This window comes from Pseudomonas sp. PDM24 (assembly GCF_019218905.1).
Lineage (GTDB): Bacteria > Pseudomonadota > Gammaproteobacteria > Pseudomonadales > Pseudomonadaceae > Aquipseudomonas.
The window spans coordinates 519043-571364 of record NZ_JAHUWR010000004.1 but is presented as its reverse complement, the minus strand read 5'-3'; the positions used below and the strand labels follow the sequence as shown (position 1 = coordinate 571364).

The 52322-nt window shown below is 60.1% G+C and carries 47 protein-coding genes and 1 pseudogene (1 of these 48 running past the window's edge); 29 read left to right on the top strand and 19 right to left on the bottom strand.

What is annotated here, in order from left to right; genetic code table 11:
* Positions 1-321: 321 nt before the first annotated feature.
* Entirely contained in the window at positions 322-1815 is a 1494-nt protein-coding gene (locus tag KW837_RS17055) for a CoA-acylating methylmalonate-semialdehyde dehydrogenase (RefSeq protein ID WP_007906810.1), read from the bottom strand.
* Between the two features lie 68 nt (positions 1816-1883).
* A complete protein-coding gene (locus KW837_RS17050; RefSeq protein ID WP_192345796.1) occupies positions 1884-3233 on the bottom strand; it encodes an aspartate aminotransferase family protein in 1350 nt (449 codons plus the stop codon).
* Between the two features lie 139 nt (positions 3234-3372).
* On the opposite strand from KW837_RS17050, the gene KW837_RS17045 reads away from it, so the two are divergent.
* The 6 genes from KW837_RS17045 (at position 3373) to KW837_RS17020 (ending at position 9960) form a co-directional block, all read left to right on the top strand.
* On the top strand, positions 3373-4293 hold the full coding sequence (locus KW837_RS17045) for a LysR family transcriptional regulator (protein WP_008006295.1): 921 nt from the start codon (positions 3373-3375) through the stop codon (positions 4291-4293).
* A gap of 196 nt (positions 4294-4489) precedes the next feature.
* Complete coding sequence (locus tag KW837_RS17040; RefSeq protein WP_218397389.1) at positions 4490-5140, top strand: TetR/AcrR family transcriptional regulator; 651 nt, start codon at positions 4490-4492, stop codon at positions 5138-5140.
* A 7-nt stretch (positions 5141-5147) separates the two neighbouring features.
* Positions 5148-5729 (top strand): YigZ family protein, encoded by a 582-nt coding sequence (locus KW837_RS17035; RefSeq protein WP_218397387.1) that lies wholly within the window; start codon positions 5148-5150, stop codon positions 5727-5729.
* A 621-nt stretch (positions 5730-6350) separates the two neighbouring features.
* Positions 6351-7916 carry an ABC transporter ATP-binding protein gene (locus KW837_RS17030; protein ID WP_218397385.1) on the top strand — a complete coding sequence of 522 codons (1566 nt, stop codon included), beginning with the start codon at positions 6351-6353 and terminating at the stop codon, positions 7914-7916.
* An 11-nt stretch (positions 7917-7927) separates the two neighbouring features.
* Positions 7928-9034 carry an ABC transporter permease gene (locus KW837_RS17025; RefSeq protein WP_218397383.1) on the top strand — a complete coding sequence of 369 codons (1107 nt, stop codon included), beginning with the start codon at positions 7928-7930 and terminating at the stop codon, positions 9032-9034.
* Positions 9034-9960, top strand: a complete 927-nt coding sequence (locus KW837_RS17020; protein ID WP_038978830.1) for an ABC transporter permease — start codon at positions 9034-9036, stop codon at positions 9958-9960. Before KW837_RS17025 ends, KW837_RS17020 begins: the two co-directional genes overlap by 1 nt.
* Positions 9961-10026: 66 nt before the next feature.
* On the opposite strand, the gene KW837_RS17015 is transcribed toward KW837_RS17020, so the two are convergent.
* Entirely contained in the window at positions 10027-10458 is a 432-nt protein-coding gene (locus KW837_RS17015; RefSeq protein ID WP_218397381.1) for a hypothetical protein, read from the bottom strand.
* A gap of 82 nt (positions 10459-10540) precedes the next feature.
* Between KW837_RS17015 and KW837_RS17010 the strand changes: the two genes are divergently transcribed.
* The 6 genes from KW837_RS17010 (at position 10541) to KW837_RS16985 (ending at position 16796) form a co-directional block, all read left to right on the top strand.
* Positions 10541-10891 (top strand): MerR family transcriptional regulator, encoded by a 351-nt coding sequence (locus tag KW837_RS17010; protein ID WP_007906796.1) that lies wholly within the window; start codon positions 10541-10543, stop codon positions 10889-10891.
* Between the two features lie 25 nt (positions 10892-10916).
* Positions 10917-11603, top strand: coding sequence for an SDR family oxidoreductase (locus KW837_RS17005; RefSeq protein ID WP_123500981.1), 687 nt, complete (start codon positions 10917-10919; stop codon positions 11601-11603).
* Positions 11604-11857: 254 nt separating this feature from the next.
* Positions 11858-13216 carry an 8-oxoguanine deaminase gene (locus tag KW837_RS17000; protein ID WP_218397379.1) on the top strand — a complete coding sequence of 453 codons (1359 nt, stop codon included), beginning with the start codon at positions 11858-11860 and terminating at the stop codon, positions 13214-13216.
* 344 nt (positions 13217-13560) lie between these two features.
* The gene (locus tag KW837_RS16995; RefSeq protein WP_218397377.1) at positions 13561-14643 is read left to right on the top strand and encodes a BMP family ABC transporter substrate-binding protein; all 1083 of its coding nucleotides are present in this window, start codon (positions 13561-13563) and stop codon (positions 14641-14643) included.
* 152 nt (positions 14644-14795) lie between these two features.
* A complete protein-coding gene (locus KW837_RS16990; protein ID WP_218397375.1) occupies positions 14796-15761 on the top strand; it encodes a 2-oxoglutarate and iron-dependent oxygenase domain-containing protein in 966 nt (321 codons plus the stop codon).
* 81 nt (positions 15762-15842) lie between these two features.
* Positions 15843-16796, top strand: a complete 954-nt coding sequence (locus KW837_RS16985; protein ID WP_007907140.1) for an adenosine deaminase — start codon at positions 15843-15845, stop codon at positions 16794-16796.
* A 120-nt stretch (positions 16797-16916) separates the two neighbouring features.
* Here the strand turns inward: KW837_RS16985 and KW837_RS16980 are convergent, their stop codons facing one another.
* The 3 genes from KW837_RS16980 to KW837_RS16970 form a co-directional block, all read right to left on the bottom strand.
* Positions 16917-18299 carry an MFS transporter gene (locus tag KW837_RS16980; protein ID WP_218397373.1) on the bottom strand — a complete coding sequence of 461 codons (1383 nt, stop codon included), beginning with the start codon at positions 18297-18299 and terminating at the stop codon, positions 16917-16919.
* 133 nt (positions 18300-18432) lie between these two features.
* Positions 18433-19167 (bottom strand): helix-turn-helix transcriptional regulator, encoded by a 735-nt coding sequence (locus tag KW837_RS16975; RefSeq protein WP_218397371.1) that lies wholly within the window; start codon positions 19165-19167, stop codon positions 18433-18435.
* Positions 19168-19483: 316 nt separating this feature from the next.
* Entirely contained in the window at positions 19484-20413 is a 930-nt protein-coding gene (locus KW837_RS16970) for a LysR family transcriptional regulator (protein WP_218397369.1), read from the bottom strand.
* A 117-nt stretch (positions 20414-20530) separates the two neighbouring features.
* Between KW837_RS16970 and KW837_RS16965 the strand changes: the two genes are divergently transcribed.
* Positions 20531-21544: a zinc-binding alcohol dehydrogenase family protein gene (locus tag KW837_RS16965; RefSeq protein WP_192345812.1), complete on the top strand. Its 1014-nt coding sequence runs from the start codon at positions 20531-20533 to the stop codon at positions 21542-21544.
* A 254-nt stretch (positions 21545-21798) separates the two neighbouring features.
* On the top strand, positions 21799-21969 hold the full coding sequence (locus KW837_RS16960; protein WP_185022254.1) for a hypothetical protein: 171 nt from the start codon (positions 21799-21801) through the stop codon (positions 21967-21969).
* Between the two features lie 8 nt (positions 21970-21977).
* Here the strand turns inward: KW837_RS16960 and KW837_RS16955 are convergent, their stop codons facing one another.
* Entirely contained in the window at positions 21978-23174 is a 1197-nt protein-coding gene (locus tag KW837_RS16955; RefSeq protein WP_218397367.1) for a multidrug effflux MFS transporter, read from the bottom strand.
* 107 nt (positions 23175-23281) lie between these two features.
* Positions 23282-23479, bottom strand: coding sequence for a heavy-metal-associated domain-containing protein (locus tag KW837_RS16950; RefSeq protein WP_218397366.1), 198 nt, complete (start codon positions 23477-23479; stop codon positions 23282-23284).
* Positions 23480-23627: 148 nt separating this feature from the next.
* On the opposite strand from KW837_RS16950, the gene KW837_RS16945 reads away from it, so the two are divergent.
* The 3 genes from KW837_RS16945 (at position 23628) to cueR (ending at position 27015) form a co-directional block, all read left to right on the top strand.
* Positions 23628-24011: a hypothetical protein gene (locus tag KW837_RS16945; protein WP_008069688.1), complete on the top strand. Its 384-nt coding sequence runs from the start codon at positions 23628-23630 to the stop codon at positions 24009-24011.
* 200 nt (positions 24012-24211) lie between these two features.
* A complete protein-coding gene (locus tag KW837_RS16940) occupies positions 24212-26605 on the top strand; it encodes a heavy metal translocating P-type ATPase (protein ID WP_218397364.1) in 2394 nt (797 codons plus the stop codon).
* The gene (gene cueR, locus KW837_RS16935; RefSeq protein WP_218397362.1) at positions 26602-27015 is read left to right on the top strand and encodes a Cu(I)-responsive transcriptional regulator; all 414 of its coding nucleotides are present in this window, start codon (positions 26602-26604) and stop codon (positions 27013-27015) included. Before KW837_RS16940 ends, cueR begins: the two co-directional genes overlap by 4 nt.
* On the opposite strand, the gene KW837_RS16930 is transcribed toward cueR, so the two are convergent.
* Entirely contained in the window at positions 26969-28183 is a 1215-nt protein-coding gene (locus KW837_RS16930; protein ID WP_218397360.1) for an MFS transporter, read from the bottom strand. The two genes, cueR and KW837_RS16930, sit on opposite strands and share 47 nt — an antisense overlap.
* A gap of 251 nt (positions 28184-28434) precedes the next feature.
* Entirely contained in the window at positions 28435-29328 is an 894-nt protein-coding gene (locus tag KW837_RS16925) for a PA4780 family RIO1-like protein kinase (protein ID WP_007907116.1), read from the bottom strand.
* Positions 29329-29772: 444 nt separating this feature from the next.
* Between KW837_RS16925 and KW837_RS29120 the strand changes: the two are divergent.
* Both KW837_RS29120 and KW837_RS29115 read left to right on the top strand, forming a co-directional pair.
* A pseudogene (locus KW837_RS29120) lies at positions 29773-30861 on the top strand (cache domain-containing protein); the annotation flags it as partial.
* A gap of 90 nt (positions 30862-30951) precedes the next feature.
* Positions 30952-31719, top strand: coding sequence for a methyl-accepting chemotaxis protein (locus KW837_RS29115; RefSeq protein WP_370694472.1), 768 nt, complete (start codon positions 30952-30954; stop codon positions 31717-31719).
* Between the two features lie 209 nt (positions 31720-31928).
* On the opposite strand, the gene KW837_RS16915 is transcribed toward KW837_RS29115, so the two are convergent.
* The gene (locus KW837_RS16915) at positions 31929-32720 is read right to left on the bottom strand and encodes a helix-turn-helix transcriptional regulator (RefSeq protein WP_123500954.1); all 792 of its coding nucleotides are present in this window, start codon (positions 32718-32720) and stop codon (positions 31929-31931) included.
* Positions 32721-32804: 84 nt separating this feature from the next.
* Here KW837_RS16915 and KW837_RS16910 point away from each other — a divergent pair, with 84 nt between their 5' ends.
* Entirely contained in the window at positions 32805-33833 is a 1029-nt protein-coding gene (locus KW837_RS16910; RefSeq protein ID WP_218397355.1) for a bile acid:sodium symporter family protein, read from the top strand.
* A gap of 21 nt (positions 33834-33854) precedes the next feature.
* Here KW837_RS16910 and KW837_RS16905 read toward each other — a convergent pair whose 3' ends face one another.
* Complete coding sequence (locus KW837_RS16905) at positions 33855-35132, bottom strand: acetyl-CoA C-acetyltransferase (RefSeq protein WP_218397353.1); 1278 nt, start codon at positions 35130-35132, stop codon at positions 33855-33857.
* A 271-nt stretch (positions 35133-35403) separates the two neighbouring features.
* On the opposite strand from KW837_RS16905, the gene KW837_RS16900 reads away from it, so the two are divergent.
* Together KW837_RS16900 and KW837_RS16895 are read left to right on the top strand one after the other, a co-directional pair.
* The gene (locus tag KW837_RS16900; protein WP_218397352.1) at positions 35404-36756 is read left to right on the top strand and encodes a 3-oxoacyl-ACP reductase; all 1353 of its coding nucleotides are present in this window, start codon (positions 35404-35406) and stop codon (positions 36754-36756) included.
* A 2-nt stretch (positions 36757-36758) separates the two neighbouring features.
* A complete protein-coding gene (locus KW837_RS16895) occupies positions 36759-37613 on the top strand; it encodes a MaoC/PaaZ C-terminal domain-containing protein (protein ID WP_218397350.1) in 855 nt (284 codons plus the stop codon).
* 284 nt (positions 37614-37897) lie between these two features.
* Here KW837_RS16895 and KW837_RS16890 read toward each other — a convergent pair whose 3' ends face one another.
* Positions 37898-38308: a response regulator gene (locus KW837_RS16890; protein ID WP_218397348.1), complete on the bottom strand. Its 411-nt coding sequence runs from the start codon at positions 38306-38308 to the stop codon at positions 37898-37900.
* Between the two features lie 70 nt (positions 38309-38378).
* Complete coding sequence (locus tag KW837_RS16885; protein ID WP_218397346.1) at positions 38379-38588, bottom strand: Flp family type IVb pilin; 210 nt, start codon at positions 38586-38588, stop codon at positions 38379-38381.
* Between the two features lie 326 nt (positions 38589-38914).
* On the opposite strand from KW837_RS16885, the gene cpaB reads away from it, so the two are divergent.
* The 5 genes from cpaB to KW837_RS16860 all read left to right on the top strand — a co-directional run bounded on the left by cpaB (position 38915) and on the right by KW837_RS16860 (position 44199).
* Entirely contained in the window at positions 38915-39844 is a 930-nt protein-coding gene (gene cpaB / locus KW837_RS16880) for a Flp pilus assembly protein CpaB (RefSeq protein WP_218397344.1), read from the top strand.
* 89 nt (positions 39845-39933) lie between these two features.
* Complete coding sequence (locus KW837_RS16875; RefSeq protein ID WP_123500938.1) at positions 39934-41139, top strand: pilus assembly protein; 1206 nt, start codon at positions 39934-39936, stop codon at positions 41137-41139.
* A complete protein-coding gene (locus KW837_RS16870) occupies positions 41136-42416 on the top strand; it encodes a CpaF family protein (RefSeq protein WP_123500936.1) in 1281 nt (426 codons plus the stop codon). The genes KW837_RS16875 and KW837_RS16870 overlap by 4 nt, the downstream gene beginning before the upstream one ends.
* Positions 42417-42427: 11 nt before the next feature.
* On the top strand, positions 42428-43312 hold the full coding sequence (locus KW837_RS16865; RefSeq protein WP_218397342.1) for a type II secretion system F family protein: 885 nt from the start codon (positions 42428-42430) through the stop codon (positions 43310-43312).
* A complete protein-coding gene (locus tag KW837_RS16860; RefSeq protein ID WP_218397341.1) occupies positions 43309-44199 on the top strand; it encodes a type II secretion system F family protein in 891 nt (296 codons plus the stop codon). The genes KW837_RS16865 and KW837_RS16860 overlap by 4 nt, the downstream gene beginning before the upstream one ends.
* Before the next feature lie 178 nt (positions 44200-44377).
* On the opposite strand, the gene KW837_RS16855 is transcribed toward KW837_RS16860, so the two are convergent.
* From KW837_RS16855 to KW837_RS16845, 3 genes are all read right to left on the bottom strand, one after another.
* Positions 44378-44755: a DUF6124 family protein gene (locus KW837_RS16855; protein WP_218397339.1), complete on the bottom strand. Its 378-nt coding sequence runs from the start codon at positions 44753-44755 to the stop codon at positions 44378-44380.
* Positions 44756-45447: 692 nt separating this feature from the next.
* On the bottom strand, positions 45448-46236 hold the full coding sequence (locus tag KW837_RS16850) for a response regulator transcription factor (RefSeq protein ID WP_218397337.1): 789 nt from the start codon (positions 46234-46236) through the stop codon (positions 45448-45450).
* Between the two features lie 113 nt (positions 46237-46349).
* The gene (locus KW837_RS16845) at positions 46350-46820 is read right to left on the bottom strand and encodes a prepilin peptidase (RefSeq protein WP_218397336.1); all 471 of its coding nucleotides are present in this window, start codon (positions 46818-46820) and stop codon (positions 46350-46352) included.
* A 75-nt stretch (positions 46821-46895) separates the two neighbouring features.
* On the opposite strand from KW837_RS16845, the gene KW837_RS16840 reads away from it, so the two are divergent.
* Together KW837_RS16840 and KW837_RS16835 are read left to right on the top strand one after the other, a co-directional pair.
* The gene (locus tag KW837_RS16840) at positions 46896-47336 is read left to right on the top strand and encodes a TadE/TadG family type IV pilus assembly protein (RefSeq protein ID WP_007907464.1); all 441 of its coding nucleotides are present in this window, start codon (positions 46896-46898) and stop codon (positions 47334-47336) included.
* Entirely contained in the window at positions 47333-50101 is a 2769-nt protein-coding gene (locus tag KW837_RS16835; protein ID WP_218397335.1) for an ATP-binding protein, read from the top strand. Before KW837_RS16840 ends, KW837_RS16835 begins: the two co-directional genes overlap by 4 nt.
* Here KW837_RS16835 and KW837_RS16830 read toward each other — a convergent pair.
* Entirely contained in the window at positions 50071-52053 is a 1983-nt protein-coding gene (locus tag KW837_RS16830) for a pilus assembly protein TadG-related protein (RefSeq protein WP_218397334.1), read from the bottom strand. The two genes, KW837_RS16835 and KW837_RS16830, sit on opposite strands and share 31 nt — an antisense overlap.
* Positions 52054-52317: 264 nt before the next feature.
* A protein-coding gene (locus tag KW837_RS16825; protein WP_218397333.1) for a DUF4136 domain-containing protein crosses the window boundary here: on the bottom strand, positions 52318-52322 show its end. The gene runs 559 nt beyond the window's last position; the window shows 5 of its 564 coding nt (coding positions 560-564); its start codon lies off the right edge, out of view — the gene reads right to left on this strand; its stop codon occupies positions 52318-52320.

Here is a 52322-nt window from a genome sequence, read left to right as displayed (position 1 = left end):
AATTCTACAGCGTTACTCGCTGCTGTCAACACCTCTTTTTCTCCGCTTTCGACCGAGAAGATCGAACCGTCAAAAGAGCCAAACAACACCGCTCTTTCAACTCCTTCTGGCTTCGATGAACTGAAGCATAACCGCTGTCGAAAACTGCGTAACTCTTTGTTTACCAAGGAGTTTTCCGTTTCGACTGCGCCGGAAGTGGGGCGAATTATAGACGTCCAGAATCTGCCGTCAACCCCTGATTTCACAATTCTGTCATATAAGGCAAAGAAGCCCCGAAAACACGAAGGCCGGCCCCTAGGGGCCGGCCTTCTTCCCTTCTACTTACAAACTAGGGAATGCGAATTGCGAAGCCTCATGGCTCGCCCGTTGCGGCCAGCGCTGGGTAATAGCTTTGCGACGAGTGTAGAAACGCACGCCATCCGGACCATACGCATGCAGATCGCCAAACAGCGAACGCTTCCAGCCGCCAAAGCTGTGATAAGCCACCGGCACCGGCAAAGGCACGTTGACGCCGACCATGCCCACTTCAATCTCATCGCAGAACAACCGCGCCGCTTCCCCATCACGCGTGAAGATACAGGTGCCATTGCCATACTCGTGATCGTTGATCAGCTGCATCGCCTCTTCCAGGCTGTTGACCCGAACGACGCACAGCACCGGCCCGAAGATCTCTTCTTTATAGATGCGCATCTCTGGCGTGACGTTATCGAACAGGCAACCGCCCAGGAAGAAACCTTCCTCATGACCGGCCACGCTCAGACCACGACCATCCACCACCAAGGTCGCCCCTGCTGAAACACCGTCTTCTATATAGCCACTGACTTTATCGCGAGCCTGACCGGAAACCAGCGGCCCCATATCCAGGCCACAGGTCGTACCGGCACCGATTTTCAACGCTTTGACCTGCGGTACCAGTTTGGCCACCAACGCATCGGCCACTTGATCGCCGACGCATACAGCAACCGAGATCGCCATGCAGCGCTCACCGCACGAACCGTACGCCGCGCCCATCAGTGCGCTGACGGCGTTATCCAGATCCGCATCCGGCATCAATACCGCATGGTTCTTCGCCCCGCCCAGCGCCTGGACGCGTTTGCCGCGCTTGGTGCCTTCGGCGTAAATGTATTCGGCAATCGGTGTCGAACCGACAAAGCTCAGCGCTTTGACTTCCGGCGCTTCAATCAAGGCATCCACCGCAGCCTTGTCGCCATGCACCACACTCAGCACGCCTTTCGGCAGGCCGGCCTCCAACAGCAGCTGAGCAATCAGCAGCGTCGAGCTTGGATCACGCTCGGACGGTTTCAGGATAAAGCAGTTGCCGCAGACGATCGCCAGCGGATACATCCACAGCGGCACCATGGCCGGGAAGTTGAACGGAGTAATACCGGCCACCACGCCCAATGGCTGGAAATCCGACCAGGCATCAATGTTCGGCCCAACATTGCGGCTGTACTCACCCTTGAGAATTTCCGGTGCCGCGCAGGCGAACTCGACGTTCTCGATCCCTCGCTTCAATTCACCGGCGGCATCTTCCAGGGTCTTGCCATGTTCTTCGCTGATCAGTTGTGCAATGCGAGCTTCGTTCTGTTCCAGCAATTGCTTGAAGCGGAACATCACCTGGGCACGCTTGGCCGGCGGAGTATTACGCCAGGCCGGGAACGCAGCTTTAGCCGAGTCGATGGCTTTTTGAATGGTTTCACGGCTGGCCAATGGCAGTTTGTGGATCGCCTGACCGGTGGACGGGTTGAACACGTCGGCCGTACGACCGTCTTCGGTCACCAGTTCGCCATTGATCAAATGCGGGATAAGGCTCATGCAGGGCTCCTGAAAGTTGTCCATAGGCGCCCGCGAAAGGACGCCTATATAGAGAGAGAGGGGGAAAATCAGTCGATCTTGTTCAGCACTTCGCCGACCGCGTCGAACAGACGATCAAGGTCCTGCGGCTTGCTGTTGAAGGTTGGGCCGAACTGCAGGGTGTCGCCGCCGAAGCGCACGTAGAACCCGGCTTTCCACAGAGCCATGCCGGCTTCGAACGGACGCACGATGGCATCGCCGTCGCGAGGCGCAATCTGGATGGCACCGGCCAACCCGTAGTTACGAATGTCGATGACGTTTTTCGAGCCCTTCAAACCATGCAATGCATTTTCGAAATGCGGCGCCACTTCCGCCACGCTCTGCACCAGGTTTTCCTTTTGCAGCAGATCGAGTGCCGCCAGGCCCGCAGCGCAAGCTACCGGGTGCGCGGAATAGGTATAGCCGTGCGGGAACTCCACCGCGTATTCCGGCGTCGCCTGGTTCATGAAGGTCTGATAGATCTCGGAGCTGGCAATCACTGCGCCCATCGGGATCGCGCCGTTGGTGACTTGCTTGGCAATGCACATCAGGTCCGGCGTCACGCCGAAGCTGTCGGCACCGAACATCGAACCTGTACGACCAAAACCGGTGATCACTTCGTCAAACACCAGCAGGATGTTGTGCTGATCGCAGATCTCGCGCAAACGCTTGAGGTAACCCTGCGGCGGAACCAGCACGCCAGCGGAACCAGCCAATGGCTCGACGAATACCGCTGCGATGTTCGAGGCATCATGCAGCTCGATCAACTTGAGCAATTCATCCGCCAACGCGATACCACCCTGCTCCGGCATGCCACGAGTGAAAGCATTGCTCGCCAGCAAAGTGTGCGGCAGGTGATCGACGTCCATCATCGCCTGACCGAACAGTTTGCGGTTGCCGTTCACGCCACCGAGGCTGGTGCCGGCGATGTTCACGCCGTGATAACCACGAGCTCGACCGATCATTTTGGTTTTGGTGGCCTGGCCTTTCAGGCGCCAGTAAGCGCGCACCATTTTCACCGCCGTGTCTGCGCACTCGGAACCCGAGTCGGTGAAGAACACGTGATTCAGATTGCCCGGGGTCAGATCGGTGATTTTCTCGGCCAACTGGAACGACAGCGGGTGACCGTACTGAAAGCCCGGCGAGTAATCCAGGGTACCCAACTGCTTGGCCACCGCGTCCTGAATTTCCTTGCGGGTGTGTCCGGCGCCGCAGGTCCACAGACCCGAGAGCGAATCGTAGACCTTGCGGCCCTTGTCGTCTGTCAGCCAACTGCCCTCGGCAGCCACGATCAGTCGCGGGTCGCGCTGGAAATTGCGGTTCGCGGTGTAGGGCATCCAGTGAGCATCGAGCTTGAGCTGGCTGGCCAGGGAAGTCGGGGCGTTTTCAGGCACGTTCATGGGCAAAACCTCGCAGGGCAATAAGCGGCGTGGAGATGAAAAGCGTTCTTGCAGCTAAATTGCCACGGAGATAAAGTCGGTGAAATCCAACTTTTCTAACCTTCAGTCAGCCAGCCACTAAACTTTGAGCAAACAAAGCATGAGCAGCCGTCGTCCCGATCCACTGGCGCAAGTCAGTGACTTTGATATCCGCCTGTTGCGGATTTTTCGCAGCGTCGTGGAATGCGGCGGCTTCTCTGCGGCGGAATCCGTGCTGGGGATCGGTCGCTCGGCGATCAGCCAGCAGATGAGCGATCTGGAGCAACGCCTCGGCCTGCGTCTGTGCCAACGCGGTCGCGCCGGTTTTTCCCTGACCGAAGAGGGCCGCGAGGTCTACCAATCAGCGCTGCAGCTATTAAGTGCGCTGGAAAGCTTCCGCACCGAGGTCAACGGCCTCCACCAACATTTGCGCGGTGAGTTGACCATTGGCCTGACCGACAACCTGGTCACCCTGCCCCACATGCGCATCACCCACGCCTTGGCGCAGTTGAAGGAACGCGGCCCGGACGTACAGATCCAGATCCGCATGATCGCGCCCAATGAAGTCGAACAAGGCGTGCTCGACGGGCGCTTGCATGTCGGCGTAGTGCCGCAGGCCAGTGCGCTGTCGGGTCTGGAATATCAGCCGCTCTACAGCGAACGTTCGCTGCTGTATTGCGCAGTCGGGCATCCGTTATTTTATGTCGACGACAAACAACTGGACGATGAGCGTCTCAATAGCCAGGACGCCATCGCTCCGACCTTCCGTTTGCCTGCCGAGATTCAGGCCCACTATCAGGCGCTCAACTGCACCGCCAGTGCATCGGATCGCGAAGGCATGGCATTTCTGATTCTGACCGGGCGCTACATCGGTTATCTGCCAGATCATTACGCCAGCCTCTGGGTGCAGCAGGGCCGATTGCGTGCGCTGAAACCCAAGGCACGTTTTTATGACCTGAGTCTGGCATCGGTCACACGCAAGGGCCGTCGTCCCCACTTGGTGCTGGAGAGTTTTTTGGAGAGTCTGGCCGCAACACGCTGAAACCTGTGGGAGCGGGCTTGCTCGCGAAGAGGGAGTATCAGTCGACATTAATGCAACTGACACACCGCCTTCGCGAGCAAGCCCGCTCCCACAGGGATTATGGTGTTCAGGTTTTATCGCAACAGGACTTGTCTGCGACCTGCGGGTGCGCTATCAACGCATCTGGTTGCACCCATTTACCTGTTCGGAAGTGCCTATGACCTTTGAAGTCCCAGCCCACGGCGGCAAACCCGCCAGCCGCATTCGTCAGAAGAACGAAGAGACCATCATCAAAGCCGCCGAAGACGAGTTCGCCCGTCACGGATTCAAAGGCACCAGCATGAACACCATCGCGCAGAAGGCCGGGTTGCCCAAAGCGAACCTGCATTACTACTTCACTAACAAACTCGGTTTGTATGTGGCGGTGCTGAGCAACATCCTTGAACTCTGGGACAGCACCTTCAATACCCTGACCGTCGAGGATGATCCGGCAGAAGCATTGACGCGATACATTCGAGCAAAAATGGAATTCTCCCGACGCCAGCCACAAGCTTCGCGGGTCTTCGCCATGGAGGTCATCAGCGGCGGCGAATGCCTGAGCGCGCATTTCAACCAGGACTATCGCATCTGGTTTCAGGGCCGGGCCGCGGTGTTTCAGACGTGGATCGATGCCGGCAAAATGGACCCGGTCGACCCGGTGCACCTGATCTTCCTGCTGTGGGGCAGCACCCAGCATTACGCCGATTTTGCCACGCAGATCTGCCGTGTCACCGGGCGCACCAAGTTGACCAAGCAAGACATGGAAGACGCCGGCAACAACCTGATCCGCATCATTCTCAAAGGCTGCGGCCTGACGCCTGCTATCTAAGACACCTATGCCTTTTACCCTCAGCGGCTTTTGCGAACACCGCGAAGAGATTCGCAAAAGCCGCTTCATCGCCCTCGCCGGACCAATCACTAGCGCAGCGGATGCTCAAGCGTTCATCGAGCAGCACAGTGATTTGAACGCCTCGCACAATTGCTGGGCCTGGAAACTCGGCGATCAATATCGCAGCAACGATGATGGCGAACCCGGCGGCACCGCTGGCCGGCCGATTCTCGCAGCGATCGAAGCTCAGGATTGCGATCAGGTCGCGGTGTTGGTGATCCGTTGGTATGGCGGCATTCAACTGGGCACTGGCGGCCTCGCCCGGGCCTATGGCGGCGGTGCCAACAAATGCCTGCAAGGGGCGCCGAAGGTCGAGCTGATCAGTCGGGTGCCGGTGAGTTGTGCCTGCGCATTTAGTGAATTGGCGCTGGTGAAACTTCGGGTGGCGGAACTGGGCGGTTTGGTCGTGGAGGAAATCTTCACGGCCAATGGCGTGGAACTGCAATTGGCGATCGGCGAGGGGCAAATAGAGACCTTGCAGATGCAGCTGGCGGATTTGAGTCGCGGGCGTATTTTGTTGCAGCGATAAAAGAAAGATCAAAAGATCGCAGCCTTCGGCAGCTCCTACGCCGACCGTGTACTTGCGTAATGAATGCAATCCCGTAGGAGCTGCCGAAGGCTGCGATCTTTTGGGGCACCCCGGTTTTCTTTATTCTCGATACTTGCCCACATCTGCTGTGCACCCGGCTGTGGATAACCTGAGTACATTCCCCTGTAACCCTTCTGTCATGCGGCTTTGCGGGCTTTGTTCATTTTTCATCCAAATCCCCAGCAGCAACATTTATTCCACGTAAAAACAAACAGTTAGAGCGGTTTATCGCCATTAGAAGAAAGCCCCTCAGTGCTTATGCCCCTCCGCTCGGCTTGCGCACAAATACTGTGGAACAACCTGTGGATAACCCGTTCATGGCTGGCGCAGCCCCATGTCCGACATAGCTTGCAGGGTATTGGTCGTTTCTTGATCAATTCACCGCGCGCAAAACCAGAGCCTGATCAAAGAACGTGCCCTCAAGTGGTGCCTGATTCGGAGTTGGAATAAGGCGAGACACCGCCCACAACCCAAAATCAGCAAGGCCTTGCCGATTTCCTGACTCAATGGCCAGGAAATTGCTTTATCCCCAGGCATAACTTCTGTCGACCTGAGCCTGTCATGTCCAACCCCGTGCCGATCCCCGATCAAATACCCCGCCTGCAATTGCGCAGAATCAGCAAACGTTACCCCGGTTGCCTGGCCAACGATGCCATCGACTTGAGCATTGCGCCCGGTGAAATTCACGCCCTGCTCGGCGAAAACGGTGCGGGAAAAAGTACCCTGATGAAGATCATCTACGGCGTCACTCACGCCGACTCAGGGGAAATGATCTGGCAGGGCCAGCGCGTGACCATGCGCAATCCGGCCCAGGCTCGCGGCCTCGGGATTGGCATGGTGTTCCAGCATTTCTCGCTGTTCGAAACCCTGAGCGTGGCGCAGAACATTGCGCTGGCCATGGGCGCTGCGGCGGGTACGCCGAAGCAGCTTGAGCCGAAGATTCGTGAAGTGTCCCAACGCTACGGCATGGCGCTGGAACCGGAGCGACTTGTCCACAGCCTGTCCATCGGCGAGCGTCAGCGGGTGGAAATCATTCGCTGCCTGATGCAAGACATCCGCCTGTTGATTCTCGATGAGCCGACATCTGTACTGACCCCGCAAGAAGCCGACGAACTGTTTGTCACATTGCGCCGACTGGCGAGCGAGGGCTGCAGCATTCTGTTTATCAGCCACAAGCTCGGCGAAGTGCGCGCGTTGTGCCACAGCGCTACGGTGTTGCGCGGCGGTCGGGTGGCCGGGCATTGCGTGCCGGCGCAGTGCTCGGATCGGCAATTGGCGCAGTTGATGGTCGGTGAAGCCGCCGAGCTGATCACCGACTATCCAAAGGTCATGGGCGCTGATGCGTTTTTGAATGTGGCGGGGTTGTCCTGGCACAACCCGGACCCGTTCGGCTGCTCGCTGAAGGACATTGATTTCGACGTGCGCAGCGGCGAAATCGTGGGGGTCGCCGGAGTGGCCGGCAATGGTCAGGATGAGTTGCTGGCCTTGCTCAGTGGCGAAGAACGGTTACCCCGCGATGACAGCGCAACGATCAGTTTCGGCGGGCAACCGGTGGCGCATCTGCGGCCGGATGCTCGACGCAAACTTGGCCTGGCGTTCGTCCCCGCCGAGCGTCTGGGCCATGGCGCGGTGCCGGAGCTGAGCCTGGCAGATAACGCCCTGCTCACTGCGTTTCAACAGGGGCTTGTCAGCAACGGGCTGATCCAGCGCGGCAAGGTCGAAGCGCTGGCCGAAGACATCATTCGCCGCTTCGGGGTCAAGACACCTGATGCCCAGGCGCCTGCTCGCAGTCTGTCCGGCGGCAACTTGCAAAAATTCATCCTCGGCCGGGAGATCCTTCAACAACCTGAATTACTGGTGGCCGCGCACCCGACCTGGGGCGTGGACGTCGGAGCGGCCGCGACCATTCACCGGGCGTTGATTGCCTTGCGCGATGCCGGCGCGGCGATCCTGGTGATCTCCGAAGACCTCGACGAACTGTTCCAGATCTGCGATCGCCTCGGCGCCCTGTGCGGCGGTCGGCTGTCGCCATTGCAGGCCACCGTCGACACCCATCTGAGCGACGTCGGCGGCTGGATGGCTGGCCAGTTCGACGCGCCTCAATCACCTGCCCCCGTAGCGCTTTAACGGAGTTTCACATGCTGCTTTCTCTCGAACCCCGTGGCCAGCAATCACGCCTGATGTTGTGGTGCTCGCCCCTGCTGGCGGCCGTGTTGACGCTGGGCTGTGGCTCATTGCTGTTTATCGCCCTGGGCCACGATCCGTTGCTGACCTTGCACACGTTGCTGATTGCACCGATCAGCGACTTGTACGGCGTCTCCGAATTGTTGGTCAAAGCGTTGCCGATTCTGCTCTGCGCATTGGGCCTGGCGGTGGCGTATCAGGCGCGGATCTGGAACATCGGCGCCGAAGGTCAGTTGCTGCTCGGCGCCCTCGCCGGCAGTGCGTTGGCAGTGAACATCATTGGCTGGCAAAGCCGCTGGGCGCTGGTGTTGATCCTGCTCACAGGCACCTTGGCCGGCGCCGCGTGGGCCGGGTTGACGGCATGGTTGCGCACGCGCTTCAACGCCAATGAAATCCTCACCAGCATCATGCTCAATTACATCGCCCTGAACCTGCTGCTGTTCTGCGTCCACGGGCCGCTGAAGGACCCGGCGGGGTTCAACTTTCCAGAGTCGGCAATGTTCGGCGATGCCAGTCGACTGCCGCTGTTGATGGAGGACGGCCGGGTTCATGCCGGTGTGTATTTCGCCCTGCTCGCGCTGGTGGCGGTGTGGGTATTGCTGCAGAAAAGCTTTGTCGGCTTCCAGATCAAAGTGCTCGGGCTGGACAAGCGCGCCGCCGGTTTCGTCGGCTTTCGCGAGAAGCGGCTGATCTGGCTGGCGTTGTTGATCAGCGGCGGTTTGGCGGGGTTGGCCGGGGTCTGCGAAGTCACTGGGCCGATCGGTCAATTGGTGCCGCAGGTCTCACCGGGTTACGGCTATGCGGCGATCACCGTGGCGTTTCTCGGGCGGCTGAATCCCATCGGCATTCTGTTTTCCAGCCTGTTGATGGCGCTGCTGTACATCGGCGGCGAAAGCGCACAGATGAGCATGAACCTGCCGCAAGCGATCACTCAATTGTTCCAGGGGATGATGCTGTTTTTCCTGCTGGCCAGTGACGTGCTGATTCTCTACCGACCGCGTTTGAACCTGCGCTGGGCCCGCCGTGCACCAACCACCGCCGTACACGCAGGAGCCTTGTGATGGATATCGATCTGCTGAGCAATATTTTCTACGCCATGGTCCGTTGCGGTACGCCGTTGTTGCTGGTGGCGCTGGGCGAGCTGATCTGCGAGAAGAGTGGCGTCCTCAATCTGGGGCAGGAAGGCATGATGCTGTTTGGCGCGGTGATCGGTTTCATCGTCGCGCTGAACAGCGGCAACCTCTGGCTTGGCGTGTTGCTGGCGATGCTCGCCGGGATGCTGCTGTCGTCGCTGTTTGCCTTGGTGGCACTGGTGTTCAACGCCAATCAGGTGGCGACCGGGTTGGCGTTGACGATCTTCGGCGTGGGCCTGTCGACCTTTGTCGGCGCAGCATGGGTTGGCAAACCATTGGCGGGTTTCGAGCCGGTGGCGATTCCGTTGTTGAGTGAAATCCCGCTGATCGGGCGGATGCTGTTTGCCCAGGACTTGCTGGTGTACCTGTCGTTCGCGCTGTTCACGTTAGTGGCCTGGGTGATTCTGAAAAGTCGCGTCGGGTTGATCATTCAGGCCGTCGGAGAAAATCCGGATGCCGCCAGTGCCATGGGCTTGCCGGTGTTGCGCGTGCGTACGCTGGCGGTGCTGTTTGGTGGGGCGATGGCGGGGTTGGCCGGGGCTTATCTGTCCCTGGCGTACACGCCGATGTGGGCGGAAAACATGAGTGCCGGTCGCGGCTGGATTGCCCTGGCACTGGTGGTATTTGCCAGTTGGCGGGTGTGGCGATTGCTGCTCGGGGCGTATCTGTTCGGTCTCGCCAGCATCCTGCATTTGGTGGCGCAGGGGTTGGGGCTGGCGATTCCGTCGAGCCTGCTGGCGATGCTGCCGTATGTCGCGACCATTGTGGTGTTGGTGCTGCTGTCCCGGGATGCCGTGCGCACACGGTTGTATGCGCCGGTGTCGTTGGGGCAGCCGTGGCAGGCCGGGCATTAGGTGTTGGCCGTTCGGGCCTCTTCGCGGGCAAGCCTCGCTCCTACGGATCCATTTCGTTCTTACGGCTTATACAAAACCTGTAGGAGCGAGGCTTGCCCGCGAAGGCGCCCGAACAGGCAACACTTGAACAACGCCCCACGCCAATTCAAAGACCAGGGAAACAACCAGCAATAAGCTGGCGCCGTGGAGCAAGGCATACAGCTGCCAAGCCGAAAACAGAAACCGCCCCACCGCGTCATACCGCCCAAACACCTGCTGCGGATCACGAATCCGCAGCACGGCCCACACGCACACAATCGAACCCAACAAATTCGCCATCAGCATGTGCATCGGCTCGAACGGCGGTAGCTCGCCAGGCAAATTGAAAGCTTGGCTCAGGCTCAACAACACGCCATGCAACGCCGCAAAACTCCACGGCGTCACAAAAGCAGCGGTCACGATCAGGTCGTACCACGCACTGCCACGCACCACTTGACGATATTGCGTTGAAGTCCACATCCGTCTTGCTCCGTAAATTCAGGGAGCAACAAGGCTAAAGCCTGGAGTATGCTCCAGGGTCAAGCCCTCTCGAGACATCAAGATGCGCATCGGTGAATTGGCCCAGGCCAGCGCCGTCAGCCGCGACACGTTGCGCTTTTACGAGCAGCGCGGGTTGATCGCCGCGCAACGCAGCGCCAATGGTTATCGCGACTATCCGGCGGAGATGGTGCAACTGGTGCTGTACATCAAGACCGCTCAGCGACTGGGCTTTACCCTCGGCGAGATCGGCAGCAGCGTCGCTGCGCTGTGGCAGGCGCCCGACCCGGCCAATGCCGTGACCCAACTGCTGCAAGACAAACTGAACCTGATCGAAACCCGCATCGCCGAACTCGATGTCTTGCGTCAGGAACTGCAACATCGGCTCGGTCAACGTTGTCCATTAAATCCGTGATTTTCATCCATCAAGGAAGCCATTCATGTCCAAGGCAAAAACCGCACTCATCATCGGTGCCTCCCGAGGCTTGGGCCTCGGTCTGGTGAAAACCCTGCTGGCCGACGGCTGGCAAGTCACCGCCACCGTGCGCAACCCGCAGGGCGCCGAAGCCTTGCAAGCGCTGGGCAAGGTGCGGATCGAAAAACTCGACATGGACGATCAGCAAGCGGTCATTGCCCTTAGCCAACAACTCAAGGGGGAAGTCTTCGACTTGTTGTTTGTGAATGCCGGAGTCAAGGGCCCGGAGGTCCAGACGCCGGGCGGCGCGACGTTGGCCGAGGTGGGGCAATTGTTCTTCACCAATGCCGTTGCGCCGATCAATCTGGCCCAGCGCTTCGTCGGGCAGATTCGCGATGGCAGCGGCGTGCTGGCCTTCATGAGTTCGGTGCTGGGCAGCGTGACCATGCCCGACGCGCCGGAGCTGGCACTGTACAAGGCCAGCAAAGCGGCGCTGAACTCCATGACCAACAGCTTCGTCACGCAACTGGGCGAACAGAAACTCACCGTGCTGTCGCTGCATCCGGGTTGGGTGAAAACTGATATGGGCGGTGAAGGCGCGGACATTGATGTGGAAACCAGCACCCGCGGGTTGATCGATCAGGTGAATGCGTATGCCGGCAAGGGCGGGCATCATTTTGTGAACTACAGGGGTGAGACCATTCCCTGGTAACACCACAGATCGAGTGTGGGAGCGGGCTTGCTCGCGAAGAGGGAGTGTCAGTCGGCATTGATGTGAATGACACACCGCCTTCGCGAGCAAGCCCGCTCCCACAGGGGTCTTGCGTTGTCCTGTCGGGCCGGGCTTGCCCGCGAAGCTTTTTTGTTCGAAACTCCGCACCTCGCCCCCGCGGCGACCCTGGATCAGCAGACAGGGCAACACTGAGCTGGCAACCCTGAACCCAACTTTCAGAGGAGCCGGCCACCATGCCTGCGACCCGTACCTGGTTAAAAAATCCCCTCGCCATTTTCACGGCCAACGCGCTCGATGCCCGTGGCGGTCTGGTTGTGCAAGACGGCTTGATCGTCGAAGTGCTCGCCGCCGGTCAACAGCCCTCCGCGCCCTGTGACCACGTTTTCGATGCGCGCGAATACGTGATCCTGCCAGGGCTGATCAACACCCATCACCACTTCTATCAAACCCTGACCCGTGCCTGGGCACCGGTGGTTAATCAGCCTTTGTTCCCGTGGCTGAAAACCCTCTATCCGGTCTGGGCTCGTCTCACCCCTGAAAAACTCGCCCTCGCCACCAAAGTCGCGTTGGCTGAGTTGCTGCTGTCCGGTTGTACCACCGCGGCCGATCACCATTACCTGTTTCCGGAAGGCCTGGAAAATGCGATCGACGTACAGGTCGAGAGTGTTCGCGAGCTGGGCATGCGCGCCATGCTCACTCGCGGTTCCATGAGCCTTGGCGAGAAAGACGGCGGCCTGCCACCGCAGCAGACCGTCCAGGAAGGTGAAGTGATCCTCGATGACAGCCAACGTTTGATTGCCGCATACCACGAGCGCGGTGATGGGGCGCAGATTCAAATCGCCCTGGCACCGTGCTCGCCGTTCTCGGTGACCCCGGAAATCATGTCCGCCAGCGCCGAACTGGCGAACACACTCGACGTGCGCCTGCACACGCACCTGGCGGAAACCCTCGACGAAGAAGACTTCTGCCTGCAACGTTTCGGCCTGCGCACCGTTGATTACCTGGACAGCGTCGGCTGGCTCGGCCCGCGCACGTGGCTGGCCCACGGCATTCATTTCAACCCCGACGAAATCGCCCGCCTCGGCGCGGCCGGCACGGGCATTTGCCATTGCCCGAGTTCAAACATGCGCCTGGCTTCCGGCATTTGCCCGACGCTGGACCTGACCGCTGCGGGGGCGCTGCTGGGTCTGGGCGTGGACGGTTCGGCGTCCAACGATGCGTCGAACATGATCCTCGAAACCCGTCAGGCGCTGTACATCCAGCGGCTGCGTTATGGCGCGGAAAAGATTACGCCAGAATTGGTACTGGGCTGGGCGACCAAGGGCTCGGCGAGTTTGCTCGGGCGCAGCGACATCGGTGAACTGGCGGTGGGCAAGCAGGCGGATCTGGCGCTGTTCAAACTGGATGAACTGCGCTTCTCCGGCAGCCATGATCCGGTGTCGGCGCTGCTGCTGTGCGGCGCGGATCGGGCGGACCGGGTGATGGTCGGCGGAAAGTGGCGGGTGATCGACGGTCAGGTTGAGGGGCTGGATCTGAAAGGGTTGATTGCCGATCACAGCCAGGCCGCTCGGCAGTTGATCGCCGGCACCTGACACAACACCAAACAAATGTGGGAGCGGGCTTGCTCGCGAAAGCGGTGTGTCATGCAACATTGATGTCGGCTGACATACCGTCTTCGCGAGCAAGCCCGCTCCCACAGTTTTGTGTGAGGCGCCCGCACCAGTGGATGGCGTGGATTCGAGACGGTGCACCGGGATGGTTCTGTGGTGGTCGTCAGGGACTCTTCGCGGGCAAGCCTCGCTCCTACGGGATTTGCGCAGGTCTTGTGCGGGCTTGCCCGCGATGGCCGCTACGCGATTCCGATCCATTTGTTGTCCTGTTGGTCAGTAATTTGCATTGCCCTGACCTACCTCACAACAAAATGGAGTTCCCGTTCATGCATATACGTCCGTTGAAGCAGCTACTTTGCGCTGTCGCCGCAGCCATCGGTCTGAGCGCCAGCCTGACCGCCAGTGCTGCCGACCCGCTGAAAGTCGGCTTCGTCTATATCGGCCCGATCGGTGACCACGGCTGGACGTATCAGCATGAACAGGGACGCAAGGTGCTGGCAGAAAAATTCGGCGAGCAGATCACCACCAACTACGTGGAAAACGTCGCCGAGGGCGCCGATGCCGAGCGGGTGATCCGCAACATGGCCAAGGACAAGTACGACCTGATTTTCACCACGTCTTTCGGCTACATGAACCCGACCCTGAAAGTCGCCAAGCAATTTCCCAAGGTGACCTTCGAACATGCCACCGGCTACAAGCAGGACAAGAACCTCGGCACTTACCTGGCACGTACTTATGAAGGCCGCTACGTCGGCGGTTTTCTCGCGGCGAAGATGACCAAGACCAAGAAAGTCGGCTACGTCGCCTCGTTCCCGATCCCGGAAGTGATCCGCGACATCAACGCCATTCAACTGGCCCTGAACAAGTACAACCCGGGCACCGAGATCAAAGTGGTGTGGGTCAATTCCTGGTTCGACCCGGGCAAGGAAGCCGACGCCGCCAATGCGCTGATCGACCAGGGCGTGGACGTAGTGTTCCAGCACACCGACAGCCCGGCACCGATCCAGGCGGCCGAACGGCGTGGCGTGTATGCCGTCGGTTATGCATCGGACATGGCGCACTTCGGGCCGAAAGCGGTGCTGACGTCTATCGTCAATGACTGGGGGCCGCATTACATTCAGGCGACTCAAAGCGTGCTCGACCACACATGGAAATCCCAGGATTACTGGGGCGGTCTGAAGGAAGGTACGGTTGAGCTGCCGATCAGCGACCTGGTGCCGCCCGCGGTAAAAACCGAAGCCGAGCAGATCATTGCCGACATCAAGAGCGGTGCGTTGCATCCGTTCAGCGGACCGATCAAGGACCAGGCCGGTGTGGAGAAAATCCCGGCGGGCGCGACGGCAACCAATGCGCAGCTGGCGTCGATGAACTACTACGTCGAAGGCATGAAGGCCGAGATACCGAAGTAATTCCGGCGCGAACACAAAACCCTGTGGGAGCGGGCTTGCTCGCGAAGGCGGTGTGTCATGCGATATTGATGTCGACTGACACACCGCCTTCGCGAGCAAGCCCGCTCCCACAATGGATCTTCGGTACTCTTCAGCCAGCGTAGGACAGCAACATGAACCAACTCCCGATCATCGACATCGCCCCACTCTACAGCGATGACCAAAACGCCTGGCAATCCATCGCCACACAAATCGACCATGCCTGCCGCGAATGGGGCTTTTTCTATATCAAGGGCCACCCGATCGCCCCGTCGCGTATCGCCGCCGTGCTCGAGCATGCCCAACGTTTCTTCGCCCTGCCCACCGCCGAAAAACTCAAGATCGACATCACTCAAACCCGCCACCACCGCGGCTATGGCGCCATCGCCACCGAGCAACTCGACCCGAGCAAACCCAGCGACCTGAAAGAAACCTTCGACATGGGCCTGCACCTGCCGGCCGATCATCCCGAGGTGATTGCGGAAAAACCCTTGCGCGGTCCTAACCGTCATCCGTCGTTGCCTGGCTGGGAATCGCTGATGGAGCAACACTACGTCGACATGCAGGCGCTCGCTCAAACCCTGCTGCGAGCCATGACCCTGGCGCTGGGCATTGAGCGCGATTTCTTCGATAGCCGTTTCAAAGAACCGGTCAGCGTGCTGCGGATGATCCATTACCCGCCGCGCCACACTGCCAGCACCGAAGATCAGCAAGGTGCCGGCGCTCACACCGATTACGGCTGCATCACCCTGCTTTATCAGGATGCCGCTGGCGGACTGCAAGTGCGCAATGTGCGGGGCGAATGGATCGATGCGCCGCCGATCGAAGGCACGTTCGTGGTCAACCTCGGCGACATGATGGCGCGCTGGAGCAACGACCATTACCTGTCGACGCCGCACCGGGTAATCAGCCCGTTGGGGGTGGATCGTTACTCGATGCCGTTTTTTGCCGAACCGCATCCCGACACCGCCATTGAATGCCTGCCCGGTTGTCAGGACGAAGGGCATCCAGCCAAGTATCCGGCCACCACCTGCGCCGAATTCCTGTTGTCGCGCTTCGCCGATACCTACGCCTATCGACGGCAACAGGAAGCCGTGTAATGAACCGGCTGGTCAGGTTTTGCTCATTGTTTCTGCGGGCATCTGTAGAATGCCCTCATTGCACCTGATGAGATTTCAAAAATGTACGACTGGCTGAACGCTCTGCCCAAGGCAGAATTGCACTTGCACCTGGAAGGTTCGCTGGAGCCTGAGCTGCTGTTCGCCCTGGCCGAACGCAACAAGATCGCCCTGCCGTGGAGCGACGTTGAAACGCTGCGCAAGGCTTATGCCTTCAATAACCTGCAAGAGTTTCTCGACCTGTATTACCAGGGCGCCGATGTGTTGCGCACGTCTCAGGATTTCTACGACCTGACCTGGGCCTACCTGTTGCGCTGCAAGGCGCAGAACGTGATTCACACCGAACCGTTCTTTGACCCGCAAACCCACACCGACCGTGGCATCCCGTTCGAAGTAGTGCTCAACGGCATCGCCGCCGCACTGAAGGATGGCGAGCAGCAACTGGGCATCACCAGCGGTTTGATCCTCAGTTTCCTGCGTCACTTGAGCGAAGACGAAGCGCAGAAAACCCTCGACCAGGCGCTGCCGTTCCGCGATGCGTTTGTCGCCGTGGGCCTGGACAGTTCGGAGATGGGCCACCCGCCGAGCAAGTTCCAGCGGGTGTTCGATCGTGCACGCAGCGAAGGCTTCCTGACCGTGGCCCACGCCGGTGAAGAAGGCCCGCCCGAGTACATCTGGGAAGCCCTCGACCTGCTGAAAATCCAGCGTATCGACCATGGCGTGCGCGCCATCGAAGACGAGCGCTTGATGCAGCGGATCATCGACGAGCAGATCCCGCTGACCGTGTGCCCGTTGTCGAACACCAAACTCTGCGTGTTCGATCACATGTCCCAGCACAACATCCTCGACATGCTCGAGCGCGGAGTGAAGGTCACGGTGAACTCCGATGACCCGGCGTATTTCGGCGGGTATGTCACCGAGAACTTCCACGCGCTGTACACCGATCTGGGCATGACCCAGGATCAGGCCAAGCGCCTGGCGCAGAACAGCCTGGATGCGCGGTTGGTGAAACCGTAAGGTTCACCGCACAACCCATGTGGGAGCGGGCTTGCTCGCGAAGGCGGCGTGTCAGTCAACGATGATGTCGACTGGCATACCGCTTTCGCGAGCAAGCCCGCTCCCACATTTGTTCGGTGATTAACGGACGATCACCGGCTCACTCAACTCTTCCAACGTCTTGCCCCGGGTCTCCATCCCGAACATCCACACCACCCCCGCCGCAATCGCAAAACACATCGCCCCCAGCGCAAACACCCCGCCTTGCCCGGTCATCGGGAACACCAACCCGGTCACCAACGGCCCGAGCAACGACCCCACTCGGCCGATGGCGGACGCGAACCCCGAGCCCGTGGCGCGTGCCGACGTCGGGTACAGCTCAGGGGTGTAGGTGTAGAGCACCGCCCACATGCCGAACAGAAAGAATTGCATCAGCAGCCCCGAGGTAATCAACAGACTGACGTTGCCGCCGAACACTGCACTCTGGCCATAAAGAAACGCCATGATGCCGCCGCCGAGCAATGTCACGACGCACACCGGTTTACGCCCCCAACGCTCCACCAGCCAGGCAGCCATGAGGAAACCGGGAATCCCGCCGAGGGAAATCAGCACCGTGTAATACACCGATTGAGTCACCGCGAAACCCGATTGTTGCAACAACGCACTGAGCCAGGACGTCAGGCCATAAAAACCCAGCAAGGCGAAGAACCACACGCTCCAGATCATCATCGTGCGCTGGCGATACTGCGGCGACCAGATCTCCCCTAGCGCAGAGAAGAAAGTGCCCGGTTGACTCGCCACCCGGGGCAGACGAATCGGTTCAGGCAAATCCGCACGACCCAATGAAGCCCGGACCCGATCTTCGATGCCGAGCAAGACCTTGTCCGCCGCGTCATGATGTCCGGCCTGCTCCAGCCAACGCGGAGACTCGGGAATGAAAAAACGAATCGCCAGGACGAACACCGCCGGCACCGCCAACACCAGAAAGATGTCGCGCCAGCCAATCACCGGCAACAGGAAGTACGACAGCACCCCGGCCGCCACGAAGCCGAGCGGCCAAAAACCATCCATCAACGCGATGTAACGCCCCCGTCGCTTTGCCGGAATCAGCTCCGACAGCATCGACTGAGCAATCGGAAACTCCATGCCCATGCCGATCCCCAGCAGGATTCGGAACAGCGTCAGCGTTTCAACGTTCTGCGCCGTGGAGCACAGGTAGCTGGCGATGCCCCACAGCACAATGCTCCACTGGAACACTGGTTTGCGCCCGAAGCGGTCGGCCAGCATGCCCGACAGCGATGCGCCCAGAACCATGCCGAAAAAACTCGAACTGGCCAGCAACCCGGCCTGCGCCGTGCTCAGGCCAAACTCGGTTTTGATCGAGCCGAGCAGAAAGGTCATCATCGCCAGGTCCATGGAGTCGAAGAAAAACGCCAAGGCAATGATGATGAAAATGATGCGGTGATAACCGCTGATGGGCAGCCGTTCCAATCGTTCTGCCGCGCTGAAGCTTCGTGTTTCCATGCCACATTCCCCCAATCCTGAAAGTCCCCGGATCGAGTGTGCGCGATAGCGGCTGGGGATTATTGCTGAATGCGACCTGTCCACAGCTCTGAACGACGCCTGAAACAAATCCCGGACGTCGCCCTCAATGACTCTAAAGCGCCATTTCCAGTTCGGTTTCCTTGGCGAAGCGATGGATCTCCCGTTGCCCCAAAGCGGTGATCTGCAACGCTCGCGAATCGTTGGGCAGGCTCAACCAGCCCGATTGCATGAACAGCTGCAACAACGCCGCGCCCAATGAACCGCCCATGTGCGGGCGTCTTTCGCTCCAGTCCGGGCAAGCGCAGGCGACTCTGCTGTTACGATGAGCCAGCGCCTGGATGAACACACCGCGCGTTGCCAATTGTGTGGCGCCCTTGTGAGTGATCATGACCCGCTGATCGAATTGCTCGATCCAGCCCGCATCCAGCAGGCGCTGGTAGAGGTCGGCGGCCAGGGTGCCGCCCAGATGGTCGTCGCAGAGCCTGGCCCGCAGCAATGACGAAGGCGCCGCCTGAGGTTTGGCGATAGGGCTCGTGCGTTTGAAAACCTCTGGAATGTCCTGAGGCGCGCTGGCCAGGGTCGCGCTGGCCAGGGCCTCTATCGCGGCGCCGACTTCGGGCGCGGCAAGCCGGAAAAACCGTTTGCGGCCACGGGTTTCGACTTTCAACAGACCTCCGGCGGACAAACGCCCTAAATGCGCACTGGCCGAAGACGGCGACAGGCCGGCCAGCAACGCCAGCTCTTCGGTTTGCCGCGCCGAGCCGTCCATCAAGGCCCACATCATTGCGCTGCGCTTGGGGTCAGCCAGCAATGTGGCGATCTGGCTGATGCAAGGTGCATGTTCCATGTATTCACTCCCTGTTGAATCGTTTCGTCTACTGCTCAGAGACATCTTGACCAGTAATGTGTCGTCGGCCAAGACGCGAAAACCGCCATGGACCGGGCAAAGCCACCCACTCACCCAAGCCATTGCTTCGTGGGTGCAACGAAGGTCCGGTGATGACCATCGGGTATGACCGAATCGAACCTGGACTCGCCATTGCGAGGTCGACGGTGCGTACATGAGGCGGGCGCTAGTATAAGCGGGTTAACCGCTGGTTCCTGCCCTTGGGAATCCATTGGTGGTGATAGTTCCTGACAGAAATTTCGCTATTTGCCTGCGACTAATGATCGACACCCGAAATCGTCGGAAATTGACTGCTTATTCGAGCGCATCGGCTGGCAAGCATTTCCCGCAAAAGGTTCACCGGCTTACTCAATTGTGCGCGATGGGCGCACAGCAAATTCAGCGGTGCACGCTCACAGAGCAGCTCCGGCATCAGCACTTTCAGCCGACCGGCCAGCACATCGGCGGCGACATCGAGCCAGGACTTATACGCAATCCCCGCCCCCGCGACGGCCCACAGACGCACAACATCGGCGTCGTCACTGAAGCGATCACCACTGACCGTCAGGCTCACGTCGCGTTTGCCATCGTGGAAACTCCAGTGATCGTGAACCCGACTACCGAGCATGAATAACAGGCAATTGTGCTGAGCCAATTGCTCCAGATACCGAGGTTCGCCATGCCGGGCCAGGTAACTCGGCGCCGCGCAGAGTACACGACGGTTCTGTGGGGCGATGGGCAACGCCACCAGGCTCGAGTCTTCCGGCTCGCCATACCGCAGGGCAATGTCCACCGGTTGGCGGAACAGGTCGGCGATGCGGTCGCCCAGCAGCAACCGGACCGTGAGCTTCGGATGCTCGCGCTGAAACTCGTCGAGCCATGGCAACAGCAGGTTGCGACCGAAATCCGAAGGCGCCGACAACTGCAAAATCCCGCTGACCTGATCCTGCCCGCTGGCCAGCAAGCGGCGGCCCTCATCGAGATTGCTCAAGGCTGCCCGGGCGTATTCCAGAAAACCTTCGCCTTCCGCGGTCAGGCGCAGGCTGCGGGTAGAACGGGCGAGCAAGCGGGCGCCGAGTTGCTGTTCGATACGCTTCAACGCCGCACTGGCCACCGCCGCCGACATATCCATCACCCGCGCCGCCGCCGACAGGCTGCCCAGGTCTGCAGCCCGAACGAACAACTGCAAGTCATCGAAACGCAACATCGTCAGCCTCGATTATCAAAAAAATATTGAAAGAGACTGCTCTTTTAGCGGGTTTTATCTTGCCGGGAAATAACCAATCATCTGCCCCATCGAAATTATTCCCGCTCAGGAACCCATATGAAAGCCATCGCCTACTACGACTCCCTGCCCATCAGCGACGAAAAATCCCTGCAAGACATCGAACTGCCAGAACCGGTCGCCGGCCCGCGCGACCTGTTGGTGGAGGTCAAAGCCATTTCGGTCAACCCGGTGGATACCAAGGTTCGCCAGAACGTCCAGCCGGAAGGCGGCGCGGCAAAGGTGCTGGGCTGGGACGTGGCCGGTGTAGTCAAGGCTGTCGGCAGCGAAGTGACCTTGTTCAAGGCTGGCGACAAGGTGTTCTACGCCGGCTCCATCGCCCGTGCCGGCGGCAACAGCGAGTTGCATGTGGTGGATGAGCGAATCGTCGGTCATATGCCGAAAACCCTCGGTTTCGCCGAAGCTGCCGCCCTGCCGCTGACTGCCATCACCGCGTGGGAACTGCTGTTCGAACGCCTGCAAGTGCGCGAAGGCAAAACCGATGAGGGCCAGAGCCTGCTGATCGTGGGTGCCGCTGGCGGTGTGGGTTCGATCCTCACGCAATTGGCCAGCCAGCTCACCGGGCTGAAGGTCATCGGCAGCGCTTCCCGTGCACAGACCCAGAGCTGGGTGCGTGACCTGGGCGCCGATCAGGTGATCGATCATAGCCAGCCGCTGAGTGAAGAACTCAAACGTGCGGGGTTCGAGCAGGTGACCCACGTCGCCAGCCTGACCCAGACCGATCAACACCTGGATCAATTGGTGGAGGCGTTGGCGCCGCAAGGCAAACTGGCGCTGATCGATGATCCGAAGTCGCTGGACGTGACCAAGCTCAAGCGCAAGAGCCTGTCGCTGCACTGGGAGTTCATGTACACCCGCTCGCTGTTCGAAACCGCAGACATGATCGAGCAGCACAACTTGCTCAACCGCGTCGCCGGGCTGATCGATGCAGGCACGCTGAAAACCACGGTCGGCGAGCACTTCGGGACCATCAACGCGGCCAACCTGCGGCGTGCCCATGCTCTGCTGGAGAGCGGCAAGTCCAAGGGCAAAATTGTGCTTGAAGGGTTCTGAAGAGCAGGAGCTGCCGAAGGCTGCGATCTTTTGATCTTGTGTTTTAAAAGCAAAATCAAAAGATCGCAGCCTTCGGCAGCTCCTACAGGGTACGGCCGAAATATCCGGGATGTACGTCGATCCCTGTTGCCGTCAGTCAGAGAATTGACCGTTGTCACAATTGCGATCGTATTCAGGTCTACAATCGAAAACTCTGCGAACAATCATTTACGTGATGTCTTTTACGAGACGTCTTTTACGAAAGGAGTTCAGCAATGAAGATCCTGATAAAAGAAGTGGCAACATCCTGCTGGCAGGTCCGCCTGGATCAACACGCTGTGACGTTCCGCAGTGAGGCCGAAGCCCTGGCTTTCACTAAGACGCTTGAAGCGCGCTTGCACGCGCCCCATCAGATTCCCGACCGTCAGCATCGCGCTGCTGGCTGAGTCCGTCCTCAGACCTGGGCTTGCGTCAGCGCCCGGGCAGTTTGCAAACGTCGGGTGAGCGTCGCCGCGCTCACCACCAGAATCCCGCACAGGCTGATGACCATGGCCATCGGCATGGCGCTGCCATCATGCAAAACCCCCACCAATGCTGCGGCCCCGGCGGCAACGCTGAACTGCAGGCAACCGAGCATCGCCGAGGCACTGCCCGCCCGCGCGCCCTGACCGTTCATGGCGCAGGCCGAGGCGTTGGGCACAATACAACCCAGGCTAGCGATGCAGAGGAAAAGCGGAATCAGCAACGGCCACAACTGCGCCGTGTGCAACGCACTCACCGCCAATAGGGCCAGACCACCCGCCAGATAGAGCCAGACGGTACGCGCCAATAAAAAGGCTGGACCACGCTTGGCCAGCATCCGGGCATTGACCTGGGCCACCAGAATGAAACCCGCCGCGTTAATGCCAAACAGCCAGCCAAAATGCTCGGCTGGCACGCCATAGAGTTTGATGAAGACGAACGGTGAACCGGCGATGTAGGCAAACATCCCGGCGATGGCGACACCGCCGGTCAGGGCATGGCCGAGGAAGATCGGGTCCGCCAACAACCGACCATACTGGCGTAGCGCGCCCGACAACGGTTGGCGCGGCACATGGGCCGGCAGACTTTCCGGCAGCCCGAGGGCCACTGCCAACCCTGCCAGCGCACTGAAACCGGTCAGTGCCAGAAAGATCGATTGCCAGCCCGTCGTGTTGACCAGCAACCCGCCCAGCATTGGCGCAAGAATCGGCGCCAGGCCCATCACCAGCATCAACTGCGAAAAGACCTTCGCCGAACCCACCGCATCGCATTTATCGCTGACCACTGCCCGCGAAATCACCATGCCCGCGCACCCGCCCAGCGCCTGGACGAAACGTGCGCCAATCAGCCATTCCAGCGTCGGCGCATAGGCACAGGCCAATGAAGCGGCGGTGAACAAGCCGACACCTGTCAGCAAGGGAATCCGTCGCCCAAAGCGATCCGCCACCGGGCCGTACGCCAGTTGGCCGATGGACAGGCCAAAGAAATAGGCCGCAAGGGTTAGTTGAACGTGTTTTTCGTCGGTGCCGAAAGCGAACGCCATCGCCGGGAACGCCGGCAGATAGAAATCGATCGCCAGCGGACCGAAAGCGCTCAAGGCGCCGAGAATCAGGATTGCGCGCAAGTTCATCAGGCGTCCAGGTTAGGCATGCGGGTTGGCCATGGATCGGCAGGCCGACAGTCTAGCCTTGCGTGGACGCCTTGAACATTCCGTTAGGTCGCTAACTATTAAAAAACTCAGGCCAGTTTGACGCCATAACCCTCTTCGCTGATCGCGGCGATCACCTGATCGGCCGTCAGCGCACTTTCAACGCCGACTTCTTTTGCCGCCAGATCAATACGCACGCTGGCCGCGGGATCCTTGGCTTGCAGCGCCTGAGTGATGGCCTTGACGCAGTGACCGCAGGACATGTCTTCAACATTGAACACTTGCATGGGACAACTCCTTTAATGAGGGTTGAGGTCAGTCTCGAGCTTGCCACCATGGCAAGGTCAAGTTCTCAAACAACCTGCCGGGCTGGCAATCGGCGCCACGCTCGGCCAAGCTGCGTCCATCTATGACTCGACATCAGGAGATTCAGCCATGCGCTGGTCAGCTCTCAGCCTGTTTGGCTTCCTCAGCCTATTTGCCGCGACACCTTCGGTTCAAGCCGCCGGGGAGGACTACGGCGTGCTGATCATTTCCCGCGAGCGCCTGGAGGTTTCGACTTCCTGCGAGATCGGCGTGTACATCCAGGATCAGCTATCGGCGCGACTGTTCCAGGAACAGAGCACCTCGTTCAACCTGCCGCCGGGCAATGTGTCCCTGCGCCTCAAACTGCTGCCGGGCCAGGTGCCGGGTTGCAACCCGGGCATGCTCGCGCCGGGTTCGCAGAACATCACGCTCAAAGCCGGGGATGTGTTGAAGTTCCGGATTGCGATGACGCAGGAAGGGATGTACCTCAAGCCTGCCGCCCTCGAGTATTGATCACCCCCTACCCGTAGGAGCGAGGCTTGCCCGCGAAGGGGCCATAACAGTCAGCATCGATGGTGACTGTTATGGCCCCTTCGCGGGCAAGCCTCGCTCCTACGAGGTGCAAAGTCGCGAGACGATTTGAAGAGTGGCGCTTGACCTTGCCCGCATGGCAAGGTTGATCCTGTAGACAATTTCTACAGGGAGCGTGACCGATGTCCGAATCCACCACTTTCGATCTGCCGATTGCCGGCATGACCTGCGCCAGTTGCGCCGGACGTGTCGAGCGTGCCTTGAGCAAAGTCATCGGCGCCACGGCCGTCAGCGTCAACCTGGCCACCGAACAGGCTCGGGTTCAAGCGCCCAGTGACAGCCTGCCTGCCTTGATGGACGCGGTGCAGCAGGCCGGTTACAGCGTGCCACAGCAGCCCCTGGAATTGAGCATCGACGGCATGACTTGCGCGTCCTGCGTCGGCCGCGTCGAACGGGCGCTGGCCAAGGTGCCGGGCGTGAAGAGTGTCAGCGTTAACCTGGCCAACGAACGTGCGCACCTCGAACTGCTCGGCCAGGTCGATCCGCAACCCCTGATCGACGCCGTGACCAAAGCCGGTTACTCCGCCAGCGTCTGGGAAGTCGAACACCCGCAAGCCGACATTCAACAGCAACGCCTGCATCGCGAACGCTGGGCCTTGCTGGCGGCCATCGCCCTCGCTTTGCCGCTGGTGCTGCCAATGGTGCTGCAACCTTTCGGTGTGCACTGGATGCTCCCGGCATGGGTGCAGTTTGCATTAGCCACCCCGGTGCAGTTCATCTTCGGCGCGCGCTTCTATGTCGCTGCGTGGAAAGCCGTGCGCGCAGGTGCCGGCAACATGGATTTGCTGGTAGCCCTGGGCACCAGCGCCGGCTATGGCCTAAGCGTTTACGAGTGGGCCACCGCTGCCGGTCGCATGCCGCACCTGTATTTCGAAGCCTCGGCGGTGGTGATCGCTCTGGTGCTGTTGGGCAAATACCTGGAAAGCCGCGCCAAGCGCCAGACCGCCAGCGCCATCCGCGCCCTTGAAGCCTTGCGTCCGGAGCGAGCCATTCAGGTAATCGATGGCCGCGAGCAGGACGTTGCGATCAGCGCTTTGCGCCTCAACGATCTGGTCATGGTCAAGCCCGGCGAACGCTTCCCGGTGGATGGCATCGTTGTGGAAGGCCAGAGCCACGCCGACGAAGCATTGATCAGCGGCGAGAGCCTGCCGGTGCCAAAACAACCGGGCGACAAGGTCACCGGCGGCGCCATCAATGGCGAAGGTCGGTTGCTGGTTCGGACTTTGGCGCTCGGCGCAGAAACCGTGCTGGCGCGGATCATCCGCCTGGTCGAAGACGCGCAGGCGGCGAAAGCACCGATCCAGAAACTGGTGGATAAAGTCAGCCAGGTGTTCGTGCCCGTGGTTCTGTTGATCGCGCTGGCGACCCTGCTCGGTTGGTGGTTGTACGGCGCGCCTCTGGAAACCGCATTGATCAACGCCGTCGCGGTGTTGGTGATCGCCTGCCCTTGTGCACTCGGGCTGGCCACGCCGACGGCAATCATGGCCGGCACGGGTGTAGCGGCGCGCTACGGGATTCTGATCAAGGACGCCGAAGCCTTGGAGCGCGCCCATGAAGTCAGCGCCGTGGTGTTCGACAAGACCGGCACGCTGACGTCGGGCACGCCGCGCATCGCGCATTTGAGTGCCATCGAAGGTGACGAAGCTGCCTTGCTGCAAATGGCTGGTGCGCTGCAACGCGGCAGTGAACACCCGCTGGCCAAGGCGGTGCTGGATGCCTGCACCGAGAGCGACCTGACCGTGGCTGATGTCAGCGACAGTCAATCGCTGACCGGACGCGGCATTGCCGGCAATCTCGATGGTCGGCGACTGGCTTTGGGCAATCGGCGCCTGCTGGAAGAAAGTGGCCTGAGCGCCGGGCCATTGGCTGACTCCGCAACCACTTGGGAAACCGAAGGCCGGACCCTGTCCTGGCTGATCGAGCAAAGCCCTGAACCGCGAGTGCTCGGCCTGTTCGCCTTCGGTGACACGCTCAAACCCGGCGCCTTGCAAGCGGTACAACAACTGAGCGCACGAAACATTAGCAGCCACTTGCTGACCGGCGATAACCGCGGCAGCGCCAAGGTGGTCGCCGAGGCGCTGGGCATCAGCGATGTCCACGCCGAAGTATTGCCGGCGGACAAAGCCGCCACCGTCGCCGCACTGAAAAGAACCGGTGTGGTGGCAATGGTCGGCGACGGCATCAACGACGCACCGGCCCTTGCCGCGGCAGACATCGGCATCGCCATGGGTGGCGGCACCGACGTCGCCATGCACGCGGCCGGGATCACCCTGATGCGCGGCGATCCACGGCTGGTGCCGGCGGCGCTGGAGATCAGCCGCAAGACCTACGCGAAGATTCGCCAAAACCTGTTCTGGGCCTTTGTCTATAACCTGATCGGCCTGCCACTGGCGGCGTTCGGCTTTCTCAACCCGGTGCTGGCCGGCGCCGCCATGGCGCTGTCGAGCGTCAGCGTGGTGAGCAATGCATTACTGTTGAAAACCTGGAAACCCAAAGACCTGGAGGATCACCGATGAACATTGGCCAAGCGGCCCGCCAGAGCGGTCTGAGCGCGAAGATGATTCGTTACTACGAATCCATCGGCCTGCTCAAGGCGGCCCATCGTACCGACAGCGGCTATCGGGTCTATGGCGACGACGATCTGCATACTCTGGCGTTCATCAAGCGCTCTCGGGATCTGGGGTTTTCGCTGGAAGAGGTCGGCAAGCTACTGACCCTCTGGCAAGACCGCCAGCGGGCCAGCTCCGATGTGAAGGCGCTGGCCCGTCAGCACATCGACGAGTTGAACCAGAAGATTCGCGAACTCGGCCAACTGCGCGACACCCTGCAAGACCTGGTAGAACATTGCCACGGCGACCATCGCCCGGACTGCCCGATCCTCAAGGAGCTGGCGTCGGGCTGCTGCGCCGAACCCGCCCATTCCTGAGCGCCAACCCCTTCGCCACCAGCAACGTGGTGAGGGGAATGCCATGGAACAACAACACCACCGCGCCAGGCGTCCACCAGGAATAGAACGGCGCGGCGATCAACATGCCAACGCCGAACCCGGTCATTTGCAGCAGCGTCAGAAAGCTGAAAATCGGCAGGCGCAGGTTGTCCGGTTCACGTTGCAGGCGCGACATCAGGCCGACTTCCGAGAACCCGTCGCCCAAGCCTGCGGGCAACGAAAACAGCAGCAAGCCGTAAAGGGTCTGCTGCTGAAACATCAGGATGAAGCCGCAGGACATCAGCAAAACGCCGAAGAAGAATCGCCGTTCCAAATGAACGTTGTCCGTACCTTTCAGGCGACTGGCGATTCGCGCACCGATGAATTTTCCGCTGGCCCAGACCGCCAGCATCATGCCCAAGGTGGTGCTGGGCGACTCGGGTGTCAGCAGTTTTGAAATGATCGGGAGGCCGACGTTGTGTGCGGCGCTGCCAAGCGTATCAGCCATGGCAACGGCCAGCATCGCCGTCAGCACCGGCGCCGTGCGCAAACCCTGACGCAGGGCTGACCATTCGCCTTGTTGGTGAAGGGGCTCATCACTGGGTGCCGGTCTGGAAAACCGCAGCGGCACAATCAACAACGCCGCCAGCAGGTAAGTGGCCACGTTCAGGGCAAACACCGTTTCAAAGCCAAACCCCGCCACCAACAACCCCGCTACCAGACTCCCGCCGACCATCGCCGCAGACGATGCAGAGGTTATCCAGGCGTTGGTCGTGAGCAGTTGCGCCTTATCGATCATGTGCGGCAATTGGCTGTTGAGGCCGATGGCGAACATCGAATTGCCGAACCCCAGGCCGAACGCGATCAGCGGTAACAGCAGCGCTTGTTGGGTGACCGGTAGCACCAACAGCAGGCCCAGCAAACCGGCGCGCAGCAGGTCGAAGGCAATCAGCGGCAGACGCCCGGCCCAGCGGCGATAGAACCGGGTGCCGATCAAACTGGCAAAAATCCCCCCGGCCACACGACTGGCGAGGAAGATGCCGACGCTCATCGCGCTGTTGCTGAGCAGATAGACGTAGGTGGCCAGGGCAACCATGTTGAGGAAAGCGCCGAAGTCCGAAATCAGCCGGGCGGCGATGATCAGTCGGGCATTGCAGGTGGAGTTCACATTCAGTCCTTGAGTGTGGGGGTTTGAAGATACCTGCATGTGGGCAGGGTGTGAGCACTGTTTCACTTACACCAAAAATCTACTGTGGGAGCGGGCTTGCTCGCGAAAGCGGTATGTCAGTCAACGGTGATGTCGGCTGACATACCGCCTTCGCGAGCAAGCCCGCTCCCACATTGGATCTTCGTCAAGTTTTGGTATTCGGTGATCCTATGAACAAAAACCCGGCCGAAGCCGGGTTTTGGGTCAACCGATCACTGCATCCAGGGTGGAGGCGGTTCTTCGGCTTTGCTCGGTGGCGCGTCGTCCGCAGCGCGGATCGCTTGCTTGCGCTCTTCATCGAGACGGGCCGCCTCGATCTCGCGCATGATCCCGCCGACGTCTGCCAGTTCTTCCGGCTCGTCGAACTCGCCGGTCAACACACTGGCCGGGTGCAAAGTGCCCGCTTCGTACAATGCCCACATTTCCTTGGCGTACTTGGTGCGTTTCAACTCCGGTGCAAAACGACCGAAGTACGACGCCATGTTGCCCACGTCCCGCTCCAGCATGTTGAACGCGTGGTTGTTGCCCGCCGCATCCACCGCTTGAGGCAAGTCGATGATGACCGGGCCGGTCGGCGTCAGCAGCACGTTGAACTCGGACAGGTCACCATGCACCAGACCGGTACACAGCATCAGCACGATCTGCGAAATCAGAAACGCGTGATATTCGCGCGCCTGGTCCGGCTCCAGCACCACATCGTTCAGACGCGGCGCGGCATCGCCGTACTCGTCGGCCACCAGCTCCATCAGCAGCACGCCTTCGAGGAAGTCATACGGCTTGGGGACTCGCACACCGGCACCGGCCAGGCGGAACAACGCCGCCACTTCGGCATTCTGCCAGGCGTCTTCGGTTTCTTTCTTGCCGAACTTGGAGCCCTTGGCCATCGCTCGAGCCTGCCGGCTGTTGCGCACCTTACGGCCTTCCTGATACTCGGCCGCCTGACGAAAACTGCGTTTATTCGCCTCCTTGTAGACCTTGGCACAACGCAGCTCGTTGCCGCAGCGCACCACATAAACAGCTGCTTCTTTACCACTCATGAGTGGGCGCAGCACCTCGTCGACCAGACCGTCCTCGATCAGGGGTTCAATGCGTTTTGGAGTCTTCATCAGCTTTTATTGTGGGTCCTTTATTACCAAACACGCGAAAGTCATTCGTTATACGGCAATCCACTCATTCGCGGGAGGGGTTGCCGACCTATGAACGTTCCCATGAACATCAAGAAGCACACAATGTGCCGGATTAATCAGACTCAACTCATCGACCGCTCAAGATCATAGCTGAGCCTGCGCCACTTGTTGATGAAGGGCTACAAGGGCATTTGCGACAGAATCTGACACGTAGCCCCTACCCTTCGCCGGATTTTTCTCAACAGGCCTCAATTTCCACGTTCCTCAGCCGAAGTCATTAGAGAGAAAAGGAATTGTCCGACAATCGCCCCGACAATGATAACGAGGGCGCACTCAAGGATCGGGGTATCGAACGTTTTCGGCTGCCAATAATCCGCGAGTCATCTGCACTGCGTGGGCCTACAAGAAAAAACTGGAGTGCGGATGAACATCAAACAGAAGTTGACCTGGGCGTTTGCAATCATCGCCTGCTTGCCCGTGGTGCTGGTCGCCACCCTCGTAGTGCTGAACTTGCGCAGCGATGCCAAGGATAATTTTGTCGACGGCAGCGGCCGCGAGATTCGTCAGGTCAGCAATGCCATGCAGTTGTTTTTTGACGGCATCAGCCAGAACGTCGATTACCTGGCCACCCAACCGCTGATCAAGAACTCCGACGATAGCCTCAAGACCTACATGAGCGCCAACGCCGAGAGCATTCCCCAAGGCGAGTCGGACAAAAAGATCTTCGCCCTCCTCCAGGACCTGGGCAACAGCCACCCGGCCTACGCCTATGCCATCCTCGGTACGGCGGCGGGCGGTTACGTGTCCTGGCCGGACGATGCGAAGCTGAGCAATTACGATCCGCGCCAGCGCCCTTGGTACAAAGCCGCGCAGGCCAAACCCGGCAAACCATTTCGCACCGAGGCCTATTACTGGGCTCAGGATGACGCGACTTACGTCAGCACCGTGCGCACCATCGACAACAAACTGGGCACCAACGGCGGCGTGGTCAGTATCGACGTGACGCTCAAGCAGCTCACCGAAATCGTCAAACAGATCAAACTCGGCGAAACCGGCTACCTGATGCTGGTGGAAAACACCGGCACGGTACTGGTCGATCCGAAGCAACCAGCAAACAACTTCAAAGCCCTGACCAGTCTCGGCGACGGCTACGCGCAACTGGCCAAGGCCGGCAAAGGGCTGGTGGAAGTCGAGCTCAATGGCGAGCGCTACATGGCCAACGTCTGGCCGTCGGAACAACTGGGCTGGACCTTTATCGGCCTGATCAAGCAAACCGACGTGATGAGCTCGGCCACTCAACTGACCTGGCTGATCGCGATCATCGCGGCGGTACTGGCGGTGTTCTTCGCCATCGTCGGCGCCAGTTTTGCCAGCTTGATCGTGCGGCCGATCCGCAGCGTGGCCAGCGGCCTGGAAGGCATCGCCCAGGGTGAAGGCGACCTGACCAAGAACCTGCAAATCCGTGGCAGCGACGAAACGGCTCAATTGGCCAACTGGTTCAACCAGTTTCTGGCGGCGATTCGCAACCTGATTCAAAGCATTGGCGGCGCCGCGACCAAGATCCTCGCCACCTCCCAGAGCTCGACGCAAGTGTCCAGCGACATGGCCGAAGCCGCCGGACGCCAGCGTGAAGCGGTGGACATGGTGTCCACGGCGTTCCACGAAATGGTCGCCACCGCCAACGAAGTCGCACGCTCCTGCAGCCAGGCCGCCGAGTCGGCCGACAGCGGCCAACGCCAGGCGCGCGAAGGTCAGCAGCAGATCGATGCCGCAGTGAGCAGTGTTGATCGCTTGAGCCAGGAAATCGAACAGTCGGCGCAATCGATGCAACAGCTTGAGCGCGATAGCAACGACATTCAGTCGATCCTCGGGACCATTCGTTCCATCGCTGAACAGACCAACCTGCTAGCGCTGAACGCCGCCATCGAAGCGGCCCGGGCCGGTGAACAAGGTCGTGGTTTCGCGGTGGTGGCAGATGAAGTTCGCGCCTTGGCCAAACGGACTGCCGACTCCACGGCGGAAATCGACGGGCTGCTGGGCAACCTGGCCAAGCGTACCAGCCAGGTGACGCAGCAGATGCATGCGAGCCTGGAAGTGTCTCAGCAATCGGTGACCCGCATCGGCGAAGCGCGAAGCAGCTTCGGGCAGATACGTGAATCGGTGGATGTGATCCGCGACATGAACACTCAAATCGCCACGGCGGCTGAGGAACAGCATCAGGTGGCGGAAGACATCAATCGCCACATCAGCCAGATTCATGGCGATGCGCAGTTGGTGGCAGAACTGGCGAATTCGGCGCGTCTGGATTCTCAGAGCCTGGCTGGTTTGTCGAATGAGCTGGATGGGTTGGTTCGGCGGTTCAGAACCTGATCCAACATCCCGGTGGCCGCTTCGCGGCCAATCGCGGGCAAGCCCGCTTGTATGGTAGGACTTGAAGGGAGCGGGATTGCTCGCGAAGACAGATTGTCAGCCAACAGAGATGTTGAATGTGATGGCCTCTTCGCGGGCAAGCCTCGCTCCTACAGGTTTTGTGTCGGATGCGATCCCTGTAGGAGCGAGGCTTGCCCGCGAAGGCGTCATCACTGCCTAAACAACTCCCCCGGGGTAAACCCGAACAACCCCTTGAACGCCGCAATAAACGCCGACGTCGAGTCATACCCGCAAGACAGCGCGGCATTGGTCACGCTGTTCCCCTCCTCCAGCAAACTCAGCGACGACAGCAGCCGCATGCGCTGCCGCCAGCCGCGGAAGCTCAAGCCGGTTTCACGCTGGAACAAGCGCATCAAGGTCTTCTCCGACGTACCCAAACGCTCGGCCCATTCCTGCAAGGTCGCATTGCGCTCAGGGCTGTCGATCAGCTCGTTGCATAAACCCAGCAAACGTTCATGCCGGGGCAGCGGCAGGGAAAACCCCACCTCCGGCAGACTCGCCAACTGATCCAGCAGCACGCCCACCAATCGCGCTTCCTGGCTGTCGCCCTGTGGATATTCCACGGGAAGCAGGCAAAAGCGCTTGATCAACTCCCGCGCCAATGGCGTGACTTCCAGCACCCGGCAACGCCCCTCCGCCCACTGGCAGTCCTCGCGGCGCACATACAGGCTGCGCATCTCGGCACGCATCGAGGTCACGACCTGATGCTCGAGATCCGCCGGAATCCAGATGCCCCACTGCGGCGGTGCAAAGAAGCTGCCCTCGGCGGTATGCACACCGAGAACGCCGCTGATGGCGTAGGAAAACTGCACCCAATCGTGACGATGCGGCGACGTCCATGAACCGGCGTTCAGACTTTCCGCCCGCGCATACAACGGACGCGGCAACGCCGTCAGTGCCGGGATGGTGCGTTCGAGGGAAAGTTGTCCGTTAGTCGGCATTGATTGGCCTTATGTCGCAAGACGGCTGATGAAGCCGACGTTAGGCTAAGTCATCAATTCTTACAAACGTATTCGGTGCCCATCATGCATGCCTTCAAACACCTCAAACGCGTGGTCACCGACTGGTTCTTGTGCGGCATGCTGCTCGCCACGCTACTGGCGTATGTCTTCCCGACCTTCGGCGCTACCGGCGGCGGGATGCACGCGGAGTATGTGATTAACATTGGCGTGTTTCTGGTGTTCTTCCTCCATGGGATCAATCTCTCCAGCGAGCAGATCCGCCACGGGCTGAAGAACTGGAAGCTGCACGTGATGGTTCAGGCCTTCACCTTTGCGGTGTTTCCATTGATCTGGCTGCTGAGCGACAAACTGCTGGGCTCGCACCTTCCATCGCTGCTGATGCTTGGCTTCCTCTACCTCTGCGCCCTGCCCTCGACCATTTCCTCGTCCGTGGCGCTCACCGGCAGCGCGGGCGGCAACGTACCGGCAGCGATTCTCAACGCGAGCCTGTCCAGCGTGCTGGGGATTTTTCTGACACCGTTGCTGGTGAGTTTCGTGGTCGGCAGCGGCGCGGGCGGTATCGACCTCGGTGCAACCCTGCTCGACTTGTGCGCCATGCTGCTATTGCCGCTGGTGCTCGGGCAATTGCTGCGGCCGTTACTGGGCAAGTTTTTCGCTCGGCACAAGCGCTACACCAACATCGCCGACAAACTGGTGATCCTGCTACTGGTGTACTCGGCGTTCTGCAACTCGATGGTGTCGGGGATGTGGCAGCAACAGGGCAACAGCGTGATTCTGACTGCGCTGATGGGCAGTGCGATTTTGCTGGCAATCATTCTGTGGATGACCACCCGCACCGCTCGGGCGCTGAAGTTCAGCCCTGCCGATGAGATTGCCTCAGTGTTCTGCGCCAGCAAGAAATCCCTGGCGGCCGGTGCGCCGATGGCGGCGCTGATCTTCGGCGCCAACCCCGGCCTTGGCTTGATCCTGCTGCCGATCATGATCTATCACCCGTTGCAGCTGATCGTCTGCTCGGTGATGGCCGAGGGTTACGCCAACCGCAACCGGGAACTGGCCGCGCAGCAACGCGCGGCAGTGCTCAACCCCCAATAATCAGCAATCAGCAATCAGCAATCAGCGCTCGATAATCGCCGTCACGCCCTGACCGCCCGCGGCGCAGATCGAGATCAACCCTCGGCCCTTACCCGCCGCGTCCAGCAGCTTCGCCAGGTTGGCGACGATGCGCGCACCGGTGGCGGCAAACGGATGCCCGGCGGCCAGTGAGCTGCCTTTGACGTTGAGCCGGCTGCGGTCGATGGAGCCCAGTGGCGCGTCGAGCCCGAGGCGGGTTTTGCAGAACGCCGGATCTTCCCAGGCCTTCAACGTACACAGCACTTGCGCGGCAAACGCTTCATGGATTTCGTAGTAATCGAAGTCCTGCAAGGTCAGGCCATTGCGCGCCAGTAACCGCGGCACGGCATAAGCCGGCGCCATCAGCAGGCCTTCGGCACCGTTGACAAAATCCACCGCCGCCGCTTCGCCGTCACGCCAATAGGCGAGGATCGGCAAGCCGCGCTCTTTCGCCCATTCTTCACTGCCCAGCAGCACCACCGACGCGCCATCGGTGAGTGGCGTGGAGTTGCCCGCGGTCAGGGTGCCCTTGGCGCTTTTCTCGAAGGCCGGTTTCAGTGACACCAGTTTTTCCAGGGTCAGGTCCGGGCGCAGGTTGTTATCCCGGGTCAGGCCGAGGAACGGCGTCATCAAATCGTTATGCCAGCCTTCGGCGTAGGACGCGGCCAGTTTCTGATGGCTTTGCTGGGTCAGCTGATCCTGCTCGTCACGCGGGATGCTCCAGGTTTGGGCCATCATTTCACAGTGTTCGCCCATCGACCGGCCGGTACGCGGCTCGCCGATGCTTGGAAAGTCAGGCATCAAGTGGCGGGGACGCAGTTGCAGGAAGGTTTTCAGTTTGTCGGCGGTGCTTCGGGCGCGGTTGGCTTGCAAGAGGATCTTGCGCAGGCTTTCGTTGACACCGATCGGCACGTCCGAGGCGGTGTCGACGCCGCCGGCAATGCCACATTCGATCTGACCCAGGGCGATTTTGTTCGCCACCAGCAACGTCGCCTCCAGCCCCGTGCCGCAGGCTTGCTGGATGTCATAGGCCGGCGTCATCGGCGACAACCGCGAGCCGAGCACGCATTCGCGGGTCAGGCCGTAATCACGCAAATACTTGAGCAGCGCTCCAGCCGCCACTTCACCCATGCGCACACCGTGCAGGTTATAGCGCTCGATCAAGCCTTCCAGCGCTGCGGTGAACATCGCCTGGTTACTGGCAGTGGCGTACGGCCCGTTGGACCGGGCAAAGGGGATACGGTTACCACCGATAATCGCGACGCGGCGCAGCTGAGTCATGAAAAAGCTCCTTTAAATCAACTATGAACACCAAACCCTGTGGGAGCGGGCTTGCTCGCGAAGGGGCCGGCCCATTCAACATCTCCGTTGACTGACACACCGCTTTCGCGAGCAAGCCCGCTCCCACAGGGGGCTGCATTTGCTGAAAGTCCTGCTAAACCCAATCTCAAACTAACCTGCAATGATCAAGCGTAGGCCGTATCTCGTGGGTCGAACGACTAATTGCCATTCCTGGTCCACACTTTTAACCCCAGCTGCTGGAGCGTGATCCATGTCTGACCGCTATATCGACTTCGCCAATTCGTCCATCGGCCATCGTGTGGTCGGTGCCCTGGGTCTGCCGTCGCCGGTACGACTGGAACGCTGGCAAGCAGGCCGGCTGCGGCCTATCGAGGGGGCGCTGTTGATTGGCGGTGGCCCGCTGGCGGAAAAAGTCAGCACCCTCGCCAACCGCCTGACCGACACGATCTACAGCTACGACACCGATCCGACCCTGGCCACCGCGTGGATTCCCGGCCACGGCCAGAAACTCAAAGCCGTGGTGTACGACGCCAGTGACCTGGTGCAGGTCGATCAGTTGAAACAGCTGCGCGAGTTCTTCCAGCCGCTGATGAAAAACCTCGATCACCATGCGCATGTGGTGATTCTTGGCCGGGCGCCGGAGACCTTGAGCGACCCGTTCGCCGCCAGTGCCCAACGCGCCCTTGAAGGTTTCAGCCGTTCGCTGGCCAAGGAACTGCGCAGCGGCGGCACGTTGCAGCTGATCTATGTCGGCGAAGGTGCCGAAGATCAACTGGAAGGCCCATTGCGGTTTTTCCTCTCGCCCAAAAGCGCGTTCATTTCCGGGCAAGTCATTCGCTTGAAGGCGTGTGAGGCGCAGGTGATGGACTGGAGTCGCCCCTTGTCAGGGCGCAAGGCTCTGGTGACGGGCGCGGCGCGCGGCATCGGCGCTTCGATCGCCGAAACCCTGGCCCGCGACGGCGCCGAGGTAATCCTGCTCGACGTGCCACCGGCCAAGAACGATCTCGAGGCCCTGGCCGCACGCCTCGGCGGGCGCGGCATCACGTTGGATATCTGCGCCGAAGACGCCGCCGCACAATTGATTGAACACTTGCCCGACGGCATTGACATCGTGGTCCACAACGCAGGCATCACCCGGGACAAAACCCTGGCCAACATGACCCCGGAATTCTGGGACGCGGTGCTGGCGGTCAACCTCAACGCGCCGCAAGTGCTGACCAAGGCGTTGCTCGACAGCGGCACCTTGCGCGACAACGGCCGAGTGATCCTGCTGGCGTCCATCAGCGGCATCGCCGGCAATCGCGGGCAAACCAATTACGCCGCGAGCAAGGCCGGGTTGATCGGCCTGGCCCAGGCCTGGGCGCCGCTGCTGAGTGAGCGCGGCATCAGCATCAACGCCGTGGCGCCAGGGTTCATCGAAACCCAAATGACCGCGCACCTGCCCTTCGGCCTGCGCGAAGCCGGGCGGCGCATGAGTTCGCTGGGCCAGGGCGGCCTGCCGCAAGACGTCGCCGAAGCCGTGGCCTGGCTGGCACAACCGGGCACCGGAGCGTTTACCGGGCAGGCGTTGCGCGTCTGCGGGCAAAGCGTTTTGGGAGCCTGACCATGACCACCGACTGGCACACACTCAATAGCGAACCGGGCCTGAAAACGCTGTATGTGAAAGCGGCAACGCGCCGCAAAATCACCGGTACCACGCTGCCCGACCTGGGTTATCACTGCTGGGTCAATGTCGATCCGAAACGCCTGGAGGCTTATCGCAAGGTCTGTGGTTTTGCCGACAACGGGCTGCTACCACCGACGTATCCACACATCCTGGCGTTTGCCTTGCAGATGCAATTGCTTACCGCCAAAGCGTTTCCTTTCCCGCTGCTGGGGCTGATTCACTTGAGCAATCGCATCCGCGTCTTGCGCCCCATGGGCGGCGTACACCGGGTGCGGGTCAGCGTGAACGTGCAGAACCTGCAACCTCATGCCAAGGGTGCGACGTTCGATTTGGTGACGACACTCGACGATCAGTTGGGCGTGCTGTGGGAGGCGGAAAGCCAGATGCTCTGTCGCGGCGTCAAACTGGAAGGCGAGCCGGTCGAGGAAGCGTTTGCATCGACGCTGTCGCTGACCGAAGTGGCCCACTGGAAAGCACCCACGGACATTGGCCGCCGATACGCCAAGGTGTCCGGAGACTATAACCCGATCCACCTGAGTGCGATCAGCGCGAAGCTCTTCGGTTTCCCTAGCGCCATCGCCCATGGTCTGTGGAACAAGGCGCGTACGCTGGCAGCCCTGAGCGATCATTTGCCGACGGCAAACATCGAGATTGCGGTGCAGTTCAGGAAACCGGTGCGCCTTCCCAGTGAAGTGACGCTGATGTCCAGTGCGGCGGGGTCCAGCGGGGATTTTCAGTTGATGGGCGCGGGGGAGCTGGAACATATGGTCGGGCAGTGGCGGCCGGTTGCCTGATTATCCGGTACATACGCGGCTCCACTGTAGGAGCGAGGCTTGCCCGCGAAAGCTTTCTAACATTCAACATTGATATCGCCTGACACGCCGCCTTCGCGGGCAAGCCTCGCTCCTACAGTGGTCGGCAGTGGTCGGCGTATGTCTGAGAGAGACTGGTCGGTTGTCAGGCCGCCAAGATCAAAAGATCGCAGCCTTCGGCAGCTCCTACACGGACGACGCGTTTCGCCTGTAGGAGCTGCCGAAGGCTGCGATCTTTTGATCTGTTTTCTGCTCTAGACCGTAGATCAGGAACTGACCAAATCCCGAGGCTGCGGAAATAAATTATTCAACGTCTCCAACAACCGCACGTGATAAATCGGCTTGCGAAACAAATCCAGCACCTGCAACCGCAACATATCACTCACATCCTCCATATCCGCATGCCCCGACGTCACAATCACCGGTAAATGCTGACGAGCCGTATGCTCACGCAACCGCTTGATCAACGACATGCCACTCTCCTCCGGCATCCGCAAATCAGTAATCACCAGTGCAATATCAGGATGACAAGTCAAATGATGAAGGGCGAGTTTGACCGACGTTGCCGTAAAACAAGTAAAGCCCTCGCCCTCCAGCAACTCGGCCAGTTCCAGTAACGCATCCTCCTCATCATCGACCAGAAGCAGCTGTTGGCGTGGCAGCGCGGGAGCATTCATGGATAAACCACCTGCAATGGACTAAGCGTTGACGTTAGAACCGCCCTGGCAGGTTAGCAAGCTGTCGGCATCAAGCAGGAGGCACCAGCGCTTCCTTGATCACGGTAAAAATATCGGTTATCGCACCCGAGATAGGCGTCATGAACACTGCCAACGCAACCGCTGCCATACCCGCAATAATCGCGTATTCGATGCCCGAGGCACCTTCCGTATCTTTGGCCAGGTATTTGAACAAAATGATTTCGGATTTGATCTTCTGAACCACTTTAGTAAAGGACATGACGTGTCTCCTATGACAGGAGGGTGTTGCACGGCCGCAACATGATTCCCCTATGCCAGCATCAGCATTGTCGGCAAACCCCAGACCAACAACTGTAAGAACCTATTAATACTTAAGTAGTAACCGGTTCACTGACGTCATAAAACAGTGCTTTTGCCTTCAGCCCGTTACTTTTGTCAGATATTTACTGCCCTGTAATGGCTTTTTGCTCTACCTGCGCTACCGTCAAATAGCGAAATAGTTCGATGTTCATAGCTGCCTGATTGCGAAGTCATCTCATTTATAAACTCTTGGGGGCGTTACGCAGCAGGAAAGGGAGAGCCGTCATGAACAGTCGCGTCACCATGGGCCTGGCCGGGCTGTTTCTGGTAGGCGCCATCATTGCCGGTTATTGGGGGCTGGCGTTGAGTCGCCAACCGGCACCCGAATCCGTCGCGCAATCCGGCACGTCATCGGCCCCGATATTGGCGCCGGCAGACGACCCGACTCGCCAGCCAGTGGTTGTGCTGTTACGTGACATCGCGCCGTTCGAGCAAATCAGCGCCGCCGACGTGACGCTGGAAAAACTCCGTACCGCCCCGGCCGGCAGCCTGTCCCGTCTCGATCAAGCCATTGGCCGTACGCCCTGGCGCACGCTGACTGCCGGCAGCTGGCTCAATGATGAAAGTTTCGAAACCGGCGGTGCGCTGGCGCGAATGATCCGCCCCGATGAGCGTGCCCTCGCGGTGGCGGCGGATGACGTGGTCAATGTCGGCGGTCAACTGAGCCCCGGCGACTATGTCGACGTCCTGCTGTTTCTGCGCATGGACACCAACAACCTCCAGCAGTCGGCCCAAGTGGTGATTCCGGCGTTGCGGGTGCTCGGTGTCGGCGACCAGTTGGGGCTGATGAACGATGGCCTGCCTGCCAACCCGGCGCGCAGTCACGAGGAGCGACTCAAGCAAGACCAACTGCGCGCCAGCGCTCGCACCGTTTTGCTTGCCGTCCCTGAACCCCTCTTGAGTCGCCTGATGCTCGCGGCTCAGGTCGGGGTTTTGCGCCTGGCCGTGCGCAGCGCCGAGGAAAAACGTCTGAACCAATACTGGGCCGGCAACCGCGACTCAAAGGCGAGCCTGGCCAGTGCCAATCGCGAACTGGTGCAGTTCAGTCAACTGGCCCTGGCCGGCACACCAAAACCCATAAGCGGCGGCGCAGCACCGCGCAAGACGAGTGTGGAGGTCATCCGCGGCAATGAAGTCACCCAACAAACGCCCTGAAACCAGCGAGGACGCTTCTCCATGCGCAGACGCTTCACGCGGTACTTCCTCGACAACGGCCACTTCGATAAACGCGGCGGATTATCGCTATGAGCCAACCCCAGAACCTGAGTCAGACGTTCCTCGCGATCACGCGTAACAGCACCGACTTCGAGTGGCTGCAAGGTGCGCTTGCCCCTTTGGGCCGGGTGATCAGCGCCGGTGGCGGCAACCTCGATGAACTCTTGACGCTGGTGGACGTGACCTTCGCCAACCTGGTGTTCGTGGGTCTGGACCGGGAGCATGTGGTGGCCCAGAGCGCGTTGATCGAGGGTGCTCTGGAAGCCAAACCGATGCTGGCAATCGTTGCCTTGGGCGACGGCATGGACAACCAACTCGTGCTCAATGCCATGCGCGCCGGTGCGCGGGATTTCGTCTCTTACGGCTCGCGTTCCAGTGAAGTTGCCGGGCTGGTGCGACGCCTGAGCAAACGCCTGCCGACCGTGACGCCGAATATGCAACAGAGTCAACAGGGTGGCCTGACCGTGCTTTACGGTGCGCAGAGCAATGCCGATGGAGCATTGCTCGCCAACCACCTGGCGCACGTGGTGCAAAAGAGCGGTCAGCAGACACTGTTGCTGGATCTGGGCCTGCCGCGTGGCGACAGCCTTGCGTTGCTGGGGCTGGAGAGCTCGTTTCATTTTGGCGATGCGTTGCGCCATCTGCGGCGCCTGGACGCGACGCTGATCGACAGTGCCTTCACCACGTGTGACGCCGGGCTGCGGATTCTCGCCTACGCCAGCAACGACGAACCACTGGAACAGACCAGTGCCGCCGAACTGTACATGCTGCTCAGCGCCTTGCGTCAGCATTTCCAGCACATCGTGGTGAACCTCACTGGCCAGTCGGACAGCGAAGCGTTGCGTACCTTCGTCAGCCATTGCGACAAGTTGCTGTGGTACACCGATCAGAATGTGCTCGACTGCCGACGCAACCTTGAGGTGCTCGGCCGCTGGCGCGAAAAAGGCCTCAAGCTCGACCACGCCAGGTTGCTGGTGGACCGCTATCTGCGCAACGTCGCGCCAGACTCCGATACCTTGAGCAAAAGCTTTGGCATGGAGGTTATGGCGGTCCTTGCCTACAGCCCGGAAGTACGGCTCAACGCCAAGAATCAGGGGGTGAGCCTGTTCGAGCTGGCCCCGCGCGAAAACCTGACCCAAAGCCTGCGCGCCCTCGGTGAACGCCTGGCCAAACGCTCCGAAGACCTGGACAAACCCAAGGCTGGCTGGTTCGACCGATTGAGGGGCGCGCCATGAGCGGCGAAAAACTCTTCGGCGCCCCCTCCCACGGGCCGGCCGGCAATACCGACCACGAAGGCCTGAAACTGGTGCTGCACCGCTACATCATCGACGCCATCGAAGAGTCCGGAAAAAACCTGCTGGAAGGTTCGCGGCCAATGCTGTCGCAGTTCGTCATCGACAAAGTTGCCGAGTACATCGCCCGTCTGCACCTGGCGATTTCCCGTTACGAGATGGAGCGACTGGCCGAGGAACTCGTCGACGAGCTCACCGGGTTCGGCCCCCTGGAGGTGTTGCTGCGTGATTCGACGGTGACCGAAATCCTGGTCAACGGCCCGCACCGGGTGTTCGTCGAACGCGAGGGTGTGTTGCACCTGAGTGACCTGCGATTCATCGACGACCACCACGTCGAGCGGGTGATGCAACGGATTCTCGCGCCCCTGGGCCGACGGCTCGACGAGTCTTCACCGATGGTCGATGCGCGTTTGCCCGATGGCAGCCGGGTCAATGCGATCATCCCGCCCATTGCCCTCGATGGCCCGTGCCTGTCGATTCGAAAATTCCGCAAGGACATGCTCAAAAGCTCCGATCTGATGGCGATGCAAACCATCGATCAGGCGATCTTTGAGTTCATTCAGGAGGCCGTGGGCAAGCGCTGCAACATCCTTGTCAGCGGCGGTACCGGCACCGGCAAGACCACGTTGCTGAACATTCTCAGCCAGTTGATCGCCCCTCACGAACGCCTGGTCACCATCGAAGACGTCGCCGAGCTGCAACTGGGCCATCCTCATGTGGTACGCCTGGAAACCCGACCGCCGAATGCCGAAGGCCACGGCGAAGTGAAGGCCAGCGACCTGATTCGCAACGCGCTGCGGATGCGCCCGGACCGGATCATCCTCGGCGAGATTCGCGGCGTCGAAGTGGTCGACGTGCTCACGGCGATGAACACCGGGCATGACGGTTCCATGAGCACCGTGCACGCCAACAATGCCCAGGATGCGCTGTTGCGCCTGGAGACCCTGGTGGGCCTGACCGGACGCACCATCGCTGAGCGCACGCTGCGGCAAATGATCTGCGCCGCACTGGACGTGGTGATTCAACTGACGCGCCTGCCCGATGGCCGCCGCTGCGTCAGCGAAGTGGTGGAGGTCGTGGGTATTCGTGATGACATCTATGTGACCAATACGCTGTTCCGCTTCGACCGACGCACCGGTTTCGGTTTTCTGCGCGAGGCGGTCAACCCCGCCGGCGAAAAGCTGCGTCGCGAGTCGGCGCTCTCTCCCTTGTCGCACTAAAGGATCACGGCATGCTCAAACCGGCGCTGCTCATCCTGATTTGCCTGACGTTGCTGGGTTTGTCGATCCGTTTGTTCTACAACGGCCTGCGCCAGACCGGCATCGATCGAACCCTCGGTCGCTTGATGCAGGGGCAACCGCAACTGGCGGTGGCGAAATCATCCTGGGCTGGCCTGGAACGGGCCTTTCTACGCGCTGGCCTCGGTCGTCCCACCGAGCGCCTGAGGTTGTGGCTGTTGCTCTGGACCGTGGGCATTTTGCTGGGGTTTGCCCTCGCCAGCTGGATCGGTTTGCTGGCGTTGTTGCTGATGCCACCTCTGGCTCTGCGGTTGTACATCAGTTGGTGCTACCAGCGCCGACTCAAGCGCATGATCGAACAACTGCCGCCGTTGCTCGATCACACCGTGCGCAGTCTGAAGTCCGGACGCACCCTGGCCGATGCGGTGCTGGTCGCCATCGACGCCGCCGAAGACCCACTGAAGAACGCCATGGGCCGGGTTCAGCGCAATGTGCACCTGGGCGTCAGCCTGCCTGACGCTGTCACGGACTTCGCCGAACTGTACGAGAAAGACGAGTTTCGATTATTTGCGCTGGGCCTGAAGGTCAATCACCGCTACGGCGGTAATGCCAGCGAGCTGTTTGAGAACCTGATCAAAATGGTCCGTGAACGCGACCAGGCTGCGCGCCAACTGCGCGCCATGACGGGCGAAACCCGCATCACAGCGATGGTGCTGGCCCTGATGCCTGTGGGGCTCGCTGGCTACTTCTTGCTGTCCAATCCGAAGTACCTGCTCGCCATGTGGAACAGCAGCTCGGGGCAAATGATGCTCGCGACCGCGTTTGGCCTGCAGGTGGTGGGTTGCCTGGCGCTGTGGCGCATGTTGCGCAGCGTATGAAAATAGCCCTGCTGATCAGCGCACTGTTGTTTCTCGGGGCCACGCTGTTGCTGCTTAGTGGGCTGCTGGACCAACATCGGCGTGCTCGCCAAGTGGCTCAACGACTGGACGGTAAACCGCTGAACGACCATCGCGTCAGTCACTGGTTGCAAGCGCTGGGCAACAGCCGTATCGGTCAACGCTCGGTCAAACTGGACAACGAAACCCAAATACTGCTCAACCGCCTCGGCTGGCGCAGCGCCCGGCAACGCTCGCTGTTCGCCGCCTGCCAGATCGGCATCCCGGTGCTTGCGTTGATCCTGAGTCTGTTGATCCAGAGCGTGTTCTTCCCGCAGGTGAACAACCCTTGGGTCACCCCGGCCTTCGCCACCGCTCTTGGTTACTTGCTGCCCAAACGCTTGCTGGCCGCTGCCGCACACCGTCGGCAAAGACAACTGGCGATCGAGATTTCGACCTTCATTCCACTGCTGCGTATCCTGTTCGAATCCGGCATGGCGGTGGAGCAGTCGCTGCGAGTACTGAGCATCGAAGGCAAACAATTACTGCCGGCCCTGACCCATGAACTGCGCCTGATACTGACCCGGGTCGATTCCGGCCTGGAACTGGGCGAAGAACTGAACAAGGCCACCCAGTTACTGGCAGTGGACGAATTCACCGACACCTGCGTGATACTTCAGCAATTGATCCACCAGGGCGGCGGCGCCATGAAATCACTGCTGGGGCTCAAACTGCTGCTCGATGACCGGCGCCTGACACGCTTGCAGGAATACATCTCCAAGATGTCCGCGAAAATGTCCGTGGTGATGATGTTGTTTCTGTTCCCGGCGCTGCTGATCGTACTGGCCGGCCCCAGCTTCAGCGCGTTAGCCCGGGCCTTTCATCATTGAAAGGCACAGCGGCGATCCCGTAGGAGCGAGGCTTGCCCGCGAAGGCGGCCTGACAGCCAACCAATCCCTCGCAGATGCACACGATTCAACTGTGGGAGCGGGCTTGCTCGCGAAAGCGGCGTGTCAGTCGACATCAATGTTGAATGTCTTCGCGGGCAAGCCTCGCTCCTACAGGGGATCAGCTGTGTGGCGCGGGTTTTGGTATGGCGACGTTATCCAGCATCCGGTTCACCGCCAGTTCTGCCAGCATGACGATCTGTTGAATCGCCATCGCCGTGTGCCGGTGCGGTCCTTCCAGATACCCCGCAAAATCACCCGCCATCACACTGGCCTGGGCCAACGATTCACAGGTATGGGCCAACAGGTCTTCGTCTTTGATATCTGGCGCGACCATGTACATCGTGCTCGGCTTGCGGGCCGCGGGGGATTTGAGGGCGGATGGGTTGAGGTAGTGATCGAGCGCGCGGTTAGCGGCGTCGTGGAGTTTTTTTGAATCAGCAGATTCGTAAGGGGAAACGTTGTCAGTTTCTGGGGGATTCGGGGTTGCTTTGAACATGATTACACCTCTGGGATGAAATGGAGCCACTTCCAAATTGCCGCGACGCAATTTGGGGTGGCAGCTGTACGCGGGTTCGCGGACCGATCCCCGAGGCAGCTCGGCATACCCGAAGGTATCCCGCGCACAGTCGCCATGACACGAAACGACAGACACCCAAAAGTGTTGTGGTTTGGTGGAGCGATTATGCCTCAAGAATCGAGCCGCGACGCCCGGTCGCTGAATTGTCAGCGACGGACAAAGGCTAGAGACGCAGCGTCCGACGGGCAACCTGAAAAACATGTGGGAAGGTTCTGATGTTTTTACTGATCGATAAACATCGTTGCCTCTGAGGCCGCCTTCGCGAGCAAGCCCGCTCCCACAGTTGAATCGTGTGCATCCGGGGGAAATTGGTCGGCCGTCAGTCCGCCCTTGAAAGGCAACAGCGATCCCCGTAGGAGCGAGGCTTGCCCGCGAAGGCGGCCTGACAGCCAACCAATCCCTTGCAGATGCACACGATTCAACTGTGGGAGCGGGCTTGCTCGCGAAAGCGGCGTGTCAGTCGACATCAATGTTGAATGTCGGACCGTCTTCGCGGGCAAGCCTCGCTCCTACAGGGAATTGCGTTGGTGAACGTGCTTTTCGTAGGAGCGAGGCTTGCCCGCGAAGAGGCCCTTCGGCAGCTCCACAATAGAGCGGCGTACACCCGAAATTCAGTGCGCAGTAAGCCGCCGCACACCAGCATTACCGGGCGACAACGCCAACGCCACTTGCGTGCGGTTATGCATATGCGTCAACCGCAACACCTGCGACACATAAAGCTTCACCGTGTTCTCGGTAATCCCCAACTCACAGGCAATCTGATAATTGGTCTGCCCCTTGCCCACCAACCGCGCCACCTCCAGCTGCCGCGGCGACAGCTGATTGAAAACCGCCGGCATCTCCACCCGCTCCGCCTCACTGAATGCACCGTCAGCCGAATCCGACGAAGACGCCGAAGACGGTCCCCGACGAACCTTGTCCAGATCCTGATACAGCTCGTCGATCGACTCACAAAGGTACTGCAGCTTCTGACTCAAATGCCCCAACTGCAGATTTTTCTGCCGCTCCTGCAAGACCACTTCCTGGCGCTGCAAACCCTCGAGCAACTCAGCCAGATCAATCGGTTTCTGATAGTAGTCAGCGAACCCGGCGCGCAAGGCCTTGATCACATCCTGCTTGTCGGCGCGACCGGTGAGCATGATCGCCTCGAACGCCCGGTGTTTGCCGGACAACCGTTGCAATGCCTGGACGAGCTGAATGCCATCCATGTCAGGCATCTGCAAATCACAGAGCACCAGGCCGATATCCTCGTATTCAGTGAAACGCTCGATCGCCTGCTTGCCGGACTGACAAGGAACACAGCGATAACCATTGCGCTCGATGAACTCGCACAGTTCTTCGACAATCAATGGTTCGTCATCGACCACAAGTACTTTTATTGCCGAGATACGCTTGTTCACGTGTCACTCCAGGCTTGACCGTTCCTGTACCCACTTCCGAAGGCTGTACAACAACTGTTTTGAAAGTAGACGCACTTTCCAACTATGTACATAGAACGAGTATTGCCCGGCGACTAATGCATCCAGACCAGAGTAAGCAACATGCCCACCAATACAAACGGCGCAAAGGGCTGCTTTTTTGACGTTCCTGGTCCCAGGTAACGAAGACGCTCCCTAAGCCCCTGCCCCATATACAGCCAGAGTCTTGGCGCTAACAGCAGCCAGAATGCACTGGCCAATCCGGCGCCGATGAAGCCGCCGAGCAGGTGCATACCGTCCGTCGCAAGGCCCAGCGTCGCCATCAGTTTCACGTCGCCCGCCCCCAAACGTTTCAATGCATAACCGGGCAAGGTGAAGGCCAGTGCCAACAACAAAGCCCAGCCCCCCTGCACCGCCTCGGCCCCCAACCATGTGGTGCCCGTCCACAACAGATACGCCAGCGCCAATACACCCGCACCAAGGGTCAGGCCATTGGCGATGTGCCGCTCTCGGACATCCTGTGCTGCGCAAAGCGTCAGCCAGATAAGTAGGACAAAGTTCTGCATCCGGTAAAAAACGTCCGTTTTGGCTGAATGATTCTATGCTGATACTACGTCGTGATGGTCAGGGTAGACGCACTCATGAAAACAGGCCTCCCCCGCAAACAAAAAGGTGCCGTGGCGATTGAGTTCGCTTTGGTGTTCATCATCTTTTTCGCCGTATTTTATGGGCTGGTGAGTTACAGCCTGCCACTGCTGCTGATGCAATCATTCAATCAATCGACGGCCGAAGCGGTGCGCCGCAGTGTGGCGCTGGACCCAAGCACCGCCAATTACGACACCGCCGTCAGAAACATAGCGACCACCGAACTGACCCGGCAGCTGGCCTGGATTCCTGCCGCGCTGAACTTCAATGTGGCCACCGACGCCAGTGCCACCTACATCGGTGGCGTGCTGACGGTCACCATCAATTACCCCACCAGTAAACTGAATCAGGTCCTGCCGTTCCTGGTGCTGCCGGGGATCGGCTCGGTGCCCAATCTGCCGGCGACCCTTACCGCCCGCTCGAGCCTGCAATTTTGAGTTCCGGGGACAAACTCTTCGGGCGCCTGCTCAATCGCCAACCGCAGCAGCCCTCGACCAGTGCTGACCCTGCGAGCGTGCAACGTGTCGGTTTGCAGCTGCATCTGGATGACGAAGGCCGAGTGATTCAGCTGACCGGCCCGCTGCGGCATCTGCTGGCGCAACAAATGCCCGGCGCGCAGACACCGCATCTGCTCGATTACCTCATGCCCCATAGCGCCCTGTCGGTCGAAGGCGCGCCTGCCGAGTGGCAAGGACAAAGCCTGGACCTGGATTTCTTCAGCCTCGGCGAACAACCGCTGCATCTGCGTGGCTGGGTGCAGCCGTTGGGCGAAAACTGGCTGCTGCAGTTGATCGACATCGGCGACCTGTTGCTCGAACGTCGACAAGCGCGCAGCCGTGAACAATGCCAGTTGCTCGCGGCGCAGGTCAGTGAACAGTTGCGCCTGTGCAGCCTGACGCGCTTGCCCGAGGTGCTGGCGGAGCAACTTCAAGGTCTGGCCCAGCGCTTTCAGATCCCCTGCATCGCCATGGCTTTGCTCGATGAACAGGCCGAGGGTTGGCTGATTCACCAGCATTACGCAGCCTTCGATGCGCCTCTATTGTGGGAAATCGACCAACGCCTGGGCACCGGTCTCGACAGTTTGAATGGCTCCGCCCCTCAGCAACTGATTCCCAGCGAACACCCGCGCCTGCAAGGCATCTTCGGCAATGCCGAAGGGTTCGCGGTGCCTTACCACAATGCCCTGGGCGTGGTGGCCTGGTTGCTCTGTGGTTTCTACCCGGTGCAACAGCGTGCTCCCGACCTGAACGAGCGCGACTGGTTGCAACTCACCGCCGCCCTGGCCGGCCCGCTGCTTGAGCGCTTGCGCGAGCATCAGCACCATCTGCAACTGGAGCGGCTGGAGTCTCTGCAAGCCTTGCTCGGCACCGGCTGGTGGGAGGTCTTCAGTGACAACGCCGAGGTGCAATTGGCGCCATCGCTGGCCGGTACGTTGAACCTTGCGAGCACGCGTTTGCCGCTGCACGACTGGCTCGAACAGATCCACCCCGCCGACCGTGAAGAGCTGACGATTCGCCTGCAAACCTTGCAGGATGAAGGCGCGCCGTTGCTGCTGTGCGTACGCCTGCATCGTCCCGACGCGGCACAAACGCCGATCTGGTATCGACTGCAAGGTCAGGCCCTGGGCATCGGCAGAAACCGGCGGCTGGTGGGTTTCATGCTCGACATCAGCGACATCAAGAATCAGGAGCAGAACGCCGCTGCCGCCCATGCCCGGCTGGACAACCTGATCGCCAGTTCACCGGCGGTGATCTACGTGCAGCGCTATGTCGAAGGTGCGCTGCAACCGACATTTTTCAGCGACAGTTTATTGCCGCTACTCGGTTGGTCGCTCGCCGATTGCGCCGCCGGCGCACTGGTGGAGCGGGTCCATCCCGAGGACCGCGACGGCTATTTCGAGCGCACCCGGCAACTGCTGCGCGAAGGTTCGGTGCGTGCCCGTTATCGGCTGCGCGACAGTCATGGCGATTACCACTGGCTGCTCGACGAAGCCAAACTGCTGCGCGATGACCTCGGGCTGCCGGTAGAAGCTGTGGGCCTGTGGCTGGATGTCACCGAAGCGACCCTGGCCGCCGAGCAAGTAAAACAGAGTGAAGAGCGCTATCGGATCCTGGTGGAAGATTCCCCGGCGATGATCTGCCGCTACCTTCCAGACCTGACGCTGACCTTCGGCAACCGCCCGCTGGCGACCTACCTGGAATGCCAGCCCGAGCAACTGCCTGGGGTGAACCTGGGCAGCTGGATGTCGCCGGAACAGCGCGAAGCGTTCCTCCAGCGGCTCAGTCACCTGAGCCCGGAGTTCCCGGTCAGCACTGCGGAAATCAACCTGCAACTGCCGGGACGGGAACACGCCTGGTGGGTCTGGTCGGATCGCGGGGTGTTCGACGAGCAGGGTCGCTTGCTGGAGATTCAAGCCGTGGGCCGTGACAACACCGAAGTCCGGCGCGCCCAGCAACAGCTCACCCAGAGCGCGAAAATGGCCACCCTCGGCGAAATGGCCACTGGGCTGGCCCATGAAATCAACCAGCCACTGAACGTAATGCGCATGGCCATCGTCAATGTGCTCAAGCGTCTGAGCAACGGCGATGCGCAAATCGATTACCTGACAGACAAGCTCAACCGCATCGACGCGCAAGTCCAGCGCGCCGCGCGGGTGGTGGATCACATGCGGGTATTCGGTCGGCGCTCGGAGATCGAGCAACACCCGTTCAATCCGGCGCAAGCCATCGAAGGCACGCTGTCTCTGCTGTCCGAAGGCATGCGCGGCAAAGGGGTCGAGCTGCGGGTCAGCGAGACCGGATTTGAGGTACAGGTGCGCGGTTACGTCGATCAACTGGAACAGGTGTTGATCAATCTGATGGTCAATGCAAGGGATGCGCTGCTGAGTAAGCGCGAGGCCGACCGGGAGTTCAAACCGTGGATCTCGGTGTACGCCGAACGTGATGAATACTCGGTGCGACTGTGGGTCGAGGATAACGGCGGCGGTATCGATCCACGGCTGCTGGAGCGGATTTTCGAACCCTTCTTCACCACCAAACCGGTGGGTGTCGGCACCGGGCTCGGGTTGTCGGTGAGTTACGGCATTGTCGCAAACATGGGCGGTAAATTGAGTGTAAGAAACTCGACAGAGGGCGCGCGGTTTTGTATCGAGTTGCCGATTGCCACAGACGATCAGATCACCAGCGTCGCGCGCCCCGAGTGACAGCTGAGGTTGGCGCCGACGTCGACCTTGTTCAAATCGATCCCCAGGCTTAACAGCAAGGTGTTGATCAAGCTGTCGAGCAACGGGCTGAGCACGCTGTTGATCGCGCTGACCAGCAAGGTAGTGACGCTGCTCAGGATCGTCCCCAGACCGCTGACGAGACTGCCCGACGGGCCATACATGTCCACGTGAATATTAAGCGGGGTATTGAGCAGACTGCTGACGATGCTGCTGGTGGTGAACGCGTAGTAGAACGGTGGCTGATTGATTTCCGGCAGGCTGCTGGCCGGTGGTGCGGAGTACACGTGGGAAATGTTGGCGTTCGCCGCCACGCTGGTGTCGGCCACGATATCGATGCCGCCACCGACGCCGGGCACCCGCGGATCGCAAGTGATGGGCAGAAAGAGAAGCCTGCGACAGGTTTTGATCCCGATATCGATCACCTTCAACGGCTGCACCGTGACCGCCGGCGGTGTGGTGTTGCTGCCGAACATGCTGGCCGCATCGATCCGGCCGATTTTCAGGTTCACCAGCGATGTACTGGTGCTGGTGGTCAGGGTTTTATTGGTATTACTGACGCAGCTGTAGGCCGTGACGTAACTGCTGGCGCTGGCGACCTCCAGCGCCACGTCGAGCCGTATCGGCCCCGGCAACACGATGATGTCGGGTGTCTGGCAGGGTACGCCCAAGGCACAAGTCAGTGAATTGAGCACCGCCACCAGGTTGAGATTGAGTAAGGCGTTGAGGGTGTTGGTCAGCGGTCCTGCCAGATCGGTTACCGCATTGACCAGCGCCGTGATGGCGTCGAGTGCCGGCAAGTCGATCGACAGCAATGTGCGAACCTGCGCGGTTCTCACGTAGATCCGATTGGGGCCCAGTGGATCCAGCGCCGCGTTTTTCGGATTGCCTATTGCCGAGAGTTGCGGCGGCTCCAGGACCTGCACCCGGGCCGTGATTTGCGCCAGCCCCGCCAGATTGATCGGTAGCGTCGCCACCAGACCGTTTTTCTTGTTGGCCAGTTGCACGATGCCTTCGATCAGGTTGAACACGCTCACGTTAGTCGCGAACGCCGACATGTTGCTGCCATTCTCGACGTGCAACAAATTGCCCAGCACCACGGTCGTGGAGCCTGCGGCAACCTTGAGTGCTTGCAGACCGACGATGGTCGCCGTCGCGCCGAGAGTGCCGCCGGGGTCCAGCACGTTGACGGCCGTCTGGATCAACTGGCTGACGGCCACCGAAGTGCCCAATACCTGGCTATACCCGGCGGCGTTGACGCCGAGGTCGACCTTCAGTCGATCGAGGTAACCGAGCAGGCTGATATTGCTGTTCAGCAACCCCTCCCAACCCGCCACGGAGAGGTTCAGACTGCCGCCCAACAAACCACCGAACAGCGCATTAAGGGTGGCCGACTTGCTGGTATCGATAGTCAGCACCGTACTGCGAATGGTCAGCGATGCCAGCGGAGGTGGCAACGCTGCGACGGCGGTCGCGGTCAGGTTGAGGGTCGCACCGGCTGGAGCACCGCCGAACACGGCACCAATACCACCGGCAAAACTCTGCAGGATCGAATGGCTGACGGTCACCCGAATGGCTTCGCTGCTGCTCGGATCAGCCGTAAAAACCCGAAGATTATTGGCGTCCAGACTCAAGGTGCCACAGGCTACCGCCAGGCTGCGGGTGGAGTCAGGAAGGGAGAAGTCGTTGCGGTTTGCACTGGCGGTGGCATAGACGGTAGCGGTGGCACCCACGGCGCAATCACCGTTACGCGTGGCAGCCTCCAGCGCGGCCATATCCGCCACCCGTTGCAAGCTGCGTTTTTCCAGGTACAGGCGGCCGCTGTCGACCAAGATCAGCAGAAACACCAAGGCCATGCCCAAGGTCAGCACCGCCATCAAACCAATCGCTCCCCGTTGCCGGGCCGGGCTACGAAACTGCAAGCAGGGAGACATGGCGCACTCCTTTGCCGGCGCACTGGCGAGGGTTACCTCCATTGGTGAGAAGCAGTGTAGACAAGGGTTAGCCAGATTGCTGGCAACTCGCCATCCAAGACAACAAAAACCCAATATGGGAATAGGCTTATTGTGGGCTTGTGTGACGACGAAGATCCTGTAGGAGCGAGGCTTGCCCGCGAAGAAAACACCGCAGTTTTTCAGTCATTACGCGTTATCGTTCTTCGCGGGCAAGCCTCGCTCCTACAGGGGCTGTGGTGTCGGTTAGT

What these genes read in the sequence shown, in the direction of transcription:
- KW837_RS17040 (WP_218397389.1), top strand. Translation starts at nt 4,490, where the DNA reads ATGACCTTTGAAGTCCCAGCCCACGGCGGCAAACCCGCCAGCCGCATT.
- KW837_RS17035 (WP_218397387.1), top strand. Translation starts at nt 5,148, where the DNA reads ATGCCTTTTACCCTCAGCGGCTTTTGCGAACACCGCGAAGAGATTCGC.
- KW837_RS17015 (WP_218397381.1), bottom strand. Translation starts at nt 10,458, where the DNA reads ATGTGGACTTCAACGCAATATCGTCAAGTGGTGCGTGGCAGTGCGTGG.
- KW837_RS17000 (WP_218397379.1), top strand. Translation starts at nt 11,858, where the DNA reads ATGCCTGCGACCCGTACCTGGTTAAAAAATCCCCTCGCCATTTTCACG.
- KW837_RS16970 (WP_218397369.1), bottom strand. Translation starts at nt 20,413, where the DNA reads ATGTTGCGTTTCGATGACTTGCAGTTGTTCGTTCGGGCTGCAGACCTG.
- KW837_RS17025 (WP_218397383.1), top strand. Translation starts at nt 7,928, where the DNA reads ATGCTGCTTTCTCTCGAACCCCGTGGCCAGCAATCACGCCTGATGTTG.
- KW837_RS16865 (WP_218397342.1), top strand. Translation starts at nt 42,428, where the DNA reads ATGCTCAAACCGGCGCTGCTCATCCTGATTTGCCTGACGTTGCTGGGT.
- KW837_RS17050 (WP_192345796.1), bottom strand. Translation starts at nt 3,233, where the DNA reads ATGAACGTGCCTGAAAACGCCCCGACTTCCCTGGCCAGCCAGCTCAAG.
- KW837_RS16875 (WP_123500938.1), top strand. Translation starts at nt 39,934, where the DNA reads ATGAGCCAACCCCAGAACCTGAGTCAGACGTTCCTCGCGATCACGCGT.
- cueR (WP_218397362.1), top strand. Translation starts at nt 26,602, where the DNA reads ATGAACATTGGCCAAGCGGCCCGCCAGAGCGGTCTGAGCGCGAAGATG.
- KW837_RS16945 (WP_008069688.1), top strand. Translation starts at nt 23,628, where the DNA reads ATGCGCTGGTCAGCTCTCAGCCTGTTTGGCTTCCTCAGCCTATTTGCC.
- cpaB (WP_218397344.1), top strand. Translation starts at nt 38,915, where the DNA reads ATGAACAGTCGCGTCACCATGGGCCTGGCCGGGCTGTTTCTGGTAGGC.
- KW837_RS17045 (WP_008006295.1), top strand. Translation starts at nt 3,373, where the DNA reads ATGAGCAGCCGTCGTCCCGATCCACTGGCGCAAGTCAGTGACTTTGAT.
- KW837_RS16840 (WP_007907464.1), top strand. Translation starts at nt 46,896, where the DNA reads ATGAAAACAGGCCTCCCCCGCAAACAAAAAGGTGCCGTGGCGATTGAG.
- KW837_RS16830 (WP_218397334.1), bottom strand. Translation starts at nt 52,053, where the DNA reads ATGTCTCCCTGCTTGCAGTTTCGTAGCCCGGCCCGGCAACGGGGAGCG.
- KW837_RS16910 (WP_218397355.1), top strand. Translation starts at nt 32,805, where the DNA reads ATGCATGCCTTCAAACACCTCAAACGCGTGGTCACCGACTGGTTCTTG.
- KW837_RS16990 (WP_218397375.1), top strand. Translation starts at nt 14,796, where the DNA reads ATGAACCAACTCCCGATCATCGACATCGCCCCACTCTACAGCGATGAC.
- KW837_RS16965 (WP_192345812.1), top strand. Translation starts at nt 20,531, where the DNA reads ATGAAAGCCATCGCCTACTACGACTCCCTGCCCATCAGCGACGAAAAA.
- KW837_RS16870 (WP_123500936.1), top strand. Translation starts at nt 41,136, where the DNA reads ATGAGCGGCGAAAAACTCTTCGGCGCCCCCTCCCACGGGCCGGCCGGC.
- KW837_RS16925 (WP_007907116.1), bottom strand. Translation starts at nt 29,328, where the DNA reads ATGAAGACTCCAAAACGCATTGAACCCCTGATCGAGGACGGTCTGGTC.
- KW837_RS16975 (WP_218397371.1), bottom strand. Translation starts at nt 19,167, where the DNA reads ATGGAACATGCACCTTGCATCAGCCAGATCGCCACATTGCTGGCTGAC.
- KW837_RS16985 (WP_007907140.1), top strand. Translation starts at nt 15,843, where the DNA reads ATGTACGACTGGCTGAACGCTCTGCCCAAGGCAGAATTGCACTTGCAC.
- KW837_RS16845 (WP_218397336.1), bottom strand. Translation starts at nt 46,820, where the DNA reads ATGCAGAACTTTGTCCTACTTATCTGGCTGACGCTTTGCGCAGCACAG.
- KW837_RS17030 (WP_218397385.1), top strand. Translation starts at nt 6,351, where the DNA reads ATGTCCAACCCCGTGCCGATCCCCGATCAAATACCCCGCCTGCAATTG.
- KW837_RS16890 (WP_218397348.1), bottom strand. Translation starts at nt 38,308, where the DNA reads ATGAATGCTCCCGCGCTGCCACGCCAACAGCTGCTTCTGGTCGATGAT.
- KW837_RS16900 (WP_218397352.1), top strand. Translation starts at nt 35,404, where the DNA reads ATGTCTGACCGCTATATCGACTTCGCCAATTCGTCCATCGGCCATCGT.
- KW837_RS16955 (WP_218397367.1), bottom strand. Translation starts at nt 23,174, where the DNA reads ATGAACTTGCGCGCAATCCTGATTCTCGGCGCCTTGAGCGCTTTCGGT.
- KW837_RS16960 (WP_185022254.1), top strand. Translation starts at nt 21,799, where the DNA reads ATGAAGATCCTGATAAAAGAAGTGGCAACATCCTGCTGGCAGGTCCGC.
- KW837_RS16895 (WP_218397350.1), top strand. Translation starts at nt 36,759, where the DNA reads ATGACCACCGACTGGCACACACTCAATAGCGAACCGGGCCTGAAAACG.
- KW837_RS17020 (WP_038978830.1), top strand. Translation starts at nt 9,034, where the DNA reads ATGGATATCGATCTGCTGAGCAATATTTTCTACGCCATGGTCCGTTGC.
- KW837_RS16885 (WP_218397346.1), bottom strand. Translation starts at nt 38,588, where the DNA reads ATGTCCTTTACTAAAGTGGTTCAGAAGATCAAATCCGAAATCATTTTG.
- KW837_RS16940 (WP_218397364.1), top strand. Translation starts at nt 24,212, where the DNA reads ATGTCCGAATCCACCACTTTCGATCTGCCGATTGCCGGCATGACCTGC.
- KW837_RS16915 (WP_123500954.1), bottom strand. Translation starts at nt 32,720, where the DNA reads ATGCCGACTAACGGACAACTTTCCCTCGAACGCACCATCCCGGCACTG.
- KW837_RS16995 (WP_218397377.1), top strand. Translation starts at nt 13,561, where the DNA reads ATGCATATACGTCCGTTGAAGCAGCTACTTTGCGCTGTCGCCGCAGCC.
- KW837_RS17010 (WP_007906796.1), top strand. Translation starts at nt 10,541, where the DNA reads ATGCGCATCGGTGAATTGGCCCAGGCCAGCGCCGTCAGCCGCGACACG.
- KW837_RS16950 (WP_218397366.1), bottom strand. Translation starts at nt 23,479, where the DNA reads ATGCAAGTGTTCAATGTTGAAGACATGTCCTGCGGTCACTGCGTCAAG.
- KW837_RS29115 (WP_370694472.1), top strand. Translation starts at nt 30,952, where the DNA reads ATGGCCGAAGCCGCCGGACGCCAGCGTGAAGCGGTGGACATGGTGTCC.
- KW837_RS17055 (WP_007906810.1), bottom strand. Translation starts at nt 1,815, where the DNA reads ATGAGCCTTATCCCGCATTTGATCAATGGCGAACTGGTGACCGAAGAC.
- KW837_RS16905 (WP_218397353.1), bottom strand. Translation starts at nt 35,132, where the DNA reads ATGACTCAGCTGCGCCGCGTCGCGATTATCGGTGGTAACCGTATCCCC.
- KW837_RS16980 (WP_218397373.1), bottom strand. Translation starts at nt 18,299, where the DNA reads ATGGAAACACGAAGCTTCAGCGCGGCAGAACGATTGGAACGGCTGCCC.
- KW837_RS17005 (WP_123500981.1), top strand. Translation starts at nt 10,917, where the DNA reads ATGTCCAAGGCAAAAACCGCACTCATCATCGGTGCCTCCCGAGGCTTG.
- KW837_RS16860 (WP_218397341.1), top strand. Translation starts at nt 43,309, where the DNA reads ATGAAAATAGCCCTGCTGATCAGCGCACTGTTGTTTCTCGGGGCCACG.
- KW837_RS16855 (WP_218397339.1), bottom strand. Translation starts at nt 44,755, where the DNA reads ATGTTCAAAGCAACCCCGAATCCCCCAGAAACTGACAACGTTTCCCCT.